Raw genomic sequence first — 51,439 nt, 5'->3', positions numbered from 1 at the left:
GAGGGGGGAGTCGGAACACCCCTCCCTGCCTCTGGCCCAGCGGAGCGTCTTTGCACGCTGAAGGCAGGCAGAAACGTTCCCCGCGGAGCGCGGGGCGTTTAAAATCGTCCCACTGGTCGGAAAGGAGGTCTTGCCATGCGCAGCAGAGAGCCTTGGCGTCTGCCTGCGGGGCAGAGCAGGGCAGTGCCCTTTTTGCAGGCTGCGGTGCTGTTTGCGGCCCTGTGCATCTTTGCCCGCAGCGCTGCGCTGATGCTGGCGGCCTTTCTGGCGGCGCCGGTGCCCGCCGCGCAGACTTTGCTGCATCTGGGGCAGCAGGCGGTGGAGAGCCGGGCGGCGGCAACGTCTGCGGAAAGCGTGCCGGAGGCCGCGTCCGTGCCGCCGGAGCAAGAAACTGCCGCCCCGGTGCAGACCGGAGTGGAGCGGTATTTTGTGGCGCTGCAGCCGGACGAAGCCCGCCCCGCCGATGCAGGTACGGTGACAGAGCAGCAGTTCGGGCAGGGCAGCGGCGAAAAGTACATCCCCTGCGGTGCGGGCAGCATCAAGAATAACACCCGGCAAACGGCGGCAGACATCGCCGCCGAGGCGGCGCAGCCCCTGCCCTTTGCCATCGAAAAGGACAGTGCCGCGCCGCAGGTGCTCATCATGCACACCCACGCCACCGAGGACTACCGCCTTTCTGCCGGGCTGTGGTTTGCCCCCGGGGACGGGGCCCGCAGCACCGACCGCAGCATCAATATGTGCGCGGTGGGGCGGGTGATGGCCGATACCCTCAACGCGGCAGGGATCTGCACCCTGCACGACGAGACCCTGAACGACTACCCCAGCTACACCGGCAGCTATGCCAACAGCCGGGCGGTGGTGCAGCAGTATCTGGCGCAGTACCCCAGCATCAAGGTGGTGCTGGACGTCCACCGCGACGCCATCGAGCGGGAAAACGGCACCCGCTGCGCCCCGGTGTGCAGCATAGACGGGCGGCAGGCGGCGCAGGTGATGATCATCTGCGGGTGCGACAACGGCACCAGCGTGCAGCTGCCCGCATGGCGGCAGAACCTTCGTTTTGCCGCCGCGTGGGAGCGCAGCATGGAGGCAAAATACCCCGGCTTTACCCGCCCGGTGCTGTTCAGCTACCGGTTTTATAATCAGGATCTGACCACCGGCAGTCTGCTGATCGAGATCGGCGGGCACGGCAACAACTTAAATGAGGCCCTGTACGCCGGATATCTGGCAGCACAGGGCCTCGCGGATGCACTATTAAGCTGAGGCAACACCGCACAATTCCCGCCTTACGGCTTAAGCACCACTCCGGCGGCTGCGGCACGGCATCTGCGTTGCCAAAATGCTCGATAATACACAAAGTATTATCTGTGCTTTTGGCTTAGCATCTGCCGCACCTCACTCGCCGTATCGGCACTTAGAATTATGCGGTATTGCCTTGAGGGTCAGCCGCCAAGGCTGGAGATCATGCTGCTCTTGGCAGACTGATAGTAACTCCATGCCTGATCGGCCACGGTCTCGGGCTGGTTATACTCCCGCAGCACGCGGCGCATCTCGCTGACCACCGAGGAGACGGCACTGTCGTAGGTGCTCTCCACCGAAGAGAGATGCTTGTAGGCGATGCTGACCTTATTGGCAAAGGTCCGCTCTTCGGCGGGCAGAGAGTGGTACTCATCCTTTGCGGCAGATATTGCGGAGGACACCGCAGACCGTGCCGAGGATTCCAGCGAGTACAGCTGGCTCAGCAGAGAGGAGATCTTGGCATCGCACTCGGGGTTTGGCGGGTCGTAAACGTGGTCGGGATCATACGATGTGCCGGACTGGGAAGTGCTTCCGTAGGTGGGGAACCAGTCGCCGAACATAAACTCGTTGTACCCGGCAATAAATTCCTCCTTGGTGCAGCCGCTCAGCAGGGCTGCCAGTGCGCAGCTGACCACGGCAAGGGTCAGCAGACGGATGATATGGTGTGTGTGTTTCATGATCTCCTCCAGAATCTGTTTTTGCGGAATACCGCTTTTTTCCATTTTACCAGAGAAAAGGCGTTCTGACAAGCAAAAAAGCGAAAATTTGCCTGATGCCGCACCGTAAGGTTGACAAAATGCCGCCAACGTGCTATTTTAAAACAACAAATGCAAGGAACGGGAAAAGTAGCGCGGGCCGTCCGGCCCAGAGAGTGCGGCACAGCTGAGAGCCGCGCCCGTGCGCCGCGTGAACGAACACCCGGGAGCAGCAAACTGAACACGGTAGTGCGTCTGCCGCTCAGTAGGTGCGCCGCAGGTCCAGCGTTACAGGGACAGCGCTTAAACAAAGAGCGCGTGAGCGACCGGACACTTCCGGTAATTCAGGTGGCACCGCGGACATTACAAGACAGCTTGTTCGCCCTGAACTTTCAGGGCAAAAGCTGTCTTTTTTGTTTATAAAGGAGAACTACTATGGAACGCACCGAGATCCTTTCGCTGTTCAAGAACACCCCGGCAGATGGCACCGAGATCACCGTCTGCGGCTGGGCAAAGAACATCCGCGACTCCAAGAACATCGGCTTCATCGCCCTGTCGGACGGCGGCTGCTTCAAGACTTTGCAGGTCGTGCTGGAAGCCGGTAAGCTGGCAAACTATGATGAAGTCATCCACACCGGTCTGTACAGCAGCCTGCGCATCAAGGGCAAGCTGGTGCTCACCCCGCAGGCAAAGCAGCCCTTTGAGCTGAACGCCGAGAGCGTGGAGATTTTGGGTGACTGCCCCGCCGACGAGTACCCCCTGCAGAAAAAGAAGATGAGCATGGAGTATCTGCGCACCATGCCCACTCTGCGCCCCCGCACCAACACCTTCAACGCCGCTTTCCGCGTGCGCAGCGTGGCAGCCTACGCCATCCACAAGTTCTTTCAGGAGAACGGCTTTGTCTACGCCCACTCTCCGCTGATCACCGCCTCCGACTGCGAGGGTGCAGGCGAGATGTTCCGCGTGACCACACTGGATCTGGACAATGTGCCCAAGACCGAGGACGGCGCTGTGGATTACAGCAAGGACTTCTTTGAAAAGCCGGTCAACCTGACCGTTTCCGGCCAGCTGGAAGCCGAGGCCATGGCCATGGCCTTTGGCAAGGTGTACACCTTTGGCCCCACCTTCCGCGCCGAGAAGAGCTTTACCACCCGCCACGCCGCGGAGTTCTGGATGATCGAGCCGGAGATGGCCTTCTGCGACCTGAACGGCTACATGGACAACGCCGAGGCCATGATCAAGTACGTCATCCGCTATGTGCTGGACAACTGCCCGGACGAGATGGCCTTCTTTAACCAGTTCATCGACAAGGGTCTTGTCGAGCGTCTGGAGCTGGTGGCAAACAGCGAGTTCGCCCGCATCAGCTACACCGAGGCCATCGAAATTCTGAAAAAGAACAACAAGAAGTTCCAGTACCCCGTGGAGTGGGGCGTGGATATCCAGACCGAGCACGAGCGCTACCTGACCGAGGTGGTGTACAAAAAACCGGTCTTTGTCACCGACTACCCCAAGGAGATCAAGAGCTTCTACATGAAGCAGAACGCCGACGGCAAGACCGTGGCCGCAGCAGATATGCTGGTGCCCGGCATCGGCGAGCTGATCGGCGGCAGCCAGCGTGAAGAGGACTATGGCAAGCTGGTGGCACGCATGGACGAGCTGGGCATGGACAAGACCAACTACGAGTGGTACCTGAACCTGCGTAAGTTTGGCGGCGTGGAGCACGCAGGTTACGGCTTGGGCTTTGAGCGCATGATCATGTACCTCACCGGCATCCAGAACATCCGTGACGTGCTGCCCTTCCCCCGCACCGCATACGGCTTCTGAGAAGCGCGCATACTGTAATCAAAGAAAGCCGCCGCCTCTGCGGCGGCTTTTTTGGTTAAACGGAGAGCTTCTGCTTGCCGGGGATGGTCTCTTTTGACACCAAAAGAGAACCGGAAAAGTGCATTGCGCTCCGCGGGGTGACTTTCTGCTTGTTTTCAGCGTGCAAAGACGCTCCGCTGGGCCAGAGGCAGGGAGGGGTGTTCCGATTCCCCCCTCCCTACCTCTGGACTCCACCCACCCCGCAACGGGGCAAGGGCTGCACGCCCTTGACAAACCTAAAGAAGAAGTCGAAGCACAAAAAAGCTAGCGCTGCGCCAGTCGGCGCTAGCGCTTTAACGCTTTTTTCGCTTCTCCATTTATAGCCCCTCAGTCGCTGCGCGACAGCTCCCCCGAGGGGGAGCGGGCACGCCTGTAAACTTTGCGATTCAGCTCAAAAGGTTGTTGTCGCTGAAGCCTTCCCCCGGTCGGGGGAAGGTGGCGCGTAGCGCCGGATGAGGGCGCAGATCGGCAGCACTTTTCCGCAGCGCCGAGCTTTCGCAGAAAGCGGCGCTGCAAATGCCGGTTTCCTCTACGTCCCCTTCTGTGAAAATGGAGCAACGGAACGCCCGCAGGCGTTCCGTTGCTCCGAAATTAAAAATAATCCTTCCGCTGAATATTGCTAGAGCAAAGCGGAGGCAATTCTGAATCGTAAAACGCCTATCTTTTCAACAAGGAGCACAAAACAAGTGGAAAACATTTCGCCTGTCCTGCTGGACTGGTTTTACAAGAACCGCCGCAGCCTGCCCTTCCGGGAGGACCCCACCCCCTACCATGTGTGGCTCAGCGAGGTGATGCTGCAGCAGACCCGGGTGTCGGCGGTGCTGCCGTATTACTACCGCTTTCTGGAAGCGCTGCCGGATATCCCCGCGCTTGCCGCCTGCGAGGAGGAAAGGCTGCATAAACTGTGGGAAGGGCTGGGCTATTACAGCCGGGTGCGCAACCTGCAAAAGGCCGCAAAGCTCGTCTGTGCGCAGTACGGCGGGCAGCTGCCCGCCGACTATGCCGCCCTGCGTGCACTGCCCGGCATCGGGGAGTACACCGCCGGAGCCATCGCGTCCATCAGCTTCGGACTTCCCGTGCCCGCCGTGGACGGCAATGTGCTGCGGGTGTTTTCCCGCCTGTATAATGACCCGGGTGTGATTACAGAACCGGCGGTAAAAAAGGCCTTTACCGCCCGGGTCATGGAGCATCAGCCGCCGGAAAAGGCCGGGGACTACAATCAGGCACTGATGGAGCTGGGTGCGCTGGTCTGTGTGCCCAACGGCGCGCCCCTGTGCGGGCAGTGCCCGCTGGCGGAAAACTGCCTTGCCCGGGCGGCGGGCACCACCGCCCAGCTGCCCCAGAAGGCAAAGCCGAAGCCCCGCAAGATTGTGCCGGTAACGCTGGCACTGGTGGAAAGCCCGGCGGGCTTTCTGGTGCAGCAGCGGCCGCAAAAAGGGCTGCTGGCCGGGCTGTGGCAGCCGGTATTGTGGGAGGACGAGCATCTTTTGCAGGCCGAGGTGCTGGCGCGGCTGGCGGCACTGGGGCTGGACACCGGCACGGCAGCTCCCGCCGCCCTGCCCGCCGCAAAGCATATCTTTACCCACATCGAGTGGCTCATGTCCGGCGTGCAGCTGCACGTTCCGGCGCAGAGTGCCCCGGCGGGCTATGTCTGGGCAAACCGGGAGCAGCTGCGCACCACCTACACCCTGCCCGGGGCGTTCCGGGCGTATAAGCCGCTGCTGCTGTGATTTTGGCAATTTGCTGTAATGAACAGCGCCAAAACCGGCACACTGCCCAAACTGCGCCCCGCAGCACCTTCGGGGCGTGAAAATTGGGGTGCAACGGTTGTAATTTTGGGCGGGAACGGGTATAATAAAAGCTACAAGGCGGCGCTGATCGCCGCTTGAATCAAGATCCTTTTGCGGGTCGCCCGCTGGAAAAATCAAGCTGAAACAATGTTTCAACTGCAAAAAGGAGTGTACTGAATCTATGAAAAAATCTTGCTTGGTCGCTGTGATCGCTGTTCTGGCTGCTGTGGCTGGTGCGCTGGCTGCTGTGGCTCTTTACCTGAACCGCCGCGAGAAGGAGCTGGACGAGTACGAGCGCCTGCTGTTTGGCGAGGATGACGCAGAAACCGTAGAGCCGGAGGAAGCCGCTGCTGAGGACGAGGCAGAATAATCCCCCAAAATACCGGAAACTGCCGGGAAGATAAGCGCATCGGGGCGCACGGAGCAGTCTGTCTGAACGGACTTGCCCCGGTGCGCCCTTTTTGTACATAAGGAGAAGGAACATGAAGCGTTTTTTGCTTTGGCTCATCAGTGTGGCGCTGGGTGTGGTGGTGCTGCTGGCGGCTGTGATGGGTGTAAGCTATGCCTTTACCACCGAGGGCGGCTGCCCGGACAGTGTGGCGCAGTTCGGCGGGCAGGCGCTGGAGCCGAACGGCTCCTGCTGGCAGGTGCCGCTGCTGGGCGGGCAGCTGGATAAGGTCTTTGCCAGCCCCTCTACCCTGACCGTGCAGAAGCTGGGTGTGCTGTACACCGCCCACCCGGAGCTGACGTTGCCGGACTGGACGGGCTATACCGCCCTGACCATCCAGAATGCGGCGGGGGATGTGCTGTTTGCGGGCAGTGCGGGGGAGTACCAGAACTTCCTCTTCCCCGCGAACGGCGAGTATAAGGCGGAGCTGACCGCATGGCGTGTGCCCAAAGGCGGGGTCATCACCCAGTTTGAGGGCGGCAGCACCGGGCAGCTGCGCAAAAACTTAGGTCTGGAGCGCCCGGCCAAGCCCACCGGCTGGTACCGGTACAGCTTCCGGTTCACCTTGCAGGCCAGTGCGGAGGTGGAGCTTTCCGCCGAGCGGGTGGAGCAGGGCGGCACGGTGGGCGTGCGCATCTCCGGTATGACCGGAGACGCCGTGCCCACCATCGAGACCGACCTTGGCAGCGTGCAGTGCGTGCGCGCCGCCGAGGGCTGGCGCGCCTATATCCCGGCAGCCTATAACGCCTCCTCCGGTGGGCATGAGGTGAACATCACGGTGAACGGCGAGACCATCACCCGCACCCTGACCGTGCTGCCGAAGGACTTTGGCACGGTGGAGGTGGAGGCCGAGGAGCCCGCCCCGGAGAGTGCCAATGCGCAGTTCCGCAGCGCCATCTGGCCGCTGTACGAGGCTGCCGTCACCGCCAAGCAGTGGCAGGGCGGCTTTGTGCCCCCGACTGAGGACTCCATGACCTTGGTGGACTACGGGCAAATTAAAGTAACGAACGGTCAGCAGGGCAGCCGCTCCAACTCCACAAAGCTGTACACTATCCCGGGCGCGCCCTGCCGCGCAGCGGCCAACGGCACGGTGGTGTTTGCGGGCAATCTGGAACTTACCGGCAACACGGTGGTCATCGACCACGGCTGTGGGCTGCGCAGCTACCTGTACGGCTTGCAGGAGCTTTCGGTCAGCAGGGGACAGACCGTGGAAAAGGGGCAGGCTGTGGGCGCACTGGGCGAGGAGCTGACCATGGACTTCAAGCTGGGCAGCAAGAGCGTGAACCCGCGCCTGCTGTTCCAGACCTCCGGCGGTCTGTTCTGGAAGGAAAACGACTGAGCCGTAAGATGCAGGAGGAACGACATTGAAAAAGAGGATCATTGCATGGGCGGTGCTGCTCTCGGTATGCGCAGCAGCCCTTGGGCTGTGGTGCAGCGCCGCCGCCGGCAAAACTGCCCGCACCCTGCCCTGTGAGGACGAGGGACTTATCCTTTCCATCACCACCTTTGACGGCAAAAGCGAATCCAAACCCTTTCTCAAGTGCTTCAGGCATACATGGATCGGGCTGGACAACCGCACCGGGCACACGGTCTACCTGAAAGACCGCGCCATCCCGGACGGCGAGATGGTCACCTTCTCGGTCTGGGCGGTGTCGGGGCTCTCGGGGCTGCTGTTCGATCTGGAACCGTGCTATATCGCCAATTACGGACGCTACTCCGGCAGGTTGTCCCTGAGCACCAATATCGGGGAAGAGCAGCTGAAGGTCATCGAGAACTACATGGAACAGCACGATAAATGGACAGTGAACAAAAATTGCAGCTACTGGTCAATCCATCTGTGGAACGCGGTGGTGGGCGAGGATGCTGCCCTGAAGATCCGGGGCTTTGTCTGCACGCCCGAAAAAATTGAACAGGCTTTCAGCGCCTTTGACTGCGTGGAGGTGGACAAGGACTTCTCCCGCGCAGGCGGCATCTACTGCTACAAGGACGGAGAGAGAACGGAGCTGCAATTATGTTCATAAGATTCATCACAAGCAGGCTGCTGCGGGTCATCGTGTGCGCAGCGGCGGGGCTGTACGGCCTGTACAACGCCATCTCCTGCTTTGTCACCCTGTACAAAGCAGGGCATCAGCCCTACCTGATGGCCGGCGCGGTGCGGTTCGATTTTCAGGGCTATTACATGATGGCCGCCATGCACGTTGGCATCTGCCTGCTTTTGGGGGTGCTGGTATGGCTCTTCCTCAAAGGAACGAAAAAACTGCGGGAAAAGACCGCAGTCCGGTAAATTTGCGGTTTTTCTGTAACGTTTTTCCTCTTTGTGCGTTATTGGGGTGAAAGGGCGCACGAAAGCCCGCAAAGGAGGAAATGACCATGAAACTGGAATGTGACGTGATCCGCGACTTACTGCCCCTGTACGCCGAAAAGCTTGCCAGCCCCGCCAGCAGTGCGCTGGTGGAGCAGCACCTTGCAGAGTGCCCCGCCTGCCGTGCGGAGCTGGAACAGATGGAAAAACCGGTGCCGGTGCAGCCGGAGCCCCAGCCGGATGCACCGCTGCGGAGCATCCGAAAGACCATGCAGAAAAAGAGCATCCGCATAGCGGCGGCAGCGGTACTGGCTGTGCTGTGCGCTTTTGGGCTGGTGTTCTGGATGGGCGGCGCAAAAACGCCGGTGACGGCAGAACAGGCGAAAATCTGGACTTACAACAAAAAGGAAAATGAGGCCAACCTCTGTGTGCTGGAAGTGCAGGGCGAAAATGTCTGGCTGGAACTGGAAGGCTCTTTTAACTGGGGCAAACCATCCGTTACCGTCCGGGCGGTGCGCTATACCTTCCCGCACATCCATGCTGCGCTGGAAGGGCTGCTGGGCACATCGGCTTCCGATACCAGCATCACAGTCTCCGGCACACAGCTGCTGACGGTGCAATGCGCCGACGAGACCCGCTATTACAGGGACGGTCAGCAGGTGGAGCGGTTCATCCTGAAAAAAGAGGATGGGACACAGACCTATGTTTACGAATCCGAGGATGTGGTCACACAGGAACAAGGCGTGTTTGAGAAGGGCTGACTATGGACATTGAAACCATCTATCGGCTCTACTTCCGGGACGTCTGCCTGTTTTTGCAGGGGCTTACCCGCAGCGAGACGCTGGCCGAGGAGCTGACGCAGGAGACCTTTTTCCGGGCGCTGGACGGCCTGAAAAACTATGACGGCAAGCAGGATGTGCGGGCGTGGCTGTTTACGGTGGCGCGCAATGCCTACTACGACCACTGCCGCCGCGCAAAGCACGCCGCCCCGCTGGAAGATGCCGAAACAAAAGCCGCCGACGGCCCGGATATCGCGCAGCTTTTGGTGGACAAGGATGCTGCCTTTACGGTGCACCAGTGTCTGCACGCGCTGGAAGAACCCTACAAGGAGGTTTTCAGCCTGCGGGTGTTTGGCGAACTGCCCTTTGACCGCATCGGGGCAATTTTTGGCCATAATGCTGCATGGGCGCGGGTGACCTATTACCGCGCCAAGACCCGCATCCAGACCATGCTGGAACAGCGGAAATGATTGGGAATGCCCTCCGCTGCTTCCGGGTTGCGGCACCCAGCATCCGCTTCGTGCCTTGGGCGGCACTTGCGTCTTGCTGGCCGCTGCCCCAACAACTCCTCCCTGTTTCCGCCACTGGCGGCGGTCGTCGTCGTTGCTGGGCATAAGCTAAGGAAAAATTATTTATAATTTCGGAAACCCGGAGCGTCTGCGGACGCTCCGGGTTTCCATTTTCACGGGTGGGGTTTACCCCCGCAGCGCCGCGCTTTCGCAGAAAGCGGCGCTGCAATGCCGCTTACCGTTACGACTCCACCCGTGAAAAAAGTGGCTCAGAAACGCCCGCAGGCGTTTCTGAGCCACAAATTATAATAATATTTTTTTCGCGGTTCAGGCCTTCTCAGAGGGCTTGCTCAGGTCTACGCTGCGGATGATCTTGCGCACCGGCAGGATGCTCTTGGCGTTCATGGACAGCTCGTCCACGCCCATACGCAGGAAGGTCTCGGTCAGGGCGGTGTCGGCACCCAGCTCGCCGCAGATGCCTACCCAGATGCCGTGGCGGTGACCGGCTTCAATGGTCATCTTGATGGCGCGCAGCACGGCGGGGTGATGGGGGTTGAAGAAGGGCTCCAGCTTTGCGTTCTGGCGGTCCAGCGCGCAGGTGTACTGGGTCAGGTCGTTGGTGCCGATGGAGAAGAAGTCGCACTCGGCGGCCAGCTCGTCCGCGATGAGCACGGCGGCGGGGGTCTCGATCATGGTGCCTACTTCAATGTTCTGCCCCATCTTGACGCCCTCGGCGGCCAGCTCGGCGCGGCACTCTTCCAGAACAGCCTTTGCGTCCTGCAGCTCCCGCAGGCTGGTGATCATGGGGAACATGATGCTCATGTTGCCATAGGCGGAAGCCCGCAGCAGCGCGCGCAGCTGGGTCTTGAAGAAGTCCTTGCGGGTCAGGCAGATGCGGATGGCGCGGTAGCCCAGTGCGGGGTTGTCCTCGTGATCCAGCTTCATATAATCCACGGTCTTGTCTGCGCCGATATCACAGGTGCGCACCACCACCTTGCGGGGTGCAAGGCTTTCCACCACCTGCTTGTAAGCCTCGAACTGGTAGTCCTCGGTGGGGAAGTCCTTGCAGTTCAGGTAAACGAACTCGGTGCGGAACAGACCCACGCCGCCGGCGTCGTTCTGCTGCACAGCACCCACGTCGCCCATGCCGCCGATGTTGGCGAACACGTCGATGGTCTTGCCGTCCAGCGTGGTGTTGGGCTTGCCCTTCAGCTCCTGTAAGAGAGCCTGCTTTTTCTGGTCCTCCTGCTGGCGCTTTTTCAGGCTCTTGAGCAGGTCGGGGGTGGGGTCTACATACACACAGGCGTTGTAGCCGTCCACCACAGCCATCTTGCCGTCCCAGTCGTCCTGAATGTCCTTGCACTGGATCAGGGCGGGGATGTTCATGCTGCGTGCCAGAATGGCGGTGTGGCTGTTGGAGCTGCCCTCGCGGGTGATAAAGCCAAGCAGCAGGCTTTTATCCATGCGCACGGTCTCGGAGGGAGCCAGATCCTCGGCTACCAGAATGCTGGGCTCGGTGCCCTGCAGGGAAGCGTTGTCCACCCCCTGCAAAATGTCCAGCATGGCCTGCGCAATGTCCAGCACATCGGCGCTGCGGGCCTGCAGATACGGGTCGTCCATGGCAGAGAACACCGCAGCCTGATTGTTGCCGGCGGTCTTAACGGCGTACTCGGCGCACATCTTCTGCCCGTTGATGATCTCCTTGATGGCGTCCACAAAGTCGTCGTCATCCAGCATCATGGCGTGGATGTTGAACACCTCGGCAATGTCCTCGCCGGCTTCTGCCAGTGCCTTTTCGTACAGGGCGGTCTGCTGCTCAATGGCCTTCTGGCGGGCAGCTTCAAAACGCTCCAGCTCTGCGGCGGTATCTGCCACAGGAGCGGTGGAAATAGCGGTATCTTTTTTCTTGTAGATCTTCAGCTTGCCAATGGCGATGCCATTGAGTACGCTTTTGCCGGTGCCTACCTGCATAGCACGTTCTCCTTCCACTTACAGCCGGGCGTGCAGCGCCCGGCGTTTTTTCAAAAAAGCCCCCGCAGTTTTCCCGCGAGGGCTCGGCTTTTAAGCCGCAGCTCAGACGTTCTCGCTCAGGAACTTCTGGATTGCCTCTGCGGCTGCTTCTTCATCATCGCCTTCGACCTTGATGGTCACGGTCTCGCCCTGCTTGACGCCCATGCCCATCAGAGCCATCAGCTTACGCATATCGCAGCTCTTGCCGTCCTTCTCGAGGGTAGCGGTGCTTGCAAAGCCCTTCACGGTCTTGACCAGCAGACCGGCGGGACGGGCATGGATGCCGCAGGCATCCTTAATAGTGTACTGAAATTCCTTCATAATCATTTTCTCCTTACTGGATCCCTCTGCCCGGGCTGCACATTCAGCCCCGGAACATGGCTTTGCCAACGGGGATCGGTATACTATTATTATAAACCCGTACAGGTTTTTTTGCACCGTTTCATATTGCCGATTTTTACAAGAATTTTTTGTTATATTTGAACATACGGATGCGACAAAAATCCGTGTTTTGTCTAATTTTTGTCGAATCGTTTGTAAAAACTAGGCAGTTTGTGCAACTGCCGGACAAGAGCTTAAAAGAGGTCGTTTTTTCCCCAAATGCTGTCCCTATTCCACAGGGTAGCCCTCCGCGTCCAGCGGCAGCTCGGTGTAGGGCGCTGCCTGCGGGGCGGCTTCGGGCGCTGCCTCCGGTTCACCGGAAGTTTGCTGTGCGGTGCTGTCGGTCAGCTGCTCGTCGTGCCGCTCGCCCCAGTCGCCGCTGTAATCCTCGCCGGAGGTCTGTTTTGCCAGCTCGTTCTGGGCGTCCTGCAGTCCCAGCACCGTGCCGGAGGGCTTTTCCAACAGATACGCGCCCACAGCCTTCTTTTTGTACACCAGCAGCACTCCGTAGCGGCTGGTCTCGCCGTTGCTTGCCGCCGGGAGCAGCGCCGACCATTTTTCCACCGTCTTGCCCTTGTAGCGGGCAAGATCCATGCCGCTTTGCTGCACCACCCCGTTGAAAGCGGAAAAGCTGTCGTCCCACTTGCGGGGAATTTTGACCTTATCCGCCGTGATGGACGCGCCGTCCACCTCCAGCCCGTAGCCGGTAAACCATGTCTGGATGTCCTGCGCACTCTCGATACGGTTCACCGGGGCAGCCACCGCCACCGTCCGGGTACTGATGAACCGCCCCAGCATGGCGCTGAACACCACCAGTGCGCAGCACGCCGCCCCTGCTCCCAGCTTTTTCAGGCTCGTCTTGCTCAGTGTTACCACAAACATATCCCCATGCCTCCCCGCCATTTGCGCTTGCATACTCTGCCACCAGCTTATGCACAAAAACAGGGAAGTATGCCCTGTTTTTGCGGCAGGGAGGATGATTTAGAATGTGCTCCGCTGCGCTCTGCACATCATCAGCGGAAGAATTATTTATAATTTCGCAATTCTGGAAAATCTGCGGAGCTTGTCGGGGCAAAGCCCCTCCATCTGCTAACGCAGACCGCTCTGCCGCTTAAAAGCCCCACTGGGGCTTTCATTGCTGCGCAAACGCGGATTTTCCAAAATTGCCTTTTCACGGGAGGGGTTTGGAACGAACTCCCTCAGTCAAAACCTGCGGTTTTGCCAGCTCCCTCTGGGAGGGAGCCTTTGGCATGGCGGCAAGGTTTCCGACTAAAGTGCAAAGTTTGGGGGAGTGTTCGCTCCCCCTTGGGGGAGCTGTCGCGCAGCGACTGAGGGGCTATGAATGGAGAAGCGAAAAAAGCGTTAAAGCGATAGCGCCGACTGGCGCAGCGCTAGCTTTTTTGTGCTTCGACTTCTTCTTTAGGTTTGTCAAGGGCGTGCAGCCCTTGGCCCGATGCGGGGTGGGTGGAGTCCAGAGGTAGGGAGGGGGGAGTCGGAACACCCCTCCCTGCCTCTGGCCTAGCGGAGCGTCCCTGCACGCTTGCGGCAAGCAAAAACTTCCCCTGTGAAGCGGAGCGCATTTAAAATCCTCCCACGGCAAGAAAAAGGCTGCTGCACAGAGCGTGTGCAGCAGCCTTTGGGTTGTTACCCGATGTAGCTGATATTGGCGTCCAGCTCGCCGCTGTAACCGTTGATGCGGGCCTTCTCGGTGCCCTGCCACAGATCGCAGCCGATGGGGCTGGAGGAGACGCCGTAGTGGGCGTTCCAGATGGTGTAGCGGCTGCGCAGGGTGTTGTAATTCACCCGCTTGCGGTACCATGTGGTGGAGGCGTACACGCCGGGCTTGTAGCCCAGCGCCTTCACCCGCTCGCAGAAGGCGATGGCGCACTTGGTACGGTCCTCAGCGCCCAGACCGTCGGCGCGGCCGGTGCCGCCCGGGGCGGTGGAAGCCTCGGTGTCATAGAAGATGGGGTAGTCCAGCATCCGGCCGTTCAGCGCCCAGTTGCAGGCCTCGGCCTCCTCCTGTGCCTCGGCCTCGTTTACGGCCTGCGTAAAGAAATACACGCCCACCTTCAACCCCGCGTTGCGGGCGTTGGTAAAGTGCTCTTCGAACATAGGATCCTTGACTAGGTTTCCCGCAGCGCCGTAGCCCCGGTAGCCGATACGGATGATGACGAAGCTCACGCCGGATTTTTTGATCTTGTTCCAGTCCAGCCCGGACTGATACTTGGACACGTCGATGCCAAAAGTCACATTGTCCTGTTTAACGCCGTTGGCATCGAAATAATACAGCTTGCCGTCAATGGAGCGCAGCCCGGTGACCTTTTTGTTGGTGTTCTGCGCGTAGTAGTAGGTCTTGCCGTTCTCGGTGCGCCAGCCGGAGTAGGCCGGTTCCTCTTCCTTATCCTTGCTGCCGAACAGCCAGTTGAACAGCCAACGGAAAAAGCCGTTTTCATCGGTCAGGTCGATGCACTGCGCTTCGGCATCCTCCAGCGCGCCGGAATCCAGCGCCTGCTGGATCTGCTCCGGGGTCAGCAATACGCTGTCCTCCGGGGTGTGCTGGGCGGCGGTGTCGTTCTGGGCGGTGCCGTCCGCTGCGGGAGCCTGCGGGTCCTGCGCGGCCAACTCCGGGGTCTCTTCCAGCAGCATGGCAGGGGAGTTCTCCTCTTCCAGTGCGGGATCCTCAGCGGGCTGTGCCGGTGCTTCCGGTGTTTCAACAGCTTCTTCCGGTGCAGCCGGTGCAATTTCGGCGGTTTCCGGCTTTTCCGTTTGCGCCGGGGCAGGCTCAGCCTGCTGCGCGGTGCTTTCCGCTGCCTGTTCCGGGGCGGCGGCCGCTGTGCTCTCGGTGACCGGTGCAGGGTCAGCCGCTGCCGGGCTGCTTGCCTGCGGTACCTCGGCGGTGATGTGGGGCACGACCGCGCCCACGGTCAAAGTTTCCGGCTGTGCAGACAGCAGGGTCGCTGCCCCTGCGCCGCCCACAGCCAGAACCAGCGCCATGGTCAGCGCTGCAATGGCTGTCACCGCCTTGCGGCGGGCTGTGCCGGATCGGTCAAATCGCTTTTTCATCTGTCGTCTCTGCCTCCGAATCTCCCGGTGGTGCAGCGCTGCGCTGCACCGGGTCTTTGCCCCTTGCCCGGGGCGGGCCCGCTTTTATTCCACGCCGCCCATGTGCTTATGATAAAAAGGACGGCGGATGATAACTTTACGCTTCCTCTAGTATACACCCGCACGCGGGGAGCAGTCAACGGCACAGCGGGCTTCTACACAAATTCTCCACCGGGGCAGTGTGTCGGAAAATGTTCCAAATGGAATACGTTCCGGCAGGGCAGAACATTGCACAAAGCCGAAATTTCACAATTTTTCCAGCAACCCCTTGCTGTCTTGACAGGTGTATGGTATGATACAGGACATACGTTCGTAACCTCAACGATCTGTTTTGGATAGAAAGGCAAGTTTTATGTCGAAGCTGAAAGATTTTTTGGCGCGGAAGGATATCGTCATCTCTCCGCAGCGTTACCTCATTGACGCACTGGGCGCAATGGCACAGGGTCTGTTTGCCAGTCTGCTCATCGGTACCATCATCAAGACGGTGGGTCAGCAGACCGGTCTTGCACTGCTGGTGGATCTGGGCGGCTATGCTACGGCCATGAGCGGCCCCGCCATGGCCTGCGCCATCGGCTGGGCACTGCACTGCCCGCCGCTGGTGCTGTTCAGCCTGATCACCGTGGGCTACTCGGCCAATGCGCTGGGCGGTGCAGGCGGCCCGCTGGCCGTGCTCATCATTGCCATTGTGGCAGCAGAGCTGGGCAAGGCGGTAAGCAAGGAGACCAAGGTGGACATCCTTGTCACCCCGCTGGTGACCATTTTTGCGGGCGTCGGACTTTCCATGCTCATCGCCGCCCCCATCGGCGCAGCCGCAAGTCAGGTGGGCACCCTTATTATGTGGGCTACCGAGCAGGCTCCGCTGGTCATGGGCATTCTGGTGTCGGTCATCGTGGGCGTGGCACTGACCCTGCCCATCTCCTCTGCCGCCATCTGTGCAGCACTGGGTCTGACCGGCCTTGCCGGCGGCGCTGCCGTGGCGGGCTGCTGCGCCCAGATGGTGGGCTTTGCCGTGATGAGCTATAAGGAGAACGGCGTAGGCGGCCTTGTCAGTCAGGGGCTGGGCACCAGTATGCTGCAGATGGGCAACATCATCAAGAACCCCCGCATCTGGATCGCCCCCACGCTGGCCAGTGCCATCACCGGCCCGCTGGCTACCTGCCTGTTCCACTTTGAGATGAACGGCGCGGCGGTCTCCTCCGGCATGGGCACCTGCGGTCTGGTGGGTCAGATCGGCGTTTACACCGGCTGGGTCAGCGATATTGCCGCCGGTACCAAGGCTGCCATCACCCCCATGGACTGGGCTGCCATGGTGCTGCTGTGCTTTGTGCTGCCTGCCGTGCTCAGCGTAGTGTTCTGCGAGGTGGAGCGCAAGCTGGGCTGGATCAAGGAAGGCGACTTGAAGCTGAATTAAATAGTTATAGTTAAACCACCGGAGCATCTGCGGATGCTCCGGTGGTTTATTTTTCTCTCTCTAACTCCATGAAAAAATACACTCAAATTGCATAAAAAGTGCATATATTTAAAAATATTTGTATAAAGATACAGATTAAACCAAAAGAAAAGCGAAACGGGCGCTATGTTTGGCAGTTTTTAGCATTGACGGAAAACCCGCGCTGCGTATAATAAAAGCATCAACCGCAAACGAAAGACAGAGGATGCGAAGGGAAATGCGCATCAGAGAACAAAAGTGTATTTTTATTAAAAGGAGCGCGTTTATCATGAAAAAGGAAAACATCAAAAAAGTCGTGCTGGCTTACTCCGGCGGTCTGGATACCTCCATCATCATTCCCTGGCTGAAGGAAAACTACAACAACTGCGAGGTCGTTGCTGTTTCCGGTGACGTGGGTCAGGGCACCGAGCTGGACGGTCTGGAAGAAAAGGCCAAGGCTACCGGCGCATCCAAGCTGTATGTGCTGGATCTGAAGAAGGACTTTGTGGAGAACTACATCTTCCCCACCCTGAAGTTCGGCGCGAAGTACGAGGACTACCTGCTGGGCACCAGCTTTGCACGTCCGTGCATCGCCAAGGCACTGGCTGACATCGCCATCAAGGAGGGTGCAGATGCCATCTGCCACGGCTGCACCGGCAAGGGCAACGATCAGGTGCGTTTTGAGCTGACCCTCAAGGCACTGTGCCCGGATATGGCCATCATCGCTCCGTGGCGTGAGTGGGACATCGAGAGCCGTGACGAGGAGATCGACTACGCCGAGGCGCACAACATCCCCCTGAAGATCAACCGTGAGACCAACTACTCCAAGGACAAGAACCTGTGGCATCTGAGCCACGAGGGTCTGGATCTGGAGAACCCCGCCAACGAGCCCCAGTACAATAAGCCCGGCTTTCTGGAGCTGGGTGTCAGCCCCGAGCAGGCACCCGATGTTCCCACCTATGTGACCATCCACTTTGAAAAGGGCATCCCCACTGCCGTGGACGGCAAGGAGATGGGCGCTGTGGAGCTGGTGGAGTACCTGAATAAGCTGGGCGGCGCAAACGGCATCGGTCTGCTGGACATTGTGGAGAACCGTCTGGTGGGCATGAAGAGCCGCGGCGTGTACGAGACCCCCGGCGGCGCCATCCTGTACAAGGCCATCGACGTGCTGGAGACCATTACGCTGGATAAGGAGAGCGCTCACTTCAAGGCACAGCTGGCACAGAAGTACGCCGATATCGTGTACAACGGCCAGTGGTTCACCCCGCTGCGCGAGGCACTGGATGCCTTTGCCGACAGCCTTGAGAAGACTGTGACCGGCGATGTGAAGCTGAAGCTCTACAAGGGCAACATGATCAACGCCGGTGTGACCTCTCCGTTCACCCTGTACGATGAGCAGACCGCTTCCTTCGGCGTCGATAAGGATTACGACCAGTCCGATGCCACCGGCTTCATCAACCTGTTCGGCCTGTCCATCAAGGAGCGCGCAAAGCTGTCCAAGAACTGGCCGGAGGTCAAGTAACCGCAATATTTTCGACTGCGTGTGTTTTCACACTTTCACACGCGGGTTCTCACACCGGCATCGTTGCCGGCGGCACCGCCGCAGGAGCGTTTTCCCCTGCGGCGGCTTTGCCGTTTTTATAAGGAGTTTATATTATGGCAGAACAACTCTGGAAGGGTCGGTTTTCCAAGGCGGTGGACAGCCGCGTCAACGACTTCAACTCCTCTATCCGCTTCGACCAGCGGATGATCGCGCAGGATATGCGCGGCAGCGGCGTCCACGCCGCCATGCTGGCACGGCAGGGCATCATCTCGGAGCAGGACTGCACGGACATCCTCAGCGGTCTGGCTTCCATCGCGGACGACCTGTCCAGCGGTGCGCTGACCATCGACCCCGCCGCTGAGGACGTGCACACCTTTGTGGAGCAGACCCTGACCGCCCGTATCGGGGATGCGGGCAAGCGGCTGCACACCGGCCGCAGCCGCAACGATCAGGTGGCGCTGGATATCCGCCTGACTTTGCGGGATTACAGCAAGACTTTGCAGGCCTACATCGTGGAGCTGGTGCGGGTGCTGTGCAAAAAGGCGGCGGAGAACACCGCCTCCGTCATGCCCGGCTACACCCATTTGCAGCGCGCCCAGCCCATTACCTTCGGCCACGCGCTGATGGCCTACGCCTCCATGCTGCTGCGAGACCTTGACCGTTTTGCGGACGCCACCGCCCGCATGGATAGCCAGTGCCCGCTGGGCTCTGGCGCACTGGCGGGCACCACCTACCCGCTGGACCGGGATTTCACCGCCGAAAAGCTGGGCTTCGCCGCCCCCTGCGCCAACAGTCTGGACGGCGTGTCCGACCGTGATTTCTGCATCGAGCTGGCAAGCGCCATCTCCATCTGCATGATGCACCTGTCCCGCCTTTCGGAGGAGATCATCCTGTGGTGCAGCTGGGAGTTCAAGTTCATTGAGCTGGACGATGCCTTTACCACCGGCTCGTCCATTATGCCCCAGAAGAAGAACCCGGATGTTACCGAGCTGATCCGCGGCAAGACCGGCCGGGTGTACGGCGACCTGAACACCCTGCTGGTCATGATGAAGGGTCTGCCGCTGGCCTACAACAAGGATATGCAGGAGGACAAGGAAGCCATCTTTGATGCAGTGGATACCTTGGAACTCTGCCTCAAGACCATCACTCCCATGCTGGATACCATGAAGACCCTGCCCGCCAATATGCGCCGCGCCGCCGCAAAGGGCTTTATCAACGCCACCGACTGCGCCGACTACCTGACCAAGAAGGGGATGCCTTTCCGGGATGCCTACAAGCTGACCGGCTGCATGGTGTCGGACTGCATTGCCGCCGACAAAACGCTGGAGGAGCTGACCCTGACCCAGTTCCAGAGTTACAGCCCGCTGTTCGGGGCCGATATCTATGATGCCATCGACCTTGTGCACTGCTGCGAGGGACGCACCAGCTACGGCGGCCCCAGCGCCGCCAGCGTAGAAAAGCAGATCGCGCTGGCAACGGCGCGGCTGGACGCATGGGAGGAGGAAAACGCATGAAGGTAAAGGTATTTATTGATGGCTCTTCCGGCACCACCGGCCTGCGCATCGCCGACCGTCTGGCCGAACGGTCGGAGATCGAGCTGCTGTCCATCTCTGCCGAAGGGCGCAAGGACGTGCACGAGCGGGCAAAGGTCATCAATTCTGCCGACCTTGCCTTCCTCTGCCTGCCGGATGCGGCTTCTAAAGAAGTCATGCCCCTGCTGCGCCCGGATGTGAAGGTGCTGGACACCTCCACCGCCTTCCGCACCGATGCCGCATGGGACTACGGCTTCCCGGAGCTGAAGGGACAGAAGGAAAAAATTCAAAACTCTTACCGTGTGGCGGTGCCCGGCTGCTATGCCAGCGGCTTTATCAGCATCGCCCGCCCGCTGGTGGAGCTGGGGCTGGTGCCGCAAAGCTACCCCTTCAGCTGCACCGGCATCTCCGGCTACTCCGGCGGCGGCAAAAAGATGATTGCGGACTACGAAAGCCCCGACCGCCCGGCGCACAGCAAGCTGGATGCGCCCAAGAGCTACGGCCTGAGCCTTGGCCACAAGCACCTGCCGGAGATGCAGAAGATCAGCGGCCTTGCGCACACGCCGATGTTCGTGCCGGTGGTGTGCGACTACTACTGCGGGATGCAGGTGCTGGTGCCGCTGGATCTTACCCTTGCGGGCACTACCGCCGAGGCCGTGGCTGCCGCCCTTGCGGACTACTACAAGGACGCCGCCACCGTCAAGGTGCACAGCCTGAACGAACCGCTGCCGGAAAACGGCCTGTACTCCAATGCCATGGCGGGCACCGACCGCATGGAGCTGTACCTGACCGTGAACGCAGCGGGAGACCAGATGATGCTGGTCTCGTTGTTTGATAATCTGGGCAAAGGCTCCTCCGGTGCCGCCGTCCAGTGCATGAACCTGATGCTGGGTCTGGAAGAGACCAAAGGGTTGGAATAAACTTGTTTTTCTTTGTGGGAAAGGAAAATCGTTATGCAGTATAAGGAAGTTGCGGGCGGCATCTGCGCGCCCAAGGGTTTTGCCGCCGCCGGTGTCCATTGCGGCATCCGGGCAAATCACAGCGAAAAATATGATCTGGCGCTCATCAAGGCCGAGGTGCGCTGCGCTGCTGCGGGCGTGTACACCACCAACAAGGTCTGCGGTGCGCCCATCAAGGTGGACCGCGCCCATCTGGCCGATGGCTATGCACAGGCCATTGTGGTCAACAGCGGCAACGCCAACACCTGCGCCGCCAACGGCGTGGCGCTGGCTGAGGAGTGCTGTGCACTGGTGGGCAAGGCGCTGAACATTGACGAAAAGGACGTTCTGCCCGCCTCTACCGGCGTCATCGGTCAGCCCATGGTCATCGACCCCTTTGCCCGGGGCATCCCGGCGGCAGCGGAAAAGCTGGCTGCCACCGCGCAGGGCAGCACAGACGCTGCCACCGCCATCATGACCACCGACACCCATAAAAAGGAGTACGCCATCCAGTTCGAGCTGGGCGGCAAGGTGTGCACCGTGGGTGCCATCGGCAAGGGCAGCGGCATGATCGCCCCCAACATGGCTACCATGCTGGCGTTCTACACTACTGATGCCGCCGTCTCGCCCGCGCTGCTGGAAAAGGCGCTCAAGACCGTGGTGCCCGGCACCTATAACCAGATGAGCGTGGATCTGGATACCTCCACCAACGATACCCTGATCATTATGGCGTCCGGTCTTGCGGGCAACCCGGAGATTTGCGAGGAGAACGCGGACTACGCCGCTTTTGTGGCAGCGTTGACCGCCATTGCAGAGCACATGTGCGCCGAGCACGCCGGAGACGGCGAGGGTGCCACCCACCTGATTACCTGCGAGGTGACTCATGCGCCCGACCTGAAAATTGCCCGCGCCGTCAGCCGCAGCGTGGTCTGCTCCAACCTGTTCAAGGCGGCGGTCTTTGGCCGCGATGCCAACTGGGGACGCATCCTGTGCGCCATCGGCTATACCCCCGGCGATTTCTCCATTGATAAGGTCTGCGTCTGGCTTTCCAGCAAGGCGGGCGAGGTGTATGTGTGCGAGAACGCAGCCTACCACCCCTACAGCGAGGACGAAGCCGCCAAGGTGCTGGCAGAGCACGATGTTCTGGTCAAGGTGGATATGGGCACCGGCGAGGCAAGCGCCAAGGCATGGGGCTGTGACCTGACCTATGACTATGTGAAGATCAACGGCGATTACAGAACCTGACAACCCTCTCAGGCGCTGCGCGCCAGCTCCCCCGAAGGGGGAGCTTTAGGAACGAACGACAAGCAGCTGAGTTTATTTTATGGAATAAAGTGACCCGTCCGGCAAAAGATCCCCCTGAGAGGACAGACTTCCCCCGCGCCGGGGGAAGATGTCGCGTAAGCGACAAAAAGGGGAATCTGGCAATGCCGCAAGGCATTGACTGAGAGGGTTCAGAGGAAATCTTATGAAAAACGAAGAAATGGCGCGGCTTTTTTCGGAGGCCACCCCTTATATCCAGAAGTACCATGGCAGAACCATGGTCATCAAGTACGGCGGCAACGCCATGATCAACGAGAGCTTGAAAAACGCCGTGATGAACGACCTTGTCACCCTGACGCTGCTGGGTGTGCGGGTGGTGCTGGTGCACGGCGGCGGCCCCGCCATCAATGAGATGCTGAAAAAGGTGGGCGTAGAGAGCCACTTTGCAAACGGTCTGCGGGTGACGGACGATGCCACCATGGAGATCGTGCAGCAGGTGCTGGCAGGTAAGGTGAACAAGGACCTTGTGGCAAAGCTGCGCGGGCGCGGCGTGGGTCTGTGCGGCATGGACGGACAGATGCTCCGCTGCACCGAGCTGGACCCGCAGCTGGGTCATGTGGGCGAGATCGTCCATGTGGACGCCACCCTGATCGAAAGCCTGCTGGACGGCGGCTTTATCCCGGTCATCGCCACCGTGGGCATGGACGACCTTGGGCAGGCGTACAACGTCAACGCCGACACTGCCGCTGCCCAGATCGCCATTGCCCTCAAGGCCGAAAAGCTGGTGTCCATGACCGATATCGCGGGTCTGCTGCGGGATAAGGAGGACGAGACCACCCTCATCCCCGAGGTGGAGGTGACCGAGATCGAGGGCTACAAGTCCGCCGGTATCATTGCGGGCGGCATGATCCCCAAGATCGGCGGCATGGCGGATGCCATCTATCAGGGTGTGCACGAGGCGGTCATCATTGATGGCCGCGTGCCGCACTCCATCCTGCTGGAGCTGTTCTCCGACCGCGGCTCCGGTACCCGCTTCTACCGCCGCAGCCACCGCGAATAAAAAGATTGCGCAAGCGAAAAAGCAGTATTATAATAGAAAAAAAGCTCCCTCCGGGGGAGCAGCGCATGCGCGGAACTTCTATTCACAGGAGGTACACCTATGGATTCTGAAAAAGTCATCAAGCGGGACAACGAGTACGTCCTGCACACCTATAACCGCAGCCCCATCGTGCTGGAAAAAGGCCACGGGCTGTACGCCGAGGGCCCGGAGGGACAGAAGTATCTGGACTTCACCAGCGGCATCGGGGTGAACAGCCTTGGCTACTGCGACCTTGCATGGGCAGAAGCCGTGTCCCAGCAGGCACACAAATTGCAGCACACCTCCAACCTCTACTATACCGCACCCTGCGGCAAGCTGGCGAAAAAGCTGTGCAAGCGCACCGGCATGAGCAAGGTATTCTTCGGCAACTCCGGTGCCGAAGCCAACGAGGGCGCCATCAAGGCCGCCCGCAAGTACAGCGTAGACCATTACGGCAAGGACCGCTACAACGTCATCACGCTGGTCAACAGCTTCCATGGCCGCACCCTTGCCACCCTGACCGCCACCGGGCAGGAGGTGTTCCACAACTACTTCGGCCCCTTCAACGAGGGTTTCCAGTACGTCCCGGCAGGGGATATCGAAGCGCTGCGGGAACTGGTAGACCGCCACACCTGCGCCGTGATGATGGAACTCATTCAGGGTGAGGGCGGCGTGATGGCGCTGGACCCGGACTATGTACAGGCCGTGCGCGCTTTGTGCGACGAAAAAGACCTTGTGCTCATCGTGGACGAGGTGCAGACCGGCGTAGGCCGCACCGGCACCTTCCTGTGCTGTGAGCACTATAACCTCAAGCCGGACATCGTCACCCTTGCCAAGGGGCTGGGCGGCGGCTTGCCCATCGGTGCGGTGCTGATGAATGAAAAGGTAGCCGAGGGCATGGGCCCCGGTACCCACGGCTCCACCTTTGGCGGCAACCCGGTGGTCTGCGCCGGTGCAAATGTGGTGGTGGACCGTCTGGATCAGAGCTTCCTTGCACAGGTCAGCGAGCGCGCCGTACAGCTGCGCACCGGTCTGGCAAAGCTGCCCCACGTCAAGAACATTTCCGGCATCGGCCTGATGGTGGGCATCGAATTCTTTGATGTACAGGCTGCGGATGTGCTGGCTGCCTGCCGCGAAAAGGGCTTGCTGGTGCTTACCGCCAAGACCCGGCTGCGTCTGCTGCCGCCGCTGACCGTCTCCGAGCACGAAGTAGACATGGCGCTGGAGGTGCTGGCCGAGGTGCTGGGCACGATGGAGCCGACAGCTCCGAAGGAGCAGGCATGAAAAATCTGCTGAAAATGGGCGACCTTTCCCCCGCCGAGCTGACCCACATTCTGGATGTGGCAGACCAGCTGAAAGCGGACTGCAAGGCGGGCCGCACCGCCCCGCTGCTGGCGGGCAAAAGCGTGGCGCTGCTGTTCTCCAAGGCATCCACCCGCACCCGCACCAGCTTTGAGGTGGGTGTGTACCAGATGGGCGGTCTGGGCAACTACATGAACACCGCCGAATTACAGGCCGGGCGCGGCGAGCCTTTGCGGGACACCGCCCGGGTGCTGGGGCGCTACTACGACTGCGCCGTCTGGCGCACCTACCGCCAGCGGGACTTGGAGGAACTGGCGGAGCTTTCCGGCATTCCGGTGATCAATGGCCTGACCGACTACGCCCACCCCTGTCAGGTGCTGGCAGACCTGATGACCATCCGGGAGCGCCGGGGCACGCTGGCAGGGCTGAAGCTCTGCTTTGTGGGCGACGGCAGCAACATGGCAAACAGCCTGATCGTGGGCGGCCTTTTGGCGGGAATGCAGGTATCCTGCGTCTGTCCTCCGGGCTACCGCCCGGCAGCGGATGTGCTGATGTTTGCCCACAAATACGGCGATGCCTTCCACCTGACCACCGACCCCGCCGAGGGTTTGCGGGACGCGGACATCGTAGCCACCGCCGCATGGAACACCACCGCCCCCGGCACCGCCGAGAACGAGCAGCGTCTGCGGGATTTTGTGGGCTTCCAGCTCACCGGCCGTCTGCTGGAAAACGCCAAGCCGGACGCGCTGGTGCTGCACTGTCTGCCCGCCCACCGGGGCGAGGAGATCTCCACCGCCCTGTTCGAGCAGCACGCAGACGAGATCTTTGACGAAGCGGAGAACCGCCTCCACGTCCAGAAAGCCGTGCTTGCCGTCCTGCTGGCGGGCAAGTAAAATGCAATGACCTATACAGGGGACTGCCGCACAGCGCTGTGCGGCAGTCCCTTTTTTTGCGCCCCAAAAGGGTGCGCAAGGGCTTTTTTAGGGTTTTTCGGGGCGATTCGATGCATTTCAGGGGCCATTCACGCAGAATTGCTCTACTTTTGCCGCCGTTCGTGGTATACTACAAGCACAGAGCAGTGCTCTGTTTAATATGCCATTCCCATAATTCCTATAGAGCAGAAAACCGTCCGGTAACCGCAAACCGGGCGGTTTTCTGTTTTTGCGGGTGCATCCGGCGCGCCGGGGCGTTTCAGCGCATTTGCGGGGCGATTCGTGCCCAAAACCGTCCAAAGCGGGCAAAACGTGGTACACTGGGTACAACAAAAAACGCCCGGCTTGGAAGGGCACTTAAAAAGGAGAGGATCTTATGCAAAAACGGCTCATCAGCATGGTTCTGGCGCTGAGCATGGCACTGACCGCAATGCCGCTGCCTGCCCTTGCCCAGAGCGCCCCGCCCGACACCGCCAGCGCCGCTGCACTGGCAGAGGAAAACGGCGATGTCACCGATATCTATACAGACGACAACTCTAGCAAGCCCTACGGCGACCCCTTCGGCGGCGGCAAAGGCAGCTGGTCCTACGATGAGGCCAGCAAGACGCTCACCCTGAAAACCGGCACCTTCCGGCTCCGCAATTACAGCCATGACAGCTACAATAATCACATCCAATGGAACGTGAAGATCGAAGCCGGTGCCACCCTGCAGGAGGCGCGGATCGGCTCGGAATACCATAACGGCTACACCGTGACCAACGCAGGCACTATCTCCGGCGGCACCTTCTACGGCAAGGTGATCTGTGAAGCCGGGGCTGTCATCAGCGGCGGCACCTTTAAAGGAAATGCCATTGTTAATGCTGCGGGCGGCGAGGTCACCATTGAAGGTGGCACCTTTGAAGAGGGTAGTTATACCAGCGGCGTGACCGTTAAAGCAGCGGGTACCCTTACCATCAATGGCGGCACCTTTAAGGGTAAGTACACCTGCTCCGTGGATATCAACAATTGTGAAAAAATCGTCATCAACGGCGGCAGCTTTGAAACCTCGCTCACGGATCTTGAAAGGACAACGGAAACCATCATCAATGGCGGTCTGTTCAACGACAAGCTGTATGTTGCAGGAGATAAATGTACCGTCAACGGTGGTCTGTTCACCACTGAAGATGACCCGCTGCCCGAGGACGCAACCGTCAACGGCGGCTACTTTGTGACAGAACGCGCTGGCCTTGTAGCCATCGATGCAACCAATGCTCCGGTGTATGCCCCTGTCGCAGTGGCAGCGAACGGCACGGTGACCGAGTGGTCGGCAGACACTTATAGTACTCTCTATGTCGCGCCCAATACCAGTGTCACCCTGAAGCCCACCTGCAAGCTGGAAAGTGTCGTCAGCGGTGATGACAAGCTGAGCTATAAAGCCAAGGGCGGCGCAGTCAGCTTTACTGTGGGCACGGAAGCTGTCCAGCTCAACAGCGTTACAGTAGGGGAACTGGTCATTGAAAAGAACGGCTTCCCCAAGGGCACGGACGGCGGCGTCTATGGTGCCAAGGGCAACGGCTGGTCCTTTGAACCGAACCACAAGCACGCAGAACTGTTTACAAACGATGTTCCCACCCTGACCATCGAGAAGGACGCTGTGCTGGACTTCGACAAGGTGACAAATAAGGCCGGTACAGTAAAATTTGCGGTTGAAAACTACGGCACCTTCAGCGGTACGCTGAACTCCACCCGGTATGTGTACAATAGGGAGGGCGGCGTCATCACGGATGCCAAGCTGGACAGCGCGCAGAGCCTTTACAATGACGGCCTTGTGAAGGATTCGGTGCTGTGCTTTGACTACATCGGCAACGGTTGGCGCGACCCGGCGCAGCCCGCTACCATCCGCAACTCTGCGCTGGATGTTACCGGATATTCGGTAGTCAACATGGCTTCCAATAAGGCTGTGCTGGACGGCTGCTATAACAGCGCCGGTTACACCGGCACTGCCGTGATCAAAAACGGCGGCACGGTCAAAAACAGTAAGAGCACCCTGAAGCTGCCAGTGGAAAATACGGCCGGCCATGACGGCAATGCAGAGCCCTACCAGCCCATCATTGACGGCGGCGAGTGCACCGTTGTCTATAATGAGGGCGGCATCATTCAGAATAACCCCATCATCCACGCGCTGGTGGCAAAGGAACCCAAAGACCTGAACGGCGCTGCGGATTACTACACCCTGAACTACACTGCACCGGAAGATGCCGAGTACGCTAAAAAATACATCAACGGCATCAATGGCATGATGGAGGGTATTTGGGACGCAAAAACCTCCACCCTCTACGTTGACACCGATCTGAACACCATCTCGGTCATCACCCATGCCCCCATCAAGAGCGTGAACGGCGTGACTTATAGCGGCTCTATGCGCTATGATACAGAGCGCTACACCAGCACTATCGACCTGAGCAAGTATAACATCCCGCAGACCCATATCCTCAACCTGAGCGCCACCGACGAGGGCGCGGCAGCGCTGCCGCCGGCAGACCCCGCAGACTTTGCCTTTGCCCTGCCCAACAACCTGACCTATGACGGCAACCCCAAGAGGGTAGATGTGATCGTTAAGGAAAACGCCACCAAGGAATACGGCGCTGTTACCGTGACCTACAAGCAGGACGGCAAGGTGCTGAACGGTGCTCCCATTGAGCCGGGCACTTACACCTTTACCGCGAATGTAGCAGCTACTGCTACCTGTGCGGGCGGCGATGTGACCCCGAAGGATAACATGTTTACCATCCAGAAGGCTGCACTGAACCCCGCAGACTTTACCGTGACAGAACCCACTGACCTGACCTATGACGGCAGCGCCAAGGAAGTAACCGTTAAGAACACCAGTGATAAGGACTACGGCGAGATCACCGTGACCTACAAGCAGAATGGTGAAGCACTGAACGGTGCTCCTACTGAACCGGGCGAATACAGCTATACCGTCACCGCCGCAGGCAGCGCACGGTATGTGGGCGGCACTGTTAAAACAGGCTCGTTCCGCATTACAAAAACAGGCACGACCGACCCCGAACCGGAAAAGACCTATCAGCTTACCGTTGCCGGTGCGGACATCACCCTGCCCGAGGATGCAGACGCAAGCGCCCTGAAAGCAGGACAGCTGGTCAGCCTGACCGCTTACCCGGACACCGACACCGTGCACTTTGCCCAGTGGGTAGTGAGCGGCGCTGACGGCGCACTGAGCCCGGCAGACCTGATGGATGCCGCAGACGAACCGCTGACAGAGGATGCCTTTAAGCAGCGCACCCTGACCTTCAGAATGCCCGCAAAGAGCCTGACGATCACCGCCGAGACCACCACGGTGGAGCAGCCAGAGCAGCCGCCGGAGGAGGACAGCACCGAGTACAGCCCGCTGCAAACGGTGGGCATTCTGGCCGGTACAACGGCAATGTTTGCTGGCTGCGCAGTGATCGGCTACGAGGCCGTTACCGGCAGCATCCTTGTAGACCTGCTGCCCAAGGGCACAGCCATCCCGAGCACCCGGGAACAGCTGGCAGTGCTGCTGTGGAGCACCGCAGGCAAACCTGAACCCGCTGCACCCGCTGTTTACAGCGATGTAGCCGAGCCTGAGACCGCCAAGGCAGCCCGCTGGGCTGTGGAGGCCGGGCTGCTGCCCGACATGGGCGAGGGCGTCTTTACGCCCGGCAAGCGTGTGACCAAGGTACAGGTCATCCGTGCTTGGAGCCAGCTGAAAAAGCTGGGTCTGGCGAAATAACCATTGCCATCTCCCGATCGATCCTTTCCAATAAGCGCAGCAAGGCCGTCCGGCGAATGCCGGACGGCCTTGCTGGCGTTATAGGGGAACGAACTCCTTCAGTCAAAGCCTGACGGCTTTGCCAGCTCCCTCTGGGAGGGAGCCTCTGGCGCGCCCGCAAACTTTGCGCTTTAGCCGGAAACTTTACCGCCATGCCAAAGGCCCCATCTCCGAGGGGGCTGGCATCGAGCGCAGCGAGATGACTGGGGGAGTTTCCTCGGCAGCGGAGGGCGTTTTCAATCGTTCTGCACCCCGGGACACCCGGCGGCCCGCCATGCGGCGCACAGCACCTCTTTTTCCGGCTTGGAGAGCTTTTTCAGGGCGGCTTCCCGGCGCAGGGCGGCGCGTTTGTCCGCGCAGCGCTCTAGATAGGCAAAGCCTACCGCGCCGTGGGCGCGGGTGTAGCGGGCACCTTTGCCGCTCTGGTGCGCTTTCAGCCGGGCGGCGGGGTGGTTTGTCCAACCGGTGTACAGCTGCCCGCCGGTGCAGCGCACCATGTAGACGTAGGCGGCGTCAGGCAAGGCGTCCATTGTTTTTCAGTACCTGACGACAGGCGGCAAGGGCGGTCTCCTTGTCCTTGGCGGTGATGAGAAAACGGCTGGCGTGGCAGAAGCTGATGCCCGGGATGCCGCTCTTCTGCTCGATGACCTCCTGCGGCTGTCCCGCCCAAGACTGGGGGAAGGGCAGCTTGGACTTTTTGGTCTTGTGGTCGGTGACGCACTGCGCGCTCCACCCGCCGCGCTGGCTGGGGTACACCACAAACAGAGCGTCGGTCTTATACAGGCCGTTTTTCCACGGCAGATAGCAGGGCAGCACCACAATGCCATCGCGGGAGCTGCGGTAGGCCTGCTGTACTTTTTCGTCCGCGCGGTTCACGGCGTTGGCGCTGTCGATCTGGTTTTCCAGGATCTGCTTTGCCACAGCCACCGCCTTGAAAAAGCAGCTGTCCTGATCCTCCTTGGAGTCCCACACCGGGTTGAAAAAGCCAATGGCATCGCACAGGCTGTTCTGCTCGCCGGTGTTGTCGTTCAGATCCAGCGGCTGGATGAAGTTTTCGTCAATGAGCCGCGCCTGCCGCTCGCCCACAAGGCCGGGCCCAAGCACCCGCCACAGCAGACCAAAGGCTGCGTAGGGCACGCCGTTGGCGCGGTACTCCCGGGGCTCCTGATGGTGGTCGAACATCCCAAAGCCGATATCGTACACGATGCCGTCAAAATCGTCAGGTACGGTAAAGCCGCGGGTGATCTTGATATCCGGGCGCAGAATTTGCAATAGCGCCGTAGCAAACACGTCATCGGCATGGAACTTGCCGGCGTGGGTAAAACCGTTTGCGGGAATTTTCATGGATTTGATACCTCTTCTTTACTTTCAGATACACCTTAGTTTTGTCTGGTATCAGTATAGCACAATCCCGCCCGTGGGACAACAAAAAGGAACGGCAGCGCCGCCGTTCCTTTTGTGCGGGACGATTTGGAATGCGCTCCGCTGCGCTTCCACTGGAAGCGGCGTTGTAGATGCCGTTTGCCTTTACGACCCCTCCCGTGAAAATGGGATAGCGGAGCGTCCGCAGACGCTCCGCTATCCCGAAATAAAAATAATATTTCCGCTAAACATGGCTAGAGCGAAGCGGAAGCCATTTTCAACCGTCCTACAACAAAAAGGCTGCTGCACAGCGGTTTGTGCAGCAGCCTATAACAGCTTTGCTTACAGCGCCGAGTAGCCGAAGCTGTTCACCAGCGCGTCAATGTGCTGCCCGGCCTTGCACAGGGGGCAGTCGCGGGAGTCGAAGCTGGCGTAATCCGGCAGACTGGTGGGGTCGAAGATGGAGGTGACCGGGTAGCCAAGGCACTCGTGGGTGGTGGCAAAAATAGCCGAAAGCCCTGCCACGATGCCGCCGTAGTAGTTTACGGCTTCCACGGCTGCCTGAATGGTGTAGCCGGTGGTGATGGATGCGGCCAGAATGAGGACGTGCTTGCCCTTGACCATGGGGGCAAGATTGTCCCGCAGAATGATCTGGCTGCCGGAGGTGTATTCCGGCGTGACGATGTAGATGGTCTTGTGAGCGTTCATATTGGTAAAGCCGTCCTTGGTCAGCTCGTTGGCAAGGCAGGTGCCAATGACCTGTGTGCCGTCCAAGCAGAGCACGGTATCCACGATGGTGCTGTGCTGGTAAGCGCTGACCAGCTCCTTTGCCACGGCCTTGGCCTCGGAAAGGCGGGTCTTTTGGGTGGTCACGTCGATGTAATAGTTGATGTGGCTGTGGCTGGTGGCAAAATGTCCCTTGGCCACCCGCAGGAACAGTTCGCTTTTGCTGGTGGGAAGCTTGACCATGTTGATCATTGTACAGCACTCCTTTTTTCACCGGGCGCAGCTGCGCCGCAAAATACAAAACAGCGCGGCGACCCATTTTGATCGCAGCGCTTATTTTTCTTCTCTGCTTCTTTATTGTACTGAAAAATGCCGCTGTGCACAAGACACAAACTTGACGAAAAACCTTGCTTTTTTGCAGACATATCGCCGAAAACTTGGATGCAAAGGCCGCTGCCGCCCGGAATGCCGCACCACAAGAGGGGCACAGCGGCAAGACCCGTACTGCGGCAGGGGAGGAACACGCTTTTTTGCGCAACACGGAAAATTTTGCAAAAAGGGACTGGTATTTTTGCGGGTTTTGAGTATAATATAAGGGATAGTTCAAATTTGAAGTAAAAGGAGAATCACTTCCATGGCACAGGCAAAACAGGACATGGGCTCCGGCAGCGTAAAAAAGCTGATGCTGCAGCTCATGATCCCGGCGGTCGTTGCACAGGTGGTCAACCTGCTGTATAACATCGTGGACCGCATTTACATCGGACATATCGCCGGCATCGGCGCGGCAGCGCTGACCGGCGTGGGACTGTTCACCCCCATCCTTATGCTGCTGAACGCATTCGCCATGCTGGTGGGCGCGGGCGGCGCACCCCGCACCGCCATTGCGCTGGGGCAGGGCGACAAGGAGCAGGCGGAGAAGATCATCTCCAACAGCTTTACCATGCTGCTGCTCTTCTCGGTGGTGCTGACCGCGGCGTTCTACGCCGGAGCACCCACCCTGCTGCGGCTGTTTGGCGCCAGTGACGCCACCCTGCCCTATGCGCTGGCGTACAGCCGCATCTACATTCTGGGCTCGGTGTTTGTGCTGCTGGTGCTGGGCATGAACCCCTTCATCACCACGCAGGGCTTTGCCAAGACCAGTATGCTTACCACCGTCATCGGTGCGGTCATCAACATTATTCTCGATCCCATCCTGATCTTTGGTCTGGGGCTGGGCGTGCGGGGCGCTGCCATTGCCACCGTGCTCAGTCAGGCTGTGGGCGCGGTGTGGATCCTGCACTTCCTCACCGGCAAAAAGACCATCCTGCGCCTGCGCAAGGACTGTATGCGCCCGGAAAAGAAGGTCATCCTGCCGGTGATGGCGCTGGGCATCTCCACCTTTGTGATGATGTCCACCGAAAGCCTGCTGTCCATCAGTTTCAGCTCCAGTCTGGCGCGGTACGGCGGCGACGTGGCTGTGGGTGCCATGACCGTCATCACCAGCGCTTCCCAGCTGTGCACCCTGCCCATTCAGGGCATCTGTCAGGGCGGTCAGCCGGTAATGAGCTTCAATTTCGGCGCGGGCAAAAAGCTCCGCGTCAAGGAGGCGTTCCGCTTCCAGCTGCTGCTGTGCGGCTGCTACACCTGCCTGTTCTGGCTGCTCATGATGCTGGCGCCGGGGGCTGTGGCGGGCATCTTCACCTCAGATACGGCGCTGATCGACTACACCACATGGTCCATGCGCATCTACATGGCAGGTATCTTTGCCATGGGCTTCCAGATCGCCTGCCAGCAGAGCTTTATGGCGCTGGGTCAGGCCAAGGTCAGCCTGCTGCTGGCCTGTCTGCGCAAGATCATTTTGCTGATCCCGCTCATCTTCATTCTGCCGCACCTGCTGCCGGACCCGGTGTTCGGCGTCTTTCTGGCAGAGCCGGTCAGCGATATTCTGGCGGCTACCATTACCACCATCACCTTCTTCTCCCGCTTCAACGGTATTCTGGAACGGGGCGCTGCAAAGGTATAACGCATACGATTGGAATGCGCTCCGCTGTGCTCTGCGCATCATCAGCGGAAAAACTATTTTTAATAGAACAATGCCGGAGCGTCTGCGGACGCTCCGGCATTGTATTTTCACAGAGGGGGTCGTGGAGAAAAACGACAGTTGCAGTGCCGCTTTCTACGAAAGCGCGGCGCTGCGGGCGAGCGCTTGCTCCCCCTCGGGGGAGCTGTCGCGCAGCGACTGAGGGGCTATAAATGGAGAAGCGAAAAAAGCGTTAAAGCGATAGCGCCGACTGGCGCAGCGCTAGCTTTTTTGTGCTTCGACTTCTTCTTTAGGATTGTCAAGGGCGAGCAGCCCTTGTCCCGTTGCGGGGTGGGTGGAGTCCAGAGGTAGGGAGGGGGGGGGCGGAACACCCCTCCCTGCCTCTGGCCCAGCGGAGCGTCCCTGCACGCTTGCAGCGAGTAGTAACTTCCCCTGCGCCGCGCAATCCAAATTACTTTTCAGCTACTGCCGCCTCCGGCTCACCCAGAGCCAGCACCTTTGTCAGCTCGGCCTGCACCTTGGCGTTTGTGGCATCGGTGACAGCCAGCACGTCGGAATAGAACTTTTCCATCTCGTCGCGGGTGGAGAAGGTGGCTACATACATCTGGTTGCCCATGGCACCGGACAGTGCCTCGGGGATGCGGTCCACCATGCGCATGTTGTCCTGATACTTCTGCATCAGCTGCTCGTGGCTGTAAACGAAGCTCTTGCCGTCCCGGCGGCCGGCAAAGGCGCAGTAATAGTGCTCACCCACCGGCATATCGGTGCCGCCGAAGGCGATCATGTCCGCCCAGATCTTGTACACGTTGGTGGAACGGGCAAAGTCGATCATGTCCGGGGTAAAGCCGCCGCAGGGGCGCATGTTGACTTCCAGCGCCACGATCTGGCCTTTTTTGCCCATGCTGGCCTGATCATCGGTCATGCGGAAGAACTCGAAGTGGACAAAGCGGCTCTTCACCCCAAAGCTCTTGACGGCGGCACGGCCTGCGGCGCGGGTGTCCTCCGGCAGATCCTTGATGATGTAGTAGATGGAGTTATCGTCGTTGTTCACGATGTCCATGATGGACACGGGGCTTACGTTGCCCGCCTCAAAGATGGGGTTGCCGTGGGCGTCGATGATGGCATCGTAGCTGTTCACCTCGGCGCGGACGAACTCCTCCATGATGTAGGCCACATCCGGGTGTTCTTTCTCCTTGTAAGCCAGAAATTCTTCCAGTTCCTTGTCGGTGGAAAGGCGGTGGGTATCCGAAGCACCCACGCCGTTGTCCGGCTTGACTACCACCGGGTAGCCCACCTGCGCCACAAAGGCCTTGCAGCCTGCAAGGTCATCTACCATGTGGTAGCGGGCGGTGGCGATACCGGCCTTCTGGTAGTACTCCTTCATCTTGCTCTTGTACTTGATGCGGGGCATATCAGAGGTCTGGAAGCCGCTGGTAATGTGAAAATCGGTGCGCAGGGCGGCATCCCGTTCCAGCCAGTATTCATTGTTGGACTCCAGCCAGTCGATGCGGCCATACTTGAAGGTGAAAAAGGCCACGGCGCGGTACACCTCGTCGTAGTTTTCCAGACTGTTCACCTTGTAGTATTCGTTCAGGCTTGCCTTCAGTTCGGGCTTCAACTCCTCGTAGGGCTGGTCGCCGATGCCCAGCACGTTCAGGCCGTTGTTTTTCAGCTCCCGGCAGAACTGCCAGTAGTTCGTGGGGAAGTTGGGGGAGATAAAAATAAAGTTCTGCATAGTATTTGTTGATTCCTCTTTCCGTTACCTCTATGATTGCAATGCCCCTGCGGGGCGGGACAGACTTTAATATTGGGAAACAACGGCGCGTCCATGGACGCGCCGTTGTGCCATTTTCACGGGATGGGTCACTGCTGGCCCAGAATGTAGGGCATATAGTATGCCACCTGCTTGTACCACCAGTTCCAGTCGTGGTTGACATCGTGACCCCACAGGTCTACCCAGATGGGGATATGCTTTGCTTCAAAGATGCGCTTGAGCAGCCATGTGGTGTCCGGCTGTTCCCAGTCGCCCTGGCCGCAGCAGATGACAGCTTTCTGGCTGCGGAACAGCTGCATATAGGGGTGATCCTCCGGGAAGTTCTTCATGTAGTCCACAGGGGAGTTCATGTACACCAGCTCGTCCATGTAGTCGCCAAAGCCGTAGTGGGCAGTGTAGATGCCGCTGAGTGCCAGACAGCCGCAGAAGATATCCGGGCGGCGCAGATACAGGTTTACCGCATGGGTAGCGCCCAGACTGCAACCAAAGGCGATGACGCCGGGCAGGTCGCTCCAGCCGTTGCGCTGCTGCGCCAGATGCTGAAGCATCGGGGCGGCCTCGCGGGTGATGTAGTGCAGCCACTGCTCATAGCGGCGGATACGCCAGTAGGGGTTGCCCTGCGCATCCGACCAAGTTTCCTGATCCATAGTGTCGATGGAAAGCACCATGATCTGCCCGGACTCGATCCACGGGGCAAGGGTGTCGGTCATGTGGAAGTTTTCAAAATCGAAAAAACGGCCGTCCTGACAGGGAATATACAGCATCGGGCGGCCTGCGTGGCCGTAAAGCTTGCACTCCATATCCCGTCCCAGTTCCGGGCTGTACTCCTTGAAATACTGCATCTCCATGGTGTTTCCTCCTTTAGTGTTGTTGGGCTATGGTGTCGCCCTTCTCTTACTCCTCCACCTCATACAGCAGGGTGTGGAACACGAAGGGCAGCTGTTTTTCCCAGCTGGCTTCGCTGTGGGTGCCGCCGGGCACGATGCGGCTGGTCAGGTGGATGCCCCGGGTCATCAGCTTGCCGCTCAAGGCAGAAAACTGTCGGCGGATGCCCTCGTGGTTGCCCATCTCCCGGGAGCCGTAGTCCATGTACAGCACCGTGCCGGGGGCAAGCTTTGCGCGCCCCACAAGGCCGGAAAGCTTATCCGGTGCCACCCAGATGGAGGGGGAAAGTGCTGCGGCACGGCTGTAAGTATCGTTATATTGCAGCAGGGCATACAGGCTCATCAGTCCGCCCATGCTGCTGCCGCCGATAAAGGTATTTGCCCTGTCCGGCAGGGTGCGGAAATTCTGGTCGATCAGGGGCTTGAACCGGTGGATGAACCAGCTCATAGTGGCCTGTCCCTTGCCGTCAAAGTGGCCGTAGGTGGGGTCATCGAAGCGGTAGGGGGAATACTCCACCAGACGCTCGTTGTTTGCCCCGGCGTTGCACTCGATGGCCGCCACGATCAGCGGGGTGTCGGTATAGTCCAGATAATCTGCCACGCCCCAACTTTTGCCGTAGGTGGCATCCTCGTTGAAAAACACGTTCTGCCCATCGAACATATACAGCACGGGGAACCGGCGCTCCGGCTGTGCCTCGTACATGGTGGGCAGGTAGACATACGCCCGGCGCTGTTCGGTGCCGTTGACCGCCGGGTAACTCATGCTCCATTTTTTGATCATGGTGCTTCTTTCCTCTCAAATCTTCCTGCAAAGGGCACAGGCGGCAAGCCCACGCCCTTTATAGGTAGTGTAGCACCATGCGGCGGGAATTGCAATCTTTATGCGCAAAGGGGCGGCGGGACGATTTGGAATGGCTTCCGCTTGCGCTTTAGCCATATTCAGCGGAAATATTATTTATAATTTCGCAATTCTGGAAAATCTGCGGATTTTCCAGAATTGCCTTTTCACGGGAGGAGCCGTGACGGCAAACGGCATCTGCGGTGATGCAAAAGGGACTGCTGCCCCAGATGGTATGCAGCAGTCCCTTTAAAAGCCGTAGGGTGACAGGCGGCTCAATATTTCTTTTCCACAGGCACGATCCAGCCCTTGGTGTCGGGCAGCTTGCCCCACTGCATACCGGTCATGGTGTCGTACAGCTTCTGGGTGACAGGGCCGATCTTGCCGTCGCCGATGAAAGCGTGCTCGCCCTTCCAGACCAGCTCCTTGACGGGAGAGACGACAGCGGCGGTACCGGTGCCGAACACCTCTTCCAGCTTGCCTTCGCGGGCAGCGGCCATGATATCGGCAATGGCGATCTTGCCCTCAACGACCTCGTAGCCCCAGTCCTTCAGCAGCTCGATGCAGCTGCGGCGGGTGACGCCGGGCAGCACGGTGCCCACGGTAGCAGCAGTGTACACCTTGCCGTCGATCTTGAACATGATGTTCATGCTGCCAACTTCTTCAACGTACTTCTTCTCCACGCCGTCCAGCCACAGCACCTGTGCGTAGCCCTGCTCCTCAGCCAGCTCACCGGCCTTGATAGAAGCGGCGTAGTTGCCGCCGCACTTGGTAAAGCCGGTCAGACCCGGGGCGGCGCGGATATACTCGTCCTCCACGTAGATGCGCACAGGGTTGATGCCCTCGGCGTAGTAAGCGCCGGAGGGAGCGCAGATGATGCAGAAGATATAGTGCTTGGAGGCGTGCACGCCCAGACCCACATCATTGGCAAAGATGAAGGGACGGATGTACAGGGAAGCGCCGTCGGTGTGGGGCACCCAGTCGCGGTCCACATCCACCAGAGCCTCAACAGCCTGAATGTAGTCCTCTACCGGGATCTTGGGGATGCACAGACGGTCGGCAGAATCCTGAAAACGCTTGGCGTTGCAGTCCGGGCGGAACAGCTGCACGGTGTCGTCGGCGGTGCGGTAGGCCTTCATGCCCTCAAAGATCTCCTGTGCGTAGTGGAACACCACGGTGGCGGGGTCCAGCTCAAAGGGGCCGTAGGGGACGATGCGGGCATCGTGCCAGCCCTCACCCTCGGTGTAATCCATGACGAACATGTGGTCGGAGAACTTTTTGCCGAAGCCGAGCTTCGTCTCATCGGTGGGCTTTGCCTTGGGCGCAGCCGTGCGGGTGATCTTGATATCCAACATAGTGAGTTTCCCTCTTTCCTTTTATGCGCGTGCGCACGATTTCCGGCGCTTTATGACACAAATGTTGGTTTCTATTATAATATTCCCTGCCGGTTTTGCAAGGAATCGCAAAATGTTTCATCTTTCCACCGGTAAAGTTGCACCAAATTGTGAGCACACTGGTGTGCAAACTGCCAAATCTATGGTACAATAGGGGCACAGAGCACTTTTGCGGGGCACAGCCCCGCTTTTCTATGGAAGGAGCATACTGCCATGATCGACAGCGTTATTTTTGATATGGACGGCCTGATGTTTGACACCGAGCGGGTCTGGGCTACCCTGTGGGAGCCTGCACTTGCCACCCTTGGGCTTTCTTATAAGGAAGGGCTGGACGTTGCCGCCCGCGGCACGGCAGGGGACACCATGCGGGCGGTGCTGCGCCGCTTCTACGGGGAAAACTGCGACACGGACGCCATCATCGAGGCGCTGCATGCACAGGCGGAAAAGGCGTTTCAGGCACTGCCGCCCAAAAAGCCCGGGCTGGACGAAATTCTGACATGGCTGGATGCACAGCACATCCCCATGGCGGTGGCTTCCTCCAGTCGGATGGCGTCTATCCGGCACCATTTGGACGGCTGGGGCTTGACCCACTACTTTAAGGTGATCGTCTCCGGCGAGCAGTTCTCGGCCTCCAAGCCCAACCCGGAAATTTTTCTGCGCGCTGCGGAAGCGCTGGGCACTGTGCCCAGCCGCACCCTTGTGCTGGAGGACAGCTACAACGGCGTGCGCGCCGGTGCCAACGGGCGTTTTATCACCGTGATGGTGCCGGACATGTCACCCGCCAATGACGAGATGCGCCGTCTGTACACCGCCGAGTGCCGCGATCTGTACGAGGTGCTGGACAGGTTGCAGAAGGGGAGGTTCTGAGTGAGTGATGTTCTCTTTTGACACCAAAAGAGAACCAGAAAAGTGCGTGCTCCGTGGGGAAAGTTTCTGCTTGCCTTCAGCGTGCAGGGACGCTCCGCTGGGCCAGAGGTAGGGAGGGGTGTTCCGATTCCCCCCTCCCTACCTCTGGACTCCACCCACCCCGCAACGGGTCAAGGGCTGCACGCCCTTGACAAACCTAAAGAAGAAGTCGAAGCACGAAAAAGCTAGCGCTGCGCCAGTCGGCGCTAGCTCTTTAACGCTTTTTTCGCTTCTCCTTCCATAGCCCCTCAGTCGCTGCGCGACAGCTCCCCCGAGGGGGAGCGAGCACACCCGGAAACTTTGCAGTTTAACCGCAAACTTTCCCGCCATGCCAAAGGCTCCCTCCCAGAGGGAGCTGGCAAAACCGTCAGGTTTTGACTGAGGGAGTTTTCCCACCCGTGAAAATGCAATGCCGGAGCGTCCGCAGACGCTCCGGCATTGCTCTATTAAAAATAATTTTTCCGCTGAATAGGCGCAAAGCAAACGCGGAGCGCATTCAAATCGTCAGGCTCAGCCCAGCGCCTTTTTTCTGCGGCGGAACTTGCGCACCAGCTTACGGAGCAGCAGCACAAGGCACACCACCAGCAGAATTACGGTGAGGATCAGACCGAGAAGGATAAAGGCAAAGCGGTTGGGCTTTTTCAGCAGCGCGGAAAGGCTGCGGCTGTCCTCCACTTTTTTGCGGTCGTGCAGGGTGCTGTAATAGTCCGGCACATTGCCGATGCCGTCGCCGTCGGTGTCCTCGAACGAGGCCATGTACCGCGCAATGGCGTCCCAGCCTTTCAGATCTTTGCCGTTTTCGGTCAGGATCACATCCTCAAAATCTTCGATGGGAGTGCCGTCGGCGTACTTCGGCACGATAGACAAAATGCCGTAGGACATATCGGTCACGGCGCTCAGCATCTGCCCGCTGTAAAGGTCTGCCACAATGCGGTACAGCTTGTCGTCTTGCAGCTCCACGCGCTGCCCGTCCTTGACCAGATAAACATCCGTCACCTTGTTCAGCAGCAGGCGGTGGGGGTTATAGGTGAAATTCAGGCCGCTGCAATACAGCCGCGCGGTGGTCATGAAATCCGACACGGAAGCGTCGATCTCGGCGGCGGTGCGCAGTTCCTTGCCGGTGAGGTAGACCTCGATGAGGGGATAGCCCGGCACACCGTCTGCGCCGATGCCCAGCGAGAAGGAGTTGAATACCTGCTCCACTGTGATATCGCCCCGGGCGTAGGTGTCGCGCACGGTGCCGCTGGGCACCACCGCCAAGTCTACCGGTACGCCGTCATAGTCGGCGGCGTTCTCCACCGCGTACACATAGGCATCCGCGATGAGATCGCCCAGATTGTGCTCGGTGTGCACCTTGCCCAGATCTTCCAGGTTGGAAAAAACAACATTGTTTTCTGCCAGAACCTGATCCTTGGTGTAGCCGAACTGCGCCAGATAATCCTCGTCCACTGTGTCCATAAAGCGGTCGACGACCTCTTGCGTTTGTGCATCGGCGGGAATATCGGAAGTGATGGGGATCAGCTGGTAATCGGTCACCTGCCAGCGGCCGTCCGCTTTTTGCGCCATGGACAGGCTGCCCAGATTTTTGCCGTACTCGCCGCAGGAGACCACATAGGTGTCCCCGTGCCGGATGGGTTCCCGGATACGGCTGTGGGTGTGGCCGCTTAGGATAAGGTCGAACTCAGGCACACCTTTAGCCAGCAGCTCGTCCTCAGACTTTTTAGGGTCGTCCCATGTGCCGCTGTGGGAAACGCAGACGATCATATCCGCATTTTCGTTTGCCTTGATCTCTGCCACGGTGGCTTTGACCGCCTGTACCGGGTCTTTGAATTTCAGTTCACAGGTGGGCGCGCAGGAGAGCGCGTCCTTGCCGAAAACGCCCACCACGGCAATGCGCACATCGCCCTTCTGCACCACGGTGTAGTCCTGCACGCCGTAGGAGGTAAAGGCGTCTTTGAGCATCTGCTGTCCCTCGGTGAGGCCGGCGGCTTCCATGGCATCCCAGTCCACATTGCAGACCACGATGTCCGGGACGGCATCGCCGGAGGTGCGGGCGCTGGTAAGCATATTGGCAAGCCCCTTGGAGCGGTAGTCGAACTCGTGGTTGCCAAAGGTGGTCACATCGTAGCCCATGTAGCCCAGCATCCGCAGCTCTGCGGCCTGCGTTTCAAACACGGTCTGGATCAGGGTGCCCATGGAAAAGTCACCGCCGTCGATCACAAGGGTGTCCGGGTCTTTGGCGCGCTGTGCCTTGATGAGGGTGTTGGCGCGGGCAAAGCCGCCAATCTCTGCTTCCTCGTCCTCCACCACGGTGGTGAAGGTGTTCAGGTGGGAGTGGGTGTCGTGGCTGAACAGGATGTCCAGCGTTTTGCCCGTCTCCGGTGCCTGCCCATAGGCGGCGGGAATGCCCAGCAGCACTGAAAACAGCAGCAGCACGGCCACCGTCATGGCAAAAAGTTTTTTCATGGCGTGTTCTCCTTTTGTTGCGTCCTTATTTTTTCGGCTCAGCCGAATTTTTACAGCATCAGAAAAAGTAATACCGCTCTATAAAAATCAACTATCTGCACGCTATTTTAGCATAAATGTACAAAATAAACAAGGCGGCAGTTGCCTTTTTGCACCGATATGCAACGCTTTTGGAAAATCAGACTTGTTTTATCTCCTGCAAAAACAAAACCAGCCAAGCCCGCAGGCTTGGCTGGTTTGAAAGCTATCGGTATTCCCTGATCAGGCGCCCACGATCAGGCGCACGGCACCGTAGATGCCGGCGTCGTTGCCAAGGCTGGCGGCCTTGATGGGAGTCTCCTTGCAGGACTGGAAGGCGTACTCCTTGTAGTGGCGCACCAGCGGGTTGAACAGAATCTCCCCGGCGCGGGCCACGCCGCCGCCGATCATGAACATTTCGGGGTCGGTGGTGGCGGCAATGTTGGCCAGTGCCATGCCCAGCGTGGAGGCCATCTCGTCCACCTCACGGGCAGCCAGTGCATCCCCGGTGCGGGCGGCGTCGAACACGTCCTTGGCTTCAAAGTCCCTGCCGCGCAGGGTGCAGGCGGTGTCCGGGTTTGCGTCCAGCAGCTTCTTCATGCAGCGCACAACGCCGGTGGCGCTGGAATACTGCTCCAGACAGCCGCGCTTGCCGCAGCCGCAGACGGCGGTCTCGTGGGGGTTGACGGTGATGTGGCCGATCTCGCCGCCGGCACCGTGAGCGCCGTCGATGACCTTGCCGTTCACGATGACACCGCCGCCCACGCCGGTGCCCAGCGTGACCATGACGGCGCTGCGGCAGCCCTGTGCCGCGCCCATCCAGATCTCGCCCAGCGCAGCCACGTTGGCGTCGTTGCCCACCAGCACCCGGATGCCGCCCAGCAGCTCGCTGAGCTCAATGGACACGTTGCGGTTGCCCCAGCCGCCAAGGTTTGCACACACGATGGGCACGATGCTGGAATCCAGCACCGGGCCGGGCACGCCCAGACCGACACCCTCGACTTCGTCTGCGGACAGACCCTTTTCCTGCATCTTCTGCTGCACGGCAGCAGCCAGATTTTCCAGAATGTGAGCACCGTTATTGGAAGTATCGGTGCTTACCTCCCACTTTTCCAGCAGCTTGCCGCTGGTGGTGAACAGGCCGACCTTGGCAGTAGTGCCGCCCAGATCGATGCCAAATGCATATTCCTTCATGTCATTTACCCCTTTGATGCGGATGCGCCGCATTTTTTATCAGTATTTTATAGTATACCATATTTTTCCGCAAAAGAGCAGTGCTGCGGCGGCATTTCGTGCAATCGGACTGAAATCCATGTAAAATTTTGGGCAGTTCCACAAGGAGATTCAGCGCACGGTGTTGGTCAGCGTGCCGATTCCCTCGATCTCGCACTGCACGGTGTCGCCCGGGTGCAAAAACTGCGGCGGGTCCATGCCCATGCCCACCCCGGCAGGGGTGCCGGTGGCAATGATGGTACCGGCTTTCAGGGTCATGCCCTGCGAAAGCTCGTGGATGACGTGGTCGATATCAAAAATTTGCAGCTTGGTGTTGGAATCCTGCCGCAGCTCGCCGTTCACCCGGCTGCGGATGGGCAGCGCGGGCGGGTAGGTGTCAAATTCGTCGGCGGTGACGATGCAGGGCCCCATGGGGGTAAAGCCGTCCAGACTTTTGCCGAAATACCACTGTTTGTGGGCGGTCTGCACGTCCCGGGCGGAGACATCGTTCAGGATGGTGTAGCCGAACACATAGTCTTTGGTCTGCCCGGCGGGCACGTCCTTGGCATCCTTGCCCAGCACCACAGCCAGCTCACACTCGTAGTCCAGCTTCTGCACAAGGTCGGTGTGCGCCTCGATAAAGCCGCCGTCCGGCACGGCACGGCTGACCCGCTTGGAGAAGTAGATGGCGTCCTGATGCTGCGTTGCAAAGGCGTCTGCGGAGTACTTTTCGGCTTCGTCCGAGTGCGCCATGTAGTTGATGCCCAGACAGACCACGTCCTGCGCGGGGCAGGGGATGGGGCTTTGCAGGGTGACGGCTTCCACCGGCAGCGCCGGGATGCCGCTGATGGCCAGCTGCAAACCGAACCGCACCTGCGGGGTGAGGAAGGGGATGGCATCGGACAGGGTCTCATAGGAGAGCCCCAGCCAGCTCAGCGGCCAGACCTGTGTGCCGTCCTGCGAGAGGATGGCGGGGTCCTCCACACCGTCCGGCAGGCGGCAGGTGACAAAACGCATACAGTCCCCCTCCTCTCAGTGCCGGTAGGCGATGGCGTTGCGGATGCGGTCGGCTTCGGCGTCTCCCGCCAACTGGCGCACCAGCTCCAGCGCAAAGGGGATGGCGCCGCCCAGACCGTAGCTGGTGGTGATGTTGCCATCCACGACCACCTCGGTGTCCAGCACATGGGCGCCGGCCAGCTTGTCCTGAAATGCAGCGTGAGCGGTGGCGTTTTTGCCCTCCAGCAGACCCAGTGCTGCCAGCACGCTGGGCGCAGCGCAGATGGCGGCTACCTTTTTGCCCGCCTTTGCAAAGGCAACGCAGGTGTCGGTCACCGTTTTGTTGGCGGCAAGGTTCGGCGTACCGGGAATGCCGCCGGGCAGCACTACCAGATCTACGTCGGAATAATCGACCTCCTCTGCCAGCGCATCGGCGGTGATGTGCACCTTATGGCTGCTCAAAATCTCCCGGCTACCGGAAGCGCTTGCCACCAGCACCTCCACCTTGGCGCGGCGGAGCAGGTCCACCACCAGCAGTGCCTCGCACTCCTCGGTGCCCTCCGCAAAAAATACAACAGCTTTTGCCATAAGAAAAACCTCCTGTTCAAATCTTAAAAAGAAAAGCCGCGTGCCGCAGCTTTGGGCGGTACGCGGCTTTTGTGTCAGTCAGCGGATTTTTTTTTCAGCTTCCAGCAGCGCACGCAGTACACTGTCGTCTGCGCTCAGCACCCGGCTGACCCGGCTGATGATGGCGCTGGACGCACCGGTCTTGTCCATGATCTCGGTGTAGATGCACTTGTCGGCCAGCAACTCGGCAATGTTGTAGCGCTGCTCCATTGCGCTGAGCTCCGAATAACTGCACACGTCCTGCAGAAAACGATAGCATTCCTCCGGGGTCTTGAGCTGCAGAAAAGCCCGGTACAGGCCGGAGTTGCCGGTGGGATGATCTTTCGCCATGATAGTCTCCTTTTTTGCACAGAATGCCCGCAGACAGCGGCTTTATTACACTACATCAGTGTAGTACAAATGCGGATAAATTTCAATGGCTATTTTGTGATTTTTCGGAAATTACCCCTCATCCGGCGCTGTGCGCCACCTTCCCCCCAAGGGGTGAAGGCTTCAGCGGCAGTGACAAAGTTTCAGGTCAAGCCGTAAAGCTTGCCGTACCAAAAGGCTTCCCCCGGACGGGGGAAGCTGTCACCGCAGGTGACTGATGAGGGCGCGGGCAAGCAGCAGCTTACCCCGCGACTGGTGAGGTGCATATTCAGCTCAGGGTGTGCTCATACACCAGCTCGTTGCGGGGTACGGTGCCGGTCTCCTGCTCGGCGGGGCGCAGCTCGCGGTAGCGCAGTGCCTTGAAGAACTGCTGCACCGGCAGCGCCTTGGCGTGGATGGTGCACCACACCCGGCCTTTGCCTTCGCCCTTGGCCAGCCGCTCACAGGTCTGCACGATGTCCCTGCCGATGGCTTTGCCGCGGTATTCCGGCTTGAGGTACAGGTGCATCAGGTGCAGGGCGGTGTTCTCCATCTTCCACGCAAAGTAGCCGATGAGCTTGCCGCCCAGAAACACCAGAAAATAGTTCACGTCATTGTCGATGTCCTCTTCAATGGCGTCGGCGCTTTGCAGCTCCTCCACAAGGGTGTCCAGCTGCTTTGCGGGGTAGTAGCGCTTGTAGACCTCGTGCCACAGTTCGCTGGCAAGGTCGGCGGTGTTGTGGATGTATTTGGCCTTTGCGACCAGCTTGTAATCAGGCTTCATAAAACTCCTTATACTCTTACGATGTAATCCGGCTTGCGGGGTGCGGCGGGCTTGGGTGCGGCGGCGGGGTAGCCCAGAATGCAGTGGCCTACGCCGATCCAGTCCCCCTCAATGCCCCACTTTTTCAGCAGTGCTTTGCCCTCGGCGGAGTCGAACTCCTCCCGGGCGCGGTTGATCCAGCAGCTGCCCAGCCCCAGCGATGCGGCAGCCAGCATCAGGTTGCCCATGACAAGGCTGCCGTCCTGCACGGCGCAGTTTGCGTGGGCATCGGCCAGCACCACCAGAATGGTGGGTGCGCCGTACATGGGGTCGCTGTCGGCACCCATGACGGCGGCGTTCATCCGGGTCAGCTGGGCGCGGGTAGCGGCATCCTGCACGACCACGATCTTAGCGCTCTGGCGTCCCATAGCGCTGGCGGCGTAGGTGCCGGCCTCCAGCACGGCGTCCAGCTCGGCATCCGTGATCTGCCGGGGCTCGTAGGCGCGGCAGCTGCGGCGGCTGCGAATGGTTTGTAAAGTCTCGTTAGTCATGAAAGATCCCCTCCTTAATAGTGGATGGCTTTATTGTACCACAACCTGCGCCGGAGTGCAAAGTGCCCGCCGTTAAAAAACATTGCTGGCTCCCGAAAACGTTTGCGCTGCAAAAACACGACAGAATGCACAAAAAACAAAAGAAAGATTATGGAAAAGCATTCTTGTTGCCAGCGGGCAAATCGGGTATAATAGGGCTACCATAGCGGAAAGGAGTTGTGCTCTATGGCAAAGGCATCGCAGGTCGTCATTATGGAGGGGGAATACTACATTATCAAGGCCCCCAACGGGAAGGTACTGGAAGTAAAGGATTTCAACACGGAGAACGGCGCCGGCATCCAGCTGTGGAGCTATGCGGGGCATCCGTGGCAGCAGTGGCAGTTTGTGGACGCGGGCGAGGGACGCTGGCGCATCCAGAACCGCTTTACCGGCAAGATGATCGATCTGGCACTTGGCGGCGTGGTGGAGGGCACATGGCTGCACCAGTGGAGCCGCACCAGCGGGCTGAGCCAGTGCTGGGCACTGGAGCCTACCCGCAGCGGGCGCACCCGCATCCGCAATGTGCTGGCGGATAAGTACATCGACCTTGTGGGCATGAACACCGCCAACGGCGCACAGGCGCAGATCTGGAACTATGTGGCGGGCGGCAATCAGGAGTGGACGCTGGAACGCATCGACCCTGACGTTGCCCAGACCGGCAAGCGCGCCGGGGAGGCAAAAGACCCCCAGCCTACCCCCAGCCAGCGCAAGCACCAGAACGATCTGGTGCGCAAGCTGAATAGCGCAGGCAAGGGCCGCGCCGGACGCAAGGCATAAATCGAAAAACGCTTCCGCTGCTTTGTGGGCATCCACAGCGGAAACACTTCCCAAAGGGCTGCTGCACAGCGTTTCATGCAGCAGCCCTTTCTTATGAAAAAAGATACGCGTATGCCGCCGCGCAGCGGCGGCATACGGTAAGCATTCTCGCCCTCTGGCGAAAAAACATCGGACAAAAAGGAGAACGACCCATGAACTTAGGCGCATTTATGAACCCGGAATTTCCCATCTTCAGCACCACCCTTTGCTATCTGGAGCGGGAGGACGCTTACCTGATGCTGCACCGCATCAAAAAGCAGGACGACTACAACCACGACAAATGGGTGGGCGTGGGCGGCAAATTTGAACGGTTTGAAAGCCCGGAGGACTGCCTTGTGCGGGAGGTGCGGGAGGAGACCGGCCTTACCCTGACGCGCTACCGCGCCCGGGGACTGCTGACCTTTGTGTGGGGCAACATGACCGAGTTCATCCACCTGTACACCGCCGACCGGTGGGAGGGCGAGATGATAAGGGGCGATGCCTGCGCCGAGGGAGAACTGCAGTGGGTGCAAAAGGCCGAGGTGCAAACGCTCCCCATCTGGGAGGGGGACAAGCTCTTTTTCCGTCTGCTGGAGGAAGAACACCCCTACTTTTCCCTCAAGCTGGTGTATGACGGCGACACCCTGAAACAGGCCGTGCTGGACGGAAAACGCATTGTATAAAAAAGTGCAAAATATATGGACTTATGGTGGGATGCAACCCTTTGGACAAAATAGACATAAAAAGAAAAGATTTTTCAGCACTTAAATCAGGACGCGTGCAGAAAAAACAAAAAATACTGACAGATGTGCCATCAAATAAGGACTTTTGGCGCATTTTAATGGAAAAAAGAAAAAACCACTTTCTTTTTTTGCAAAAATATGTTACTATTCTGTTACGGAACTGTGGACAGCCTGCAACCAGAGACTGTCTGTAAACACAAACATTCTTTAAGGAGGAATGTGTCTTATGATGAAGTATCTCCAGAAACTGGGCAAAGCTCTGATGCTTCCCGTCGCTGTGCTGCCGATCTGCGGCATCCTGATGGGCATCGGCTACGCTCTGGCTCCCGCTGTTATGGGTGCCGAGGGCGCAACTTCCGGCGCAGCATACACCGTCGGCTTCCTGCTCATCAAGGCAGGCGGCGCTCTGATCGATAACATGGCATGGCTGTTTGCCATCGGTGCCGCTGTCGGCCTTGCTGACAACGACGGTACCGCAGGTCTGGCCGGTCTGGTCAGCTTCCTGATGATGCAGCAGCTGCTGAACCCCGGTGTGGTCAGCGCTGTGCGCCACATCGAAGAGGGTACCGCTACCTACATTGCATACCAGAAGGTCGCCGGCAACTCCTTTATCGGCATTCTGGCTGCCGTCATCGGCGCTGCCTGCTACAACAAGTTCAAGGATATCCAGCTGCCTGACTGGCTGGCATTCTTCTCCGGCAAGCGCTTTGTTGCAATCGCTACCGGTCTGATCTCCATCGTAGCATCTGTTGTTCTGTTGTTCGTCTGGCCGCTGATCTTCGGTGCACTGGTCGCTCTGGGCAAAGGCATCGCCGGCATGGACGGCATCGGCGCAGGCATCTACGCTTTCCTGAACCGTCTGCTGATCCCCACCGGTCTGCACCACGCTCTGAACAACGTGTTCTGGTTCGACACCATCGGTCTGGGCGACCTGACCCACTTCTGGGCAGGTGAGACCAGCGCTGATGTGGGCTGGAGCCTTGGCATGTACATGTCCGGCTTCTTCCCCTGCATGATGTTCGGTATTGCCGGTGCTGCTCTGGCTATGGTCAAGACCGCTAAGAACAAGAAAGCTGCTATTGGTCTGGTCGTCTCCGCTGCAATCTGCGCATTCGTCTGCGGCGTTACCGAGCCCTTCGAGTTCGGCTTCATGTTCCTGTGCTTCCCGCTGTACGTTGTGTACTCCGTTCTGTACGGCATCTTCACCATCATCACCTACTACTCCGGTTTCCGTGCTGGCTTCTGCTTCTCCGCAGGCGCTACCGACCTGGTGTTCTCCGCTTCTCTGCCCGCAGCTGCTAAGACTTGGATGATCATTCCTCTGGGCATCGCAGCATTCCTGGTGTTCTACTTCGTGTTCTACTTCGCTATCACCAAGTACGACCTGAAGACCCCCGGCCGTGAGGATGACGACGAGGAAGCTGAGAAGAAGGTCGTTCTGGCTAACAACAACTACACCGAAGTCGCTTCTGCTGTTCTGGCTGCTGTCGGCGGCAAGGAGAACGTGAAGGACGTTGGTTACTGCGCAACCCGTCTGCGTTTTGAGGTGAAGGATAACGCTAAGGTCGACGAGAAGGCTGTCAAGGCTGCCGGTGCTGCCGGTGTTATCCGTCCCAGCAAGAACGCTTGCCAGGTCATCATCGGCACCAAGGTGCAGTTCGTGTACGACGAGCTGAAGAAGATGCTGTGATCCTGCACTTCTGAAAAGAATGAACTGCAAAAGTCTGGTTGATTTTGCAGTATGAACCGGGCCGCCGGGGGCGGGGTGCACAGCGCCCCCTCCCGGCGGCTCGCTCTTTTTGCACAGCGGTACAATGTTCACACAAAAGGACTTTTGAAAAAACACCCGGCGTGCTATACTGGGTGAAAAGCAAGAAGCTGTTTTCGTAAGCGGGGTGCGCCGAACGACGAGGATTTTTGTCCGCAGACAAGGCGATTTTCCGCAGCGATCCTTGGTGGATTGCAAGGGAAAGCAACGCAGTATGCGAGCAAAAAGACCGTTCGGGCGGTGTGCAATGCTTATGAAAACGGCTTCAAGGAAAGAACGAGGTGTTTTGTATGATCCTTCAGAATGCACTGGTCTATACCCCGCGCCACACCTTTGAGCGCGGCACCATCATCATCCGCGATGGCCGCATCGTGCCCTTTGCCGCCCCGGAAGAGGGCGAAGAGGTGCTGGACGCCGAGGGGCTGTACGCCCTGCCGGGCCTTGTGGATATCCACTTCCACGGGGCGATGGGCAAGGATTTCTGCGATGGCACCGAGGAAGCCATCCAGACGCTGGCGGATTTTGAGGCCAGCAAGGGCGTGCTGGCCATCTGCCCCGCCACCATGACCTACCCCGAGGAGATCCTGAACAAGGTAATGGACGCCGCTGCCGCCCATAAAAACGGCAAGGGCGCCGACCTTGTGGGCATCAACATGGAAGGTCCCTTCATCAGCCCCAAAAAGGTGGGCGCACAGAACCCGGAGTATGTGCAGGGCGCAGACGCCGCCATGTTCCGCCGTTTGCAGAAGCGTGCGGGCGGTCTGATCAAGCTGGTGGACGTTGCACCCGAAGAGCCGGGCAATCTGGACTTTATCAAGGAGTGCCATAACGAGGTGCGCATCTCCATCGCCCACACCTGCACCGACTACGACACCGCCGTCAAGGCCTTTGAAGCCGGTGCCACCCACATGACCCACCTGTACAACGCCATGCCCGGCATCACCCACCGTGCGCCCGGCCCCATCATTGCGGCCATGGAGCACGATGCCGAGGTGGAGCTCATCACCGATAACGTGCACATCCACCCCGCCATGGTGCGGTTCACCTTCAACACCTTCGGGGACGACCGCGTCTGCCTGATCGCAGACAGCGCCATGTCCTGCGGCCTGCCGGACGGCCAGTACAGTCTGGGCGGACAGGCTATTACGGTCAAGGGACCCCGCGCTACCCTGACCGAGCACCCGGACACCATTGCGGGCAGCAACACCTGCCTGTACGACTGCATGAAGCGCGCTGTGCTGGAAATGAACGTGCCGCTGGAAAGCGCCGTCCGCGCCGCCAGCGAGACCCCCGCCAAGAGCATCGGCGTGGATAACGATTACGGCAGCCTTGCCGCCGGACGCTACGGCAACGTCATCCTTGCGGATAAGGAACTGAACCTCAAGGCCGTCGTCCAGAAGGGCGTCCGCATCGTCTGAGTTTTGTAAAAAAGTGATGCCGGGCAGCCACAGGCTGCCCGGCATCACGCTGTAAAAATATATTTTCCGCAAAAAAGAGGCCGCTGCGTGATTGCAGCGGCCTCTTTGTGATGCAAAAAAATCAGACCTTGAACAGCGGGGTGCCGGGGGCAACATCGCCCTCTGCCAGCATCTTCACTTCATCACCGGCGCCATCGGTCACGATGATAGCGGTGGCGGTGGGGTGACCTGCGGCGCGGACGGCGTCCAGATCCACCTTCAGCAGCGGAGTGCCTGCGGAGACCTTCTGATTCTCCTTGACCAGAGCGGTAAAGCCCTGACCCTTCATGTCCACGGTGTCCATGCCGACGTGGATCAGCAGCTCGATGCCGTCGTTGCTGGTAATGCCAACAGCGTGCAGGGTGGTGGCGATCTGGGTCACAGTACCGTCAAAGGGGGCGTATACGGTGTCGCCGGTGGGCTCGATGCCGCAGCCGGGGCCCAGAATGCCCTGTGCAAAGGTTTCGTCCGGGATGTCGGCCTGAGCCAGCACCTTGCCCTGCAGCGGGGTCAGCACGGTCTTGCTCTGGTTGGTGAACTTAGCGGTGTTTTCGTCCTTGGACTTGCCGCCAAAAAGCTTGTCAAAAAAACCCATAAGTATCATTCCTTCCTGTCATCATGCAAGGGCGGCAAAGGTAACAAAATGTTTGCCGACCCTGAAGTGTTTACCTGTATAAAAAGATACCATATCGCGCACCAAAATGCAAGAAAAGCGTGGACTTTTTCTCCATGCGATCAGGGCAGAGGCGGCTGTTTTTTGCCGG

46 protein-coding genes are annotated in these 51,439 nt (G+C 59.2%); 26 read left to right on the top strand and 20 right to left on the bottom strand.

What is annotated here, in order from left to right:
- Positions 1-135: 135 nt before the first annotated feature.
- Positions 136-1,260, top strand: coding sequence for a stage II sporulation protein P (locus tag DXB44_RS10005; RefSeq protein WP_118658628.1), 1,125 nt, complete (start codon positions 136-138; stop codon positions 1,258-1,260).
- A 179-nt stretch (positions 1,261-1,439) separates the two neighbouring features.
- Here the strand turns inward: DXB44_RS10005 and DXB44_RS10000 are convergent, their stop codons facing one another.
- Entirely contained in the window at positions 1,440-1,973 is a 534-nt protein-coding gene (locus tag DXB44_RS10000) for a hypothetical protein (RefSeq protein ID WP_242852982.1), read from the bottom strand.
- Positions 1,974-2,426: 453 nt separating this feature from the next.
- Here DXB44_RS10000 and asnS point away from each other — a divergent pair, with 453 nt between their 5' ends.
- From asnS to DXB44_RS09955, 8 genes are all read left to right on the top strand, one after another.
- Positions 2,427-3,815, top strand: coding sequence for an asparagine--tRNA ligase (asnS, locus tag DXB44_RS09995; protein WP_005925302.1), 1,389 nt, complete (start codon positions 2,427-2,429; stop codon positions 3,813-3,815).
- Positions 3,816-4,540: 725 nt separating this feature from the next.
- Positions 4,541-5,584, top strand: a complete 1,044-nt coding sequence (gene mutY, locus DXB44_RS09985) for an A/G-specific adenine glycosylase (RefSeq protein ID WP_118658627.1) — start codon at positions 4,541-4,543, stop codon at positions 5,582-5,584.
- 241 nt (positions 5,585-5,825) lie between these two features.
- Positions 5,826-6,014, top strand: a complete 189-nt coding sequence (locus DXB44_RS09980) for a hypothetical protein (protein ID WP_055186669.1) — start codon at positions 5,826-5,828, stop codon at positions 6,012-6,014.
- A 112-nt stretch (positions 6,015-6,126) separates the two neighbouring features.
- Positions 6,127-7,431 (top strand): M23 family metallopeptidase, encoded by a 1,305-nt coding sequence (locus DXB44_RS09975; RefSeq protein WP_118658626.1) that lies wholly within the window; start codon positions 6,127-6,129, stop codon positions 7,429-7,431.
- A gap of 25 nt (positions 7,432-7,456) precedes the next feature.
- Positions 7,457-8,113: a hypothetical protein gene (locus DXB44_RS09970; RefSeq protein ID WP_118658625.1), complete on the top strand. Its 657-nt coding sequence runs from the start codon at positions 7,457-7,459 to the stop codon at positions 8,111-8,113.
- Entirely contained in the window at positions 8,104-8,376 is a 273-nt protein-coding gene (locus tag DXB44_RS09965) for a hypothetical protein (protein WP_118658624.1), read from the top strand. The genes DXB44_RS09970 and DXB44_RS09965 overlap by 10 nt, the downstream gene beginning before the upstream one ends.
- Positions 8,377-8,462: 86 nt before the next feature.
- Positions 8,463-9,155 carry a zf-HC2 domain-containing protein gene (locus tag DXB44_RS09960; protein ID WP_243111115.1) on the top strand — a complete coding sequence of 231 codons (693 nt, stop codon included), beginning with the start codon at positions 8,463-8,465 and terminating at the stop codon, positions 9,153-9,155.
- A 2-nt stretch (positions 9,156-9,157) separates the two neighbouring features.
- Positions 9,158-9,643, top strand: a complete 486-nt coding sequence (locus DXB44_RS09955) for an RNA polymerase sigma factor (RefSeq protein WP_118658622.1) — start codon at positions 9,158-9,160, stop codon at positions 9,641-9,643.
- Between the two features lie 366 nt (positions 9,644-10,009).
- On the opposite strand, the gene ptsP is transcribed toward DXB44_RS09955, so the two are convergent.
- The 4 genes from ptsP to DXB44_RS09930 all read right to left on the bottom strand — a co-directional run bounded on the left by ptsP (position 10,010) and on the right by DXB44_RS09930 (position 15,139).
- Complete coding sequence (gene ptsP, locus DXB44_RS09950) at positions 10,010-11,653, bottom strand: phosphoenolpyruvate--protein phosphotransferase (protein WP_118658621.1); 1,644 nt, start codon at positions 11,651-11,653, stop codon at positions 10,010-10,012.
- Positions 11,654-11,755: 102 nt separating this feature from the next.
- Entirely contained in the window at positions 11,756-12,019 is a 264-nt protein-coding gene (locus DXB44_RS09945) for an HPr family phosphocarrier protein (RefSeq protein WP_005925323.1), read from the bottom strand.
- 282 nt (positions 12,020-12,301) lie between these two features.
- Positions 12,302-12,955 (bottom strand): DUF4830 domain-containing protein, encoded by a 654-nt coding sequence (locus DXB44_RS09940; protein WP_118658620.1) that lies wholly within the window; start codon positions 12,953-12,955, stop codon positions 12,302-12,304.
- 762 nt (positions 12,956-13,717) lie between these two features.
- Positions 13,718-15,139, bottom strand: coding sequence for a GH25 family lysozyme (locus tag DXB44_RS09930; RefSeq protein WP_118658618.1), 1,422 nt, complete (start codon positions 15,137-15,139; stop codon positions 13,718-13,720).
- Between the two features lie 391 nt (positions 15,140-15,530).
- Between DXB44_RS09930 and DXB44_RS09925 the strand changes: the two genes are divergently transcribed.
- From DXB44_RS09925 to DXB44_RS14785, 9 genes are all read left to right on the top strand, one after another.
- Positions 15,531-16,589, top strand: coding sequence for a PTS sugar transporter subunit IIC (locus DXB44_RS09925; protein ID WP_118658617.1), 1,059 nt, complete (start codon positions 15,531-15,533; stop codon positions 16,587-16,589).
- A gap of 307 nt (positions 16,590-16,896) precedes the next feature.
- On the top strand, positions 16,897-18,129 hold the full coding sequence (locus DXB44_RS09920; RefSeq protein ID WP_117553996.1) for an argininosuccinate synthase: 1,233 nt from the start codon (positions 16,897-16,899) through the stop codon (positions 18,127-18,129).
- A gap of 134 nt (positions 18,130-18,263) precedes the next feature.
- On the top strand, positions 18,264-19,664 hold the full coding sequence (argH, locus tag DXB44_RS09915; protein WP_055186679.1) for an argininosuccinate lyase: 1,401 nt from the start codon (positions 18,264-18,266) through the stop codon (positions 19,662-19,664).
- Complete coding sequence (gene argC / locus DXB44_RS09910) at positions 19,661-20,602, top strand: N-acetyl-gamma-glutamyl-phosphate reductase (RefSeq protein ID WP_118658616.1); 942 nt, start codon at positions 19,661-19,663, stop codon at positions 20,600-20,602. Before argH ends, argC begins: the two co-directional genes overlap by 4 nt.
- A gap of 33 nt (positions 20,603-20,635) precedes the next feature.
- Positions 20,636-21,865, top strand: a complete 1,230-nt coding sequence (gene argJ / locus DXB44_RS09905; protein ID WP_118658615.1) for a bifunctional glutamate N-acetyltransferase/amino-acid acetyltransferase ArgJ — start codon at positions 20,636-20,638, stop codon at positions 21,863-21,865.
- Between the two features lie 223 nt (positions 21,866-22,088).
- The gene (gene argB, locus DXB44_RS09900) at positions 22,089-22,943 is read left to right on the top strand and encodes an acetylglutamate kinase (protein ID WP_055186682.1); all 855 of its coding nucleotides are present in this window, start codon (positions 22,089-22,091) and stop codon (positions 22,941-22,943) included.
- A 99-nt stretch (positions 22,944-23,042) separates the two neighbouring features.
- Positions 23,043-24,245, top strand: coding sequence for an aspartate aminotransferase family protein (locus DXB44_RS09895; RefSeq protein ID WP_097785747.1), 1,203 nt, complete (start codon positions 23,043-23,045; stop codon positions 24,243-24,245).
- Positions 24,242-25,156: an ornithine carbamoyltransferase gene (gene argF, locus DXB44_RS09890; protein ID WP_118658614.1), complete on the top strand. Its 915-nt coding sequence runs from the start codon at positions 24,242-24,244 to the stop codon at positions 25,154-25,156. The genes DXB44_RS09895 and argF overlap by 4 nt, the downstream gene beginning before the upstream one ends.
- Before the next feature lie 415 nt (positions 25,157-25,571).
- Positions 25,572-28,949 (top strand): hypothetical protein, encoded by a 3,378-nt coding sequence (locus tag DXB44_RS14785; RefSeq protein ID WP_158581889.1) that lies wholly within the window; start codon positions 25,572-25,574, stop codon positions 28,947-28,949.
- Positions 28,950-29,224: 275 nt separating this feature from the next.
- On the opposite strand, the gene DXB44_RS09880 is transcribed toward DXB44_RS14785, so the two are convergent.
- From DXB44_RS09880 to DXB44_RS09870, 3 genes are all read right to left on the bottom strand, one after another.
- On the bottom strand, positions 29,225-29,518 hold the full coding sequence (locus DXB44_RS09880) for a GIY-YIG nuclease family protein (RefSeq protein ID WP_097779403.1): 294 nt from the start codon (positions 29,516-29,518) through the stop codon (positions 29,225-29,227).
- On the bottom strand, positions 29,502-30,332 hold the full coding sequence (locus DXB44_RS09875) for an MYG1 family protein (RefSeq protein WP_055186687.1): 831 nt from the start codon (positions 30,330-30,332) through the stop codon (positions 29,502-29,504). Before DXB44_RS09875 ends, DXB44_RS09880 begins: the two co-directional genes overlap by 17 nt.
- Before the next feature lie 360 nt (positions 30,333-30,692).
- Positions 30,693-31,328 carry a phosphoribosyltransferase gene (locus DXB44_RS09870; RefSeq protein ID WP_055186688.1) on the bottom strand — a complete coding sequence of 212 codons (636 nt, stop codon included), beginning with the start codon at positions 31,326-31,328 and terminating at the stop codon, positions 30,693-30,695.
- Between DXB44_RS09870 and DXB44_RS14445 the strand changes: the two genes are divergently transcribed.
- A complete protein-coding gene (locus tag DXB44_RS14445; protein WP_147366438.1) occupies positions 31,318-31,671 on the top strand; it encodes a hypothetical protein in 354 nt (117 codons plus the stop codon). The two genes, DXB44_RS09870 and DXB44_RS14445, sit on opposite strands and share 11 nt — an antisense overlap.
- A 39-nt stretch (positions 31,672-31,710) precedes the next feature.
- A complete protein-coding gene (locus DXB44_RS09865; RefSeq protein WP_118658613.1) occupies positions 31,711-33,078 on the top strand; it encodes an MATE family efflux transporter in 1,368 nt (455 codons plus the stop codon).
- Between the two features lie 469 nt (positions 33,079-33,547).
- Here the strand turns inward: DXB44_RS09865 and DXB44_RS09855 are convergent, their stop codons facing one another.
- The 4 genes from DXB44_RS09855 to DXB44_RS09835 form a co-directional block, all read right to left on the bottom strand.
- Positions 33,548-34,831: an ATP-grasp domain-containing protein gene (locus tag DXB44_RS09855; RefSeq protein ID WP_118658611.1), complete on the bottom strand. Its 1,284-nt coding sequence runs from the start codon at positions 34,829-34,831 to the stop codon at positions 33,548-33,550.
- A gap of 128 nt (positions 34,832-34,959) precedes the next feature.
- Positions 34,960-35,718, bottom strand: coding sequence for an alpha/beta hydrolase-fold protein (locus DXB44_RS09850; RefSeq protein ID WP_118658610.1), 759 nt, complete (start codon positions 35,716-35,718; stop codon positions 34,960-34,962).
- 46 nt (positions 35,719-35,764) lie between these two features.
- Complete coding sequence (locus DXB44_RS09845) at positions 35,765-36,535, bottom strand: alpha/beta hydrolase-fold protein (RefSeq protein WP_055186692.1); 771 nt, start codon at positions 36,533-36,535, stop codon at positions 35,765-35,767.
- 332 nt (positions 36,536-36,867) lie between these two features.
- Entirely contained in the window at positions 36,868-37,947 is a 1,080-nt protein-coding gene (locus tag DXB44_RS09835) for a branched-chain amino acid aminotransferase (protein ID WP_118658609.1), read from the bottom strand.
- A 252-nt stretch (positions 37,948-38,199) separates the two neighbouring features.
- On the opposite strand from DXB44_RS09835, the gene DXB44_RS09830 reads away from it, so the two are divergent.
- Entirely contained in the window at positions 38,200-38,853 is a 654-nt protein-coding gene (locus DXB44_RS09830) for an HAD family phosphatase (protein ID WP_118658608.1), read from the top strand.
- Between the two features lie 549 nt (positions 38,854-39,402).
- Here DXB44_RS09830 and DXB44_RS09820 read toward each other — a convergent pair.
- On the bottom strand, positions 39,403-41,358 hold the full coding sequence (locus tag DXB44_RS09820) for a bifunctional UDP-sugar hydrolase/5'-nucleotidase (protein ID WP_118658606.1): 1,956 nt from the start codon (positions 41,356-41,358) through the stop codon (positions 39,403-39,405).
- Here DXB44_RS09820 and DXB44_RS14440 point away from each other — a divergent pair.
- Positions 41,339-41,599, top strand: coding sequence for a hypothetical protein (locus DXB44_RS14440; protein WP_147366436.1), 261 nt, complete (start codon positions 41,339-41,341; stop codon positions 41,597-41,599). The genes DXB44_RS09820 and DXB44_RS14440 overlap by 20 nt on opposite strands.
- A 20-nt stretch (positions 41,600-41,619) precedes the next feature.
- Here the strand turns inward: DXB44_RS14440 and DXB44_RS09815 are convergent, their stop codons facing one another.
- The 6 genes from DXB44_RS09815 to DXB44_RS09790 all read right to left on the bottom strand — a co-directional run bounded on the left by DXB44_RS09815 (position 41,620) and on the right by DXB44_RS09790 (position 45,873).
- Positions 41,620-42,570 (bottom strand): ROK family glucokinase, encoded by a 951-nt coding sequence (locus tag DXB44_RS09815; RefSeq protein ID WP_243111113.1) that lies wholly within the window; start codon positions 42,568-42,570, stop codon positions 41,620-41,622.
- Positions 42,571-42,720: 150 nt separating this feature from the next.
- Entirely contained in the window at positions 42,721-43,605 is an 885-nt protein-coding gene (locus DXB44_RS09810) for a fumarylacetoacetate hydrolase family protein (RefSeq protein ID WP_055186461.1), read from the bottom strand.
- 15 nt (positions 43,606-43,620) lie between these two features.
- Positions 43,621-44,172: a DJ-1 family glyoxalase III gene (locus DXB44_RS09805; RefSeq protein WP_118658604.1), complete on the bottom strand. Its 552-nt coding sequence runs from the start codon at positions 44,170-44,172 to the stop codon at positions 43,621-43,623.
- A 78-nt stretch (positions 44,173-44,250) separates the two neighbouring features.
- The gene (locus tag DXB44_RS09800; RefSeq protein WP_118658603.1) at positions 44,251-44,541 is read right to left on the bottom strand and encodes a YerC/YecD family TrpR-related protein; all 291 of its coding nucleotides are present in this window, start codon (positions 44,539-44,541) and stop codon (positions 44,251-44,253) included.
- Between the two features lie 307 nt (positions 44,542-44,848).
- A complete protein-coding gene (locus tag DXB44_RS09795; protein WP_118658602.1) occupies positions 44,849-45,343 on the bottom strand; it encodes a GNAT family N-acetyltransferase in 495 nt (164 codons plus the stop codon).
- A gap of 8 nt (positions 45,344-45,351) precedes the next feature.
- Positions 45,352-45,873 carry a nitroreductase gene (locus tag DXB44_RS09790; protein WP_118658601.1) on the bottom strand — a complete coding sequence of 174 codons (522 nt, stop codon included), beginning with the start codon at positions 45,871-45,873 and terminating at the stop codon, positions 45,352-45,354.
- Between the two features lie 225 nt (positions 45,874-46,098).
- On the opposite strand from DXB44_RS09790, the gene DXB44_RS09785 reads away from it, so the two are divergent.
- The 4 genes from DXB44_RS09785 to nagA all read left to right on the top strand — a co-directional run bounded on the left by DXB44_RS09785 (position 46,099) and on the right by nagA (position 50,636).
- Positions 46,099-46,689 (top strand): RICIN domain-containing protein, encoded by a 591-nt coding sequence (locus DXB44_RS09785; RefSeq protein WP_113621550.1) that lies wholly within the window; start codon positions 46,099-46,101, stop codon positions 46,687-46,689.
- 191 nt (positions 46,690-46,880) lie between these two features.
- On the top strand, positions 46,881-47,390 hold the full coding sequence (locus DXB44_RS09780; protein ID WP_118658600.1) for an 8-oxo-dGTP diphosphatase: 510 nt from the start codon (positions 46,881-46,883) through the stop codon (positions 47,388-47,390).
- Positions 47,391-47,676: 286 nt separating this feature from the next.
- Positions 47,677-49,140, top strand: a complete 1,464-nt coding sequence (locus DXB44_RS09775) for a PTS transporter subunit EIIC (protein WP_118658599.1) — start codon at positions 47,677-47,679, stop codon at positions 49,138-49,140.
- A gap of 368 nt (positions 49,141-49,508) precedes the next feature.
- Positions 49,509-50,636, top strand: a complete 1,128-nt coding sequence (nagA, locus tag DXB44_RS09770; protein ID WP_118658598.1) for an N-acetylglucosamine-6-phosphate deacetylase — start codon at positions 49,509-49,511, stop codon at positions 50,634-50,636.
- Between the two features lie 121 nt (positions 50,637-50,757).
- On the opposite strand, the gene DXB44_RS09765 is transcribed toward nagA, so the two are convergent.
- Positions 50,758-51,270: a PTS glucose transporter subunit IIA gene (locus DXB44_RS09765; protein WP_118658597.1), complete on the bottom strand. Its 513-nt coding sequence runs from the start codon at positions 51,268-51,270 to the stop codon at positions 50,758-50,760.
- Positions 51,271-51,439 lie beyond the last annotated feature (169 nt).

The organism is Faecalibacterium sp. OM04-11BH (genome assembly GCF_003482185.1).
Lineage (GTDB): Bacteria > Bacillota > Clostridia > Oscillospirales > Ruminococcaceae > Faecalibacterium > Faecalibacterium tardum.
Note: the sequence above shows the minus strand (reverse complement) of the source record. Positions and strands in the feature narration are given on the sequence as shown.

Bases quoted from the DNA above. Each gene is read 5' to 3' on its own strand.
- DXB44_RS10005 (WP_118658628.1), top strand. From the start codon at position 136: ATGCGCAGCAGAGAGCCTTGGCGTCTGCCTGCGGGGCAGAGCAGGGCA.
- DXB44_RS10000 (WP_242852982.1), bottom strand. From the start codon at position 1,973: ATGAAACACACACACCATATCATCCGTCTGCTGACCCTTGCCGTGGTC.
- asnS (WP_005925302.1), top strand. From the start codon at position 2,427: ATGGAACGCACCGAGATCCTTTCGCTGTTCAAGAACACCCCGGCAGAT.
- DXB44_RS09980 (WP_055186669.1), top strand. From the start codon at position 5,826: ATGAAAAAATCTTGCTTGGTCGCTGTGATCGCTGTTCTGGCTGCTGTG.
- DXB44_RS09975 (WP_118658626.1), top strand. From the start codon at position 6,127: ATGAAGCGTTTTTTGCTTTGGCTCATCAGTGTGGCGCTGGGTGTGGTG.
- DXB44_RS09965 (WP_118658624.1), top strand. From the start codon at position 8,104: ATGTTCATAAGATTCATCACAAGCAGGCTGCTGCGGGTCATCGTGTGC.
- DXB44_RS09960 (WP_243111115.1), top strand. From the start codon at position 8,463: ATGAAACTGGAATGTGACGTGATCCGCGACTTACTGCCCCTGTACGCC.
- DXB44_RS09955 (WP_118658622.1), top strand. From the start codon at position 9,158: ATGGACATTGAAACCATCTATCGGCTCTACTTCCGGGACGTCTGCCTG.
- ptsP (WP_118658621.1), bottom strand. From the start codon at position 11,653: ATGCAGGTAGGCACCGGCAAAAGCGTACTCAATGGCATCGCCATTGGC.
- DXB44_RS09945 (WP_005925323.1), bottom strand. From the start codon at position 12,019: ATGATTATGAAGGAATTTCAGTACACTATTAAGGATGCCTGCGGCATC.
- DXB44_RS09940 (WP_118658620.1), bottom strand. From the start codon at position 12,955: ATGTTTGTGGTAACACTGAGCAAGACGAGCCTGAAAAAGCTGGGAGCA.
- DXB44_RS09930 (WP_118658618.1), bottom strand. From the start codon at position 15,139: ATGAAAAAGCGATTTGACCGATCCGGCACAGCCCGCCGCAAGGCGGTG.
- DXB44_RS09925 (WP_118658617.1), top strand. From the start codon at position 15,531: ATGTCGAAGCTGAAAGATTTTTTGGCGCGGAAGGATATCGTCATCTCT.
- DXB44_RS09920 (WP_117553996.1), top strand. From the start codon at position 16,897: ATGAAAAAGGAAAACATCAAAAAAGTCGTGCTGGCTTACTCCGGCGGT.
- argH (WP_055186679.1), top strand. From the start codon at position 18,264: ATGGCAGAACAACTCTGGAAGGGTCGGTTTTCCAAGGCGGTGGACAGC.
- argC (WP_118658616.1), top strand. From the start codon at position 19,661: ATGAAGGTAAAGGTATTTATTGATGGCTCTTCCGGCACCACCGGCCTG.
- argJ (WP_118658615.1), top strand. From the start codon at position 20,636: ATGCAGTATAAGGAAGTTGCGGGCGGCATCTGCGCGCCCAAGGGTTTT.
- argB (WP_055186682.1), top strand. From the start codon at position 22,089: ATGAAAAACGAAGAAATGGCGCGGCTTTTTTCGGAGGCCACCCCTTAT.
- DXB44_RS09895 (WP_097785747.1), top strand. From the start codon at position 23,043: ATGGATTCTGAAAAAGTCATCAAGCGGGACAACGAGTACGTCCTGCAC.
- argF (WP_118658614.1), top strand. From the start codon at position 24,242: ATGAAAAATCTGCTGAAAATGGGCGACCTTTCCCCCGCCGAGCTGACC.
- DXB44_RS14785 (WP_158581889.1), top strand. From the start codon at position 25,572: ATGCAAAAACGGCTCATCAGCATGGTTCTGGCGCTGAGCATGGCACTG.
- DXB44_RS09880 (WP_097779403.1), bottom strand. From the start codon at position 29,518: ATGGACGCCTTGCCTGACGCCGCCTACGTCTACATGGTGCGCTGCACC.
- DXB44_RS09875 (WP_055186687.1), bottom strand. From the start codon at position 30,332: ATGAAAATTCCCGCAAACGGTTTTACCCACGCCGGCAAGTTCCATGCC.
- DXB44_RS14445 (WP_147366438.1), top strand. From the start codon at position 31,318: ATGTTGATCATTGTACAGCACTCCTTTTTTCACCGGGCGCAGCTGCGC.
- DXB44_RS09870 (WP_055186688.1), bottom strand. From the start codon at position 31,328: ATGATCAACATGGTCAAGCTTCCCACCAGCAAAAGCGAACTGTTCCTG.
- DXB44_RS09865 (WP_118658613.1), top strand. From the start codon at position 31,711: ATGGCACAGGCAAAACAGGACATGGGCTCCGGCAGCGTAAAAAAGCTG.
- DXB44_RS09855 (WP_118658611.1), bottom strand. From the start codon at position 34,831: ATGCAGAACTTTATTTTTATCTCCCCCAACTTCCCCACGAACTACTGG.
- DXB44_RS09850 (WP_118658610.1), bottom strand. From the start codon at position 35,718: ATGGAGATGCAGTATTTCAAGGAGTACAGCCCGGAACTGGGACGGGAT.
- DXB44_RS09845 (WP_055186692.1), bottom strand. From the start codon at position 36,535: ATGATCAAAAAATGGAGCATGAGTTACCCGGCGGTCAACGGCACCGAA.
- DXB44_RS09835 (WP_118658609.1), bottom strand. From the start codon at position 37,947: ATGTTGGATATCAAGATCACCCGCACGGCTGCGCCCAAGGCAAAGCCC.
- DXB44_RS09830 (WP_118658608.1), top strand. From the start codon at position 38,200: ATGATCGACAGCGTTATTTTTGATATGGACGGCCTGATGTTTGACACC.
- DXB44_RS14440 (WP_147366436.1), top strand. From the start codon at position 41,339: ATGGCAAAAAGTTTTTTCATGGCGTGTTCTCCTTTTGTTGCGTCCTTA.
- DXB44_RS09820 (WP_118658606.1), bottom strand. From the start codon at position 41,358: ATGAAAAAACTTTTTGCCATGACGGTGGCCGTGCTGCTGCTGTTTTCA.
- DXB44_RS09815 (WP_243111113.1), bottom strand. From the start codon at position 42,570: ATGAAGGAATATGCATTTGGCATCGATCTGGGCGGCACTACTGCCAAG.
- DXB44_RS09810 (WP_055186461.1), bottom strand. From the start codon at position 43,605: ATGCGTTTTGTCACCTGCCGCCTGCCGGACGGTGTGGAGGACCCCGCC.
- DXB44_RS09805 (WP_118658604.1), bottom strand. From the start codon at position 44,172: ATGGCAAAAGCTGTTGTATTTTTTGCGGAGGGCACCGAGGAGTGCGAG.
- DXB44_RS09800 (WP_118658603.1), bottom strand. From the start codon at position 44,541: ATGGCGAAAGATCATCCCACCGGCAACTCCGGCCTGTACCGGGCTTTT.
- DXB44_RS09795 (WP_118658602.1), bottom strand. From the start codon at position 45,343: ATGAAGCCTGATTACAAGCTGGTCGCAAAGGCCAAATACATCCACAAC.
- DXB44_RS09790 (WP_118658601.1), bottom strand. From the start codon at position 45,873: ATGACTAACGAGACTTTACAAACCATTCGCAGCCGCCGCAGCTGCCGC.
- DXB44_RS09785 (WP_113621550.1), top strand. From the start codon at position 46,099: ATGGCAAAGGCATCGCAGGTCGTCATTATGGAGGGGGAATACTACATT.
- DXB44_RS09780 (WP_118658600.1), top strand. From the start codon at position 46,881: ATGAACTTAGGCGCATTTATGAACCCGGAATTTCCCATCTTCAGCACC.
- DXB44_RS09775 (WP_118658599.1), top strand. From the start codon at position 47,677: ATGATGAAGTATCTCCAGAAACTGGGCAAAGCTCTGATGCTTCCCGTC.
- nagA (WP_118658598.1), top strand. From the start codon at position 49,509: ATGATCCTTCAGAATGCACTGGTCTATACCCCGCGCCACACCTTTGAG.
- DXB44_RS09765 (WP_118658597.1), bottom strand. From the start codon at position 51,270: ATGGGTTTTTTTGACAAGCTTTTTGGCGGCAAGTCCAAGGACGAAAAC.